56 protein-coding genes and 1 other RNA gene (2 of these 57 running past the window's edge) are annotated in these 57671 nt (G+C 33.6%); 28 read left to right on the top strand and 29 right to left on the bottom strand.

Features of this window, described 5'->3' with window-relative positions; translation table 11 throughout:
* The 3 genes from ES676_RS07310 to ES676_RS07320 form a co-directional block, all read right to left on the bottom strand.
* Positions 1 to 1182, bottom strand: the 5' portion of a protein-coding gene (locus ES676_RS07310) for a PLP-dependent aminotransferase family protein (RefSeq protein WP_148369672.1). 663 nt of this gene lie to the left of the window's left edge; the window shows 1182 of its 1845 coding nt (coding positions 1-1182); the start codon lies at positions 1180 to 1182; its stop codon lies beyond the left edge, outside the window.
* Positions 1183 to 1562: 380 nt separating this feature from the next.
* Positions 1563 to 1982 (bottom strand): PH domain-containing protein, encoded by a 420-nt coding sequence (locus ES676_RS07315; RefSeq protein WP_148369673.1) that lies wholly within the window; start codon positions 1980 to 1982, stop codon positions 1563 to 1565.
* 700 nt (positions 1983 to 2682) lie between these two features.
* Positions 2683 to 3354 (bottom strand): hypothetical protein, encoded by a 672-nt coding sequence (locus ES676_RS07320; protein WP_148369674.1) that lies wholly within the window; start codon positions 3352 to 3354, stop codon positions 2683 to 2685.
* A 366-nt stretch (positions 3355 to 3720) separates the two neighbouring features.
* Here ES676_RS07320 and ES676_RS07325 point away from each other — a divergent pair, with 366 nt between their 5' ends.
* The 6 genes from ES676_RS07325 (at position 3721) to ES676_RS07345 (ending at position 9764) form a co-directional block, all read left to right on the top strand.
* Positions 3721 to 3900 (top strand): hypothetical protein, encoded by a 180-nt coding sequence (locus tag ES676_RS07325; protein WP_148369675.1) that lies wholly within the window; start codon positions 3721 to 3723, stop codon positions 3898 to 3900.
* A 36-nt stretch (positions 3901 to 3936) separates the two neighbouring features.
* Complete coding sequence (locus tag ES676_RS07330) at positions 3937 to 5571, top strand: ATP-binding protein (protein ID WP_148369676.1); 1635 nt, start codon at positions 3937 to 3939, stop codon at positions 5569 to 5571.
* A gap of 3 nt (positions 5572 to 5574) precedes the next feature.
* Positions 5575 to 6240 carry a DNA-binding response regulator gene (locus ES676_RS07335; RefSeq protein ID WP_148369677.1) on the top strand — a complete coding sequence of 222 codons (666 nt, stop codon included), beginning with the start codon at positions 5575 to 5577 and terminating at the stop codon, positions 6238 to 6240.
* A gap of 375 nt (positions 6241 to 6615) precedes the next feature.
* Entirely contained in the window at positions 6616 to 6765 is a 150-nt protein-coding gene (locus tag ES676_RS14705) for a hypothetical protein (protein WP_170234437.1), read from the top strand.
* A 964-nt stretch (positions 6766 to 7729) separates the two neighbouring features.
* Complete coding sequence (locus ES676_RS07340) at positions 7730 to 8995, top strand: ice-binding family protein (protein WP_148369678.1); 1266 nt, start codon at positions 7730 to 7732, stop codon at positions 8993 to 8995.
* Positions 8996 to 9536: 541 nt separating this feature from the next.
* On the top strand, positions 9537 to 9764 hold the full coding sequence (locus ES676_RS07345; protein WP_148369754.1) for a hypothetical protein: 228 nt from the start codon (positions 9537 to 9539) through the stop codon (positions 9762 to 9764).
* 384 nt (positions 9765 to 10148) lie between these two features.
* On the opposite strand, the gene ES676_RS07350 is transcribed toward ES676_RS07345, so the two are convergent.
* On the bottom strand, positions 10149 to 11423 hold the full coding sequence (locus tag ES676_RS07350) for an FAD-dependent oxidoreductase (protein WP_148369679.1): 1275 nt from the start codon (positions 11421 to 11423) through the stop codon (positions 10149 to 10151).
* 614 nt (positions 11424 to 12037) lie between these two features.
* Between ES676_RS07350 and ES676_RS07355 the strand changes: the two genes are divergently transcribed.
* Positions 12038 to 12400 carry a DoxX family protein gene (locus tag ES676_RS07355; protein ID WP_148369680.1) on the top strand — a complete coding sequence of 121 codons (363 nt, stop codon included), beginning with the start codon at positions 12038 to 12040 and terminating at the stop codon, positions 12398 to 12400.
* A 3-nt stretch (positions 12401 to 12403) separates the two neighbouring features.
* On the opposite strand, the gene ES676_RS07360 is transcribed toward ES676_RS07355, so the two are convergent.
* From ES676_RS07360 to ES676_RS15175, 19 genes are all read right to left on the bottom strand, one after another.
* Complete coding sequence (locus ES676_RS07360; RefSeq protein ID WP_148369681.1) at positions 12404 to 12760, bottom strand: DoxX family protein; 357 nt, start codon at positions 12758 to 12760, stop codon at positions 12404 to 12406.
* A 28-nt stretch (positions 12761 to 12788) separates the two neighbouring features.
* Complete coding sequence (locus tag ES676_RS07365; protein WP_148369682.1) at positions 12789 to 14273, bottom strand: cryptochrome/photolyase family protein; 1485 nt, start codon at positions 14271 to 14273, stop codon at positions 12789 to 12791.
* Positions 14270 to 14398, bottom strand: coding sequence for a DUF2256 domain-containing protein (locus ES676_RS07370; RefSeq protein WP_148369683.1), 129 nt, complete (start codon positions 14396 to 14398; stop codon positions 14270 to 14272). The genes ES676_RS07365 and ES676_RS07370 overlap by 4 nt, the downstream gene beginning before the upstream one ends.
* Entirely contained in the window at positions 14395 to 15855 is a 1461-nt protein-coding gene (locus ES676_RS07375; RefSeq protein ID WP_148369684.1) for a cryptochrome/deoxyribodipyrimidine photo-lyase family protein, read from the bottom strand. The genes ES676_RS07370 and ES676_RS07375 overlap by 4 nt, the downstream gene beginning before the upstream one ends.
* Positions 15852 to 16970 carry an FAD-binding domain-containing protein gene (locus ES676_RS07380; RefSeq protein WP_148369685.1) on the bottom strand — a complete coding sequence of 373 codons (1119 nt, stop codon included), beginning with the start codon at positions 16968 to 16970 and terminating at the stop codon, positions 15852 to 15854. Before ES676_RS07380 ends, ES676_RS07375 begins: the two co-directional genes overlap by 4 nt.
* A complete protein-coding gene (locus ES676_RS07385; protein ID WP_148369686.1) occupies positions 16971 to 17261 on the bottom strand; it encodes a TIGR03643 family protein in 291 nt (96 codons plus the stop codon).
* Between the two features lie 7 nt (positions 17262 to 17268).
* A complete protein-coding gene (locus ES676_RS07390; RefSeq protein WP_148369687.1) occupies positions 17269 to 17670 on the bottom strand; it encodes a DUF2452 domain-containing protein in 402 nt (133 codons plus the stop codon).
* 15 nt (positions 17671 to 17685) lie between these two features.
* The gene (locus ES676_RS07395) at positions 17686 to 17850 is read right to left on the bottom strand and encodes a Lacal_2735 family protein (RefSeq protein ID WP_148369688.1); all 165 of its coding nucleotides are present in this window, start codon (positions 17848 to 17850) and stop codon (positions 17686 to 17688) included.
* 784 nt (positions 17851 to 18634) lie between these two features.
* Positions 18635 to 20626 carry an elongation factor G gene (locus ES676_RS07400; protein ID WP_148369689.1) on the bottom strand — a complete coding sequence of 664 codons (1992 nt, stop codon included), beginning with the start codon at positions 20624 to 20626 and terminating at the stop codon, positions 18635 to 18637.
* A gap of 929 nt (positions 20627 to 21555) precedes the next feature.
* Positions 21556 to 22050 carry a PPC domain-containing DNA-binding protein gene (locus ES676_RS07405; protein WP_148369690.1) on the bottom strand — a complete coding sequence of 165 codons (495 nt, stop codon included), beginning with the start codon at positions 22048 to 22050 and terminating at the stop codon, positions 21556 to 21558.
* 48 nt (positions 22051 to 22098) lie between these two features.
* The gene (locus tag ES676_RS07410) at positions 22099 to 22386 is read right to left on the bottom strand and encodes a putative quinol monooxygenase (protein ID WP_215731642.1); all 288 of its coding nucleotides are present in this window, start codon (positions 22384 to 22386) and stop codon (positions 22099 to 22101) included.
* A gap of 384 nt (positions 22387 to 22770) precedes the next feature.
* Positions 22771 to 23460, bottom strand: coding sequence for a metallophosphoesterase family protein (locus ES676_RS07415; protein WP_148369691.1), 690 nt, complete (start codon positions 23458 to 23460; stop codon positions 22771 to 22773).
* A 75-nt stretch (positions 23461 to 23535) separates the two neighbouring features.
* Complete coding sequence (locus tag ES676_RS14940; protein ID WP_211357859.1) at positions 23536 to 24279, bottom strand: hypothetical protein; 744 nt, start codon at positions 24277 to 24279, stop codon at positions 23536 to 23538.
* 25 nt (positions 24280 to 24304) lie between these two features.
* The gene (locus tag ES676_RS07430; protein WP_148369692.1) at positions 24305 to 24880 is read right to left on the bottom strand and encodes a Crp/Fnr family transcriptional regulator; all 576 of its coding nucleotides are present in this window, start codon (positions 24878 to 24880) and stop codon (positions 24305 to 24307) included.
* Positions 24881 to 25543 (bottom strand): 3,4-dihydroxy-2-butanone-4-phosphate synthase, encoded by a 663-nt coding sequence (ribB, locus tag ES676_RS07435; protein WP_148369693.1) that lies wholly within the window; start codon positions 25541 to 25543, stop codon positions 24881 to 24883.
* Positions 25544 to 26248: 705 nt separating this feature from the next.
* On the bottom strand, positions 26249 to 27730 hold the full coding sequence (locus ES676_RS15085) for a peroxiredoxin-like family protein (RefSeq protein ID WP_246124361.1): 1482 nt from the start codon (positions 27728 to 27730) through the stop codon (positions 26249 to 26251).
* 75 nt (positions 27731 to 27805) lie between these two features.
* Positions 27806 to 28369, bottom strand: a complete 564-nt coding sequence (locus ES676_RS07450; RefSeq protein ID WP_148369694.1) for a TetR/AcrR family transcriptional regulator — start codon at positions 28367 to 28369, stop codon at positions 27806 to 27808.
* A gap of 533 nt (positions 28370 to 28902) precedes the next feature.
* Complete coding sequence (locus tag ES676_RS07455) at positions 28903 to 29103, bottom strand: hypothetical protein (protein WP_148369695.1); 201 nt, start codon at positions 29101 to 29103, stop codon at positions 28903 to 28905.
* Between the two features lie 290 nt (positions 29104 to 29393).
* The gene (locus ES676_RS15175) at positions 29394 to 29519 is read right to left on the bottom strand and encodes a hypothetical protein (protein WP_262712303.1); all 126 of its coding nucleotides are present in this window, start codon (positions 29517 to 29519) and stop codon (positions 29394 to 29396) included.
* Positions 29520 to 30252: 733 nt separating this feature from the next.
* Here ES676_RS15175 and ES676_RS07465 point away from each other — a divergent pair.
* From ES676_RS07465 to ES676_RS07495, 7 genes are all read left to right on the top strand, one after another.
* The gene (locus ES676_RS07465) at positions 30253 to 31554 is read left to right on the top strand and encodes a tyrosine-type recombinase/integrase (protein WP_148369758.1); all 1302 of its coding nucleotides are present in this window, start codon (positions 30253 to 30255) and stop codon (positions 31552 to 31554) included.
* 63 nt (positions 31555 to 31617) lie between these two features.
* Positions 31618 to 32295 (top strand): hypothetical protein, encoded by a 678-nt coding sequence (locus ES676_RS07470; protein WP_148369696.1) that lies wholly within the window; start codon positions 31618 to 31620, stop codon positions 32293 to 32295.
* A gap of 83 nt (positions 32296 to 32378) precedes the next feature.
* On the top strand, positions 32379 to 32660 hold the full coding sequence (locus ES676_RS07475; protein WP_148369697.1) for a helix-turn-helix transcriptional regulator: 282 nt from the start codon (positions 32379 to 32381) through the stop codon (positions 32658 to 32660).
* A 6-nt stretch (positions 32661 to 32666) separates the two neighbouring features.
* On the top strand, positions 32667 to 32975 hold the full coding sequence (locus ES676_RS07480) for a helix-turn-helix domain-containing protein (RefSeq protein ID WP_148369698.1): 309 nt from the start codon (positions 32667 to 32669) through the stop codon (positions 32973 to 32975).
* 3 nt (positions 32976 to 32978) lie between these two features.
* A complete protein-coding gene (locus ES676_RS07485) occupies positions 32979 to 34562 on the top strand; it encodes a DNA primase family protein (RefSeq protein WP_148369699.1) in 1584 nt (527 codons plus the stop codon).
* Positions 34549 to 35646, top strand: coding sequence for a DUF6371 domain-containing protein (locus tag ES676_RS07490; protein ID WP_148369700.1), 1098 nt, complete (start codon positions 34549 to 34551; stop codon positions 35644 to 35646). The genes ES676_RS07485 and ES676_RS07490 overlap by 14 nt, the downstream gene beginning before the upstream one ends.
* Positions 35647 to 35947: 301 nt before the next feature.
* Positions 35948 to 36373 (top strand): hypothetical protein, encoded by a 426-nt coding sequence (locus ES676_RS07495; RefSeq protein ID WP_148369701.1) that lies wholly within the window; start codon positions 35948 to 35950, stop codon positions 36371 to 36373.
* 327 nt (positions 36374 to 36700) lie between these two features.
* Here the strand turns inward: ES676_RS07495 and ssrA are convergent.
* Positions 36701 to 37096, bottom strand: a transfer-messenger RNA (tmRNA) gene (gene ssrA / locus ES676_RS07500).
* Between the two features lie 558 nt (positions 37097 to 37654).
* Here ssrA and ES676_RS07505 point away from each other — a divergent pair.
* Positions 37655 to 38863: an NAD(P)-dependent oxidoreductase gene (locus ES676_RS07505; protein WP_148369702.1), complete on the top strand. Its 1209-nt coding sequence runs from the start codon at positions 37655 to 37657 to the stop codon at positions 38861 to 38863.
* Positions 38864 to 39275: 412 nt separating this feature from the next.
* Here the strand turns inward: ES676_RS07505 and ES676_RS07510 are convergent, their stop codons facing one another.
* Positions 39276 to 40076 carry an META domain-containing protein gene (locus ES676_RS07510; protein WP_148369703.1) on the bottom strand — a complete coding sequence of 267 codons (801 nt, stop codon included), beginning with the start codon at positions 40074 to 40076 and terminating at the stop codon, positions 39276 to 39278.
* A gap of 16 nt (positions 40077 to 40092) precedes the next feature.
* The gene (gene kdsA, locus ES676_RS07515; RefSeq protein ID WP_148369704.1) at positions 40093 to 40911 is read right to left on the bottom strand and encodes a 3-deoxy-8-phosphooctulonate synthase; all 819 of its coding nucleotides are present in this window, start codon (positions 40909 to 40911) and stop codon (positions 40093 to 40095) included.
* Between the two features lie 270 nt (positions 40912 to 41181).
* On the opposite strand from kdsA, the gene typA reads away from it, so the two are divergent.
* The 8 genes from typA (at position 41182) to ES676_RS07555 (ending at position 49977) form a co-directional block, all read left to right on the top strand.
* Positions 41182 to 42981, top strand: coding sequence for a translational GTPase TypA (gene typA, locus ES676_RS07520; protein WP_148369705.1), 1800 nt, complete (start codon positions 41182 to 41184; stop codon positions 42979 to 42981).
* 125 nt (positions 42982 to 43106) lie between these two features.
* Positions 43107 to 43346, top strand: a complete 240-nt coding sequence (locus ES676_RS07525; RefSeq protein ID WP_148369706.1) for a uroporphyrinogen decarboxylase — start codon at positions 43107 to 43109, stop codon at positions 43344 to 43346.
* Positions 43347 to 43471: 125 nt separating this feature from the next.
* Positions 43472 to 43678: a hypothetical protein gene (locus tag ES676_RS07530; protein WP_148369707.1), complete on the top strand. Its 207-nt coding sequence runs from the start codon at positions 43472 to 43474 to the stop codon at positions 43676 to 43678.
* On the top strand, positions 43668 to 45059 hold the full coding sequence (locus ES676_RS07535; protein WP_148369708.1) for a class I SAM-dependent methyltransferase: 1392 nt from the start codon (positions 43668 to 43670) through the stop codon (positions 45057 to 45059). The genes ES676_RS07530 and ES676_RS07535 overlap by 11 nt, the downstream gene beginning before the upstream one ends.
* Positions 45046 to 46536, top strand: a complete 1491-nt coding sequence (locus tag ES676_RS07540) for a sulfatase-like hydrolase/transferase (RefSeq protein WP_148369709.1) — start codon at positions 45046 to 45048, stop codon at positions 46534 to 46536. The genes ES676_RS07535 and ES676_RS07540 overlap by 14 nt, the downstream gene beginning before the upstream one ends.
* A 163-nt stretch (positions 46537 to 46699) precedes the next feature.
* Complete coding sequence (locus ES676_RS07545) at positions 46700 to 47572, top strand: GNAT family N-acetyltransferase (RefSeq protein WP_148369710.1); 873 nt, start codon at positions 46700 to 46702, stop codon at positions 47570 to 47572.
* Positions 47569 to 48669: a DegT/DnrJ/EryC1/StrS family aminotransferase gene (locus ES676_RS07550; protein WP_148369711.1), complete on the top strand. Its 1101-nt coding sequence runs from the start codon at positions 47569 to 47571 to the stop codon at positions 48667 to 48669. Before ES676_RS07545 ends, ES676_RS07550 begins: the two co-directional genes overlap by 4 nt.
* Positions 48670 to 49977, top strand: coding sequence for an O-antigen translocase (locus ES676_RS07555; RefSeq protein WP_148369712.1), 1308 nt, complete (start codon positions 48670 to 48672; stop codon positions 49975 to 49977).
* 59 nt (positions 49978 to 50036) lie between these two features.
* Here ES676_RS07555 and ES676_RS07560 read toward each other — a convergent pair whose 3' ends face one another.
* Positions 50037 to 51185 carry a glycosyltransferase family protein gene (locus tag ES676_RS07560; protein ID WP_148369713.1) on the bottom strand — a complete coding sequence of 383 codons (1149 nt, stop codon included), beginning with the start codon at positions 51183 to 51185 and terminating at the stop codon, positions 50037 to 50039.
* Between the two features lie 33 nt (positions 51186 to 51218).
* Here ES676_RS07560 and ES676_RS07565 point away from each other — a divergent pair, with 33 nt between their 5' ends.
* Together ES676_RS07565 and ES676_RS07570 are read left to right on the top strand one after the other, a co-directional pair.
* Positions 51219 to 52307: a glycosyltransferase gene (locus tag ES676_RS07565; protein ID WP_148369714.1), complete on the top strand. Its 1089-nt coding sequence runs from the start codon at positions 51219 to 51221 to the stop codon at positions 52305 to 52307.
* A gap of 17 nt (positions 52308 to 52324) precedes the next feature.
* Entirely contained in the window at positions 52325 to 52744 is a 420-nt protein-coding gene (locus ES676_RS07570; RefSeq protein ID WP_148369715.1) for a sugar 3,4-ketoisomerase, read from the top strand.
* Here the strand turns inward: ES676_RS07570 and ES676_RS07575 are convergent.
* On the bottom strand, positions 52737 to 53621 hold the full coding sequence (locus ES676_RS07575; protein WP_148369716.1) for a glycosyltransferase family 2 protein: 885 nt from the start codon (positions 53619 to 53621) through the stop codon (positions 52737 to 52739). The genes ES676_RS07570 and ES676_RS07575 overlap by 8 nt on opposite strands.
* Before the next feature lie 126 nt (positions 53622 to 53747).
* Here ES676_RS07575 and ES676_RS07580 point away from each other — a divergent pair, with 126 nt between their 5' ends.
* Both ES676_RS07580 and ES676_RS07585 read left to right on the top strand, forming a co-directional pair.
* Positions 53748 to 54560 carry a 2OG-Fe(II) oxygenase gene (locus ES676_RS07580; RefSeq protein ID WP_148369717.1) on the top strand — a complete coding sequence of 271 codons (813 nt, stop codon included), beginning with the start codon at positions 53748 to 53750 and terminating at the stop codon, positions 54558 to 54560.
* 10 nt (positions 54561 to 54570) lie between these two features.
* Positions 54571 to 56034 carry a glycosyltransferase family 39 protein gene (locus ES676_RS07585; RefSeq protein WP_148369718.1) on the top strand — a complete coding sequence of 488 codons (1464 nt, stop codon included), beginning with the start codon at positions 54571 to 54573 and terminating at the stop codon, positions 56032 to 56034.
* Here ES676_RS07585 and ES676_RS07590 read toward each other — a convergent pair.
* Positions 56031 to 56720 carry a cell division ATP-binding protein FtsE gene (locus ES676_RS07590; protein WP_148369719.1) on the bottom strand — a complete coding sequence of 230 codons (690 nt, stop codon included), beginning with the start codon at positions 56718 to 56720 and terminating at the stop codon, positions 56031 to 56033. The genes ES676_RS07585 and ES676_RS07590 overlap by 4 nt on opposite strands.
* Positions 56721 to 57034: 314 nt before the next feature.
* Here ES676_RS07590 and ES676_RS07595 point away from each other — a divergent pair, with 314 nt between their 5' ends.
* A protein-coding gene (locus tag ES676_RS07595; protein ID WP_148369720.1) for a tetratricopeptide repeat protein crosses the window boundary here: on the top strand, positions 57035 to 57671 show its beginning. It continues 2384 nt past the right edge of the window; only the first 637 of its 3021 coding nucleotides appear in the window; the start codon lies at positions 57035 to 57037; its stop codon lies beyond the right edge, outside the window.

The raw sequence follows: 57671 nt of genomic DNA on the forward strand, positions 1-57671 counted from the left end.
TAATATAAATACGGGATCGATAGCTGTTTCACCAGATGCTGTTTTACGCTCTTTACTTAAAACGGCTTTTAAATTTATAAGATCTGGAACTTCAACTCTAGGGTTTGTTGGAATTTCAGCGATAATATAAGGGACCGCATCGTCGTTGGCTATTTTAGCTAAAATGGTATCAATACTTTTAACCATTTCGTTATCACCATCCACTGGTAAATCTACTACCTCAACATTATCGAGGCACGCTGCAACGCGTCTTGCTTGGTCATTTGTTCCGCCATAACAATTAGGAGGTACAATAAATTTAATCTCTTTTCCTTTGTGGTTTTCTAGTGCATCATGCACTAGTCCCATCATAATTGCATATTGAATAGATAGACCACAAGAAGCAACTAAGGGTTTTAAAGGTGTGCCAGTAATGGTTGCAATTGCATTTAAGACAGCCGCTTTATTGGCCACGATATTACTTATTTCAGGTTTAAAAGAAGATTGTTCTATTAGCAACTGTAAGGCAGAAAGGGCATTTGCTGGCGTCATTGCAATGGTTTCTCTTCGTCGCACGTGCTGAATATCTGCCACATAACTTTCGTTCTGTTCACCATTAACGACTAAAACACTTCCAAGGTGATCATGAAGATTGATTATAAAGTCAATCATAGGGTTTAGAGCAATAGTGCCTATTTTATCTTGTTGTGAAATAAAGATAGTGCTACCGTTAAAGGCAGAGATGGCTTCTGGATTTTCTACATTCTTCAACTCAAAATTATAACCATAAATAGTCTTTATTATTTCGGCATCAAAAAAAGTGGGTAATTCACCAGTATAAACGATTTGGGTGTTTTTATTTTCTAGTAAATTTTTTCTTAGAATAGCCAAAACAGGTATCGTCTTTGACGAAAAACTGATAACATTATTTGGGTCTAAACGGTGCAGTTTAGCAATTCCCCATTCTAATACACAGGATAGCGGATGACCTAATCGAATATAATCGTAAGCAGTAGGTAATTCATTGAGTGCCGATGCTTCAAAATTATTGTCGTTATACAAGGTTTCAAACTGCTCTAAGAATTCCGTTTTAGCCCGTTTTTCATCAAAAATATCTAGTCGATGGGTTGTTGTACTCAACCAGCCCGTTGGTCTGTTTATTACTACTTCTTTAATATAATTTAGCATTTTATTGTCTTCCATAATTTTCAACTTTACGTAGTGCGACAATATACAGTAATTACATTTGTTTTAAAAGTGTTACAAGACGTTTTGTTGCCGTGTGCACAAGCTTTAACAAAAGATTAGTAAAGGGTTTTAAATAGGCTTTTTGTAGGGTTTATAAGTTAGCCGAAATGATTTTTTGTTTTTAGTTGAATTACCATAAAATGTTATAACGACGGTAAGTGAAACGGATAAGATTAAGGAGGTGTTTTTTTTGTTAATGCAATTTTAATTGTGAGAAGTAAATAGTTTCTATTTAGCTAAACACGACACTTTATTGTTACGGTAGGGCTCGGTAACCTTTGGCTAATCACTAACGGAGCGATCTACTTCATTACTCAGCTACTTTATAAAGTGCTTTATTCGAAGTCCGTTTCTCGAACGCGTTTTTTATCTCTTCTTTCCTCCACTGCAATTCTAAGTTTTTCTCTCAGGTTTTTCCCTTCGGAAATAGCAGGAATTCTCACAACTGAATGGCTTCGGTCTGATGTTACAAGCGTTATGTTAGAGAGACCGACAAGTCGCAAAAAGAAAGGTTGATCGAGACGAATATCCTTTACACGATAGAGTTCTAGTTCTTCAGTAGACTTAGATAATACTCCTTTTTCTACTATTAATCTTTGCTCTGTAATTTCAATTTCCCAAGTTTTAACGACAAGAAATCTCCATATTGCTATAAAAATAGGAATAATTAACCAACTGAATAGAAGACATATTACATAGGTCCCAAAGTTAGTCCATTGTGACGGGCTGCCTTTCCAAATTTCTTTTTCTTCCATAATATTCTGTGTTTATGTTTAAAACATTGAGGGTTTACAGTTAGTAATTTTAATTGTTATTAGCAATTTGCTAAACTTGGTGGAATGATAGTTGGCCGCATATTACGTGTGTTTTAATACCTCTCATTTCAGGTTTCATTATTTTTGGATTAGTTACAATAACACAAATAAAATTAATATCACGCATAATAACTTACGGTTTTCCTCATTCTAAAAAGTTTTTGGCATAAGGTCTTGTGTTTAAAAGCGCTAGAACTTATTCTTACCCCTATAATACTTCAGTATGACCAGTTGTAAGGTTTAACTGTTTTAATTTTAGCTACTAAAAACGGAGCCTTTATTTGGTTCGCTTTAATAAATGCTTTTAAACCGTGCATAACTTCGTCTCTATAAAATCTCAATTCGGCGCGCAATATAAGATAACTTAAATGTAATTTATTGTAAAAAATCGTAAATGTGCTTTAGTGTTATAATTATTAATATTACGTATGAATTGAGAGGAGGATCGGTATGCTGTGTGGGGCGCTATTTATTGTTGTACCGCAGTTTATGTTAATGGGAGCATGGTGTAAACGCGTCGGTTTTTCAAATGAAGTTATCAGGGTCAAATCAGTCTAAAATTAAACCCGGAGGTGATTAAAACTAAGGTATAGTACTTTTTTACTGTTGTTTTACGAGGGGCCTTTTTAGTCTTGCTTTGTTAATTACAAATATATTTTTTAATCATATATGGTGTAATGGGTTTTAGTGTTTTGCCTGTTTTAGGGTGTAAGCCTAAGGCCGTAAAAAAGTCTATCTCTTTATTGGTATTCTTTCCATACCAGAATCTTACACTCTTATTCGCATTAAAGAAAATTGAATCGCAATGCAATGTTACTTTTCTAAAAGAAAGTATTCTATCCTCTTTATATAATTTAAGTTGGTTTAAACGGTATTTTTCTGTGTTAAATTCAACTTCGGTAAACCGGTCGTTTTCCCAGACCATCCATTTTTGAGTGTTAATAGTTAGCGCGCTGAATACAATTAGAAGTAAAGCTAGAATGGCAATTGAAAGTGCTTTTATTTTATGCTTAGCCAAAAAGCTACGATTTGGTACACGCGTTTTTACCTCACTTTTTTTCTTGTAACCATTAAAATCATCGTGCCCTAAATAGGTACATAAACAAATAACAGCAAACTGCTTTAATACTACCTTTTCGTTAGTAATCGCAATGGCATTGTTGTAGTGAATGCGTATTATTTTCTCACCATACGGCTCTCCAGAATTTTCAGTAATATAATCTGATAAGAATTCTGCAATATGAGTTTTCTTGATTAAACCTTCTTCTTTTTTTGCTTTTTCGAACGCCTCTTTTAGTAACTTTTTGTGCATCTTTTATACTTAATTTTTATCTGTTTTCCTTATTTAAATTTTTACAGAAATTTTTTTCCTTGTCTTTTCCGAGGCTTTTCCATAGGGTTTCCACATCACTTTTTAAAATCTACATTTATTTGCCACAGGGTTGATTCTTAGCGCTATTGTATAATGATTTGCGAAATATATCAATTCTAAAATGAAGTGGCACAATAAAATGGTATTACGATTTGGGAAGTAATAATACGGTTTTATTTCTGCGCTTCATTCTTCCCAAAAACGAGAGACGTCTCTACACAATTATTGCGAGTTGCTAAGCAGCTCTGTATCCGATTTCAAACCTCGGACAGCCACATTATTGTTCAAATTTAAATTTTATAAAAGATGAAAAAAAGATATAGTATCTTATTGACAGTTCTACTTACGGGCTCATTATTTTCGTGTACACCGCAACATTTAAAGGACGACGGCACTACTATTCAGCAAACGGATGGCTGTTGTGGAGAGGATGGCGGTTTAGATCTTCCGCCACCGCCACCACCAATTGAAGGAAAAGCATTATAAAGGCATTAAACTAAAAATAGTTGTTATTTTTGAGGAATGAAATCATTTAAAAAATCATTCCTCTTTTTTTTATTTATTAGTGTTCTACTAGTTTTTAAATCGGGATTTGGGCAACAGTCGGTAGACAGTTTAACGTATTACACTAAAAGTATAGAGGTTGGACAATCGGAACAGAGTTTGCCTAAAGCGTACCGGTTCTTTAGTAAACATTTTGCGATTGCTAAAGCAAATGATGATGTACGTGCTATGGTTTACGATTTGTGTATTCTTGCAGAACTGGATTTTAAAATAGGTTTTTATGATGCTAGTGAAGCCACCTGTGTTAAAGGCTTAGCTTTATTGGATACGCAAGAAATAAGCGCGTATAATAGCTGGTTTAGAAAATTTTTTTATAATCAGTTAGGACAGGTCTATAAAGAAAAACAGCTTTACAATCAAGCTTTTAAAAAATATTATAAAGCATTGGCTTTGGCTAATAGTTCTTTAGATAGTTTAGTGGCTTACAATAATATTGCTATTGTTTTAAAACACCAAAATCAATTTAAGGAAGCCGAGAATACTCTAGAAAAAGCGGTTGGTTTGTTTGTGCGTGTAGACGATTCCTTAGAAATAGCGCGCGTGTTAGATAATTTAGGAGTTATAAAACACCAACTCAAAAAAACGGAATCTTTTACTTATTTTAAGAAAGCTTTAGACATAAGGAAGCGCAGTGAAAACGTCTTTAGTTTATACCCTAGTTATAAAAGCTTAGCCACCTACTATCTTAGTATAAACGATTCGGCACAAGCTACAAAATTAGCTTTAAAAGCCTATAATGTGGCGGCATTAACTAATAGTTTAACCTATAAATTAGACGCCACAAAATTGAGGTTGCGCGTTGGAGATTACGGCATTGCTAATGAGTATATGCACTTAAACGACAGCTTAGAAGATATAAAACGATCCAGTCAGAATAAATTTGCCTTATTAAAATACAATGTCAGCAAAAGTGAATTGCAATCGGAAAAAGAGAAAAACGAGAAGCAAGTGTTCCAATTTATTGCCGTTCTTGTTTTTGTGTTAGGGCTTTCTTTATTTTTTATAATGAAAACGAAAAACACCAAAGATAAGTTGCAACAAGTTTACATCACCGAAACGCGTATTTCTAAAAAAGTGCATGATGAAGTGGCAAACGATGTGTATCAAATTATGACTAAACTTCAAGATAAATCGCGTATTAATGAAACTGTTTTAGACGATTTGGAGCATATTTATAATAAAACGAGAGATATTTCTAAAGAAAATAGCACGATAGACTTCGGTCTCTATTTTGACGAATTATTATCTGATTTGCTATTAACCTATAAAAGTGCTACAGTAAATGTTATTACTAGAGGTGTTTCAGCGGTGCGTTGGCAATCGGTTTCAGAAGAAAAGAAGATGACTGCCTATAGGGTGCTCCAAGAGTTAATGACCAATATGAAAAAACATAGTCAAGCCTCTTTAGTGTTGCTTATTTTCAATCAAAAAGATAAGAAAATAGAAATAAATTACAGTGATAATGGAGTGGGTTGCAAAATAAAAAAGCAAAATGGACTGCAAAATGCGGAAAACCGTATTCAAACTATAAATGGAACAATTACTTTTGAATCTGAAGAGAATAATGGGTTTAAAGCAAAGATTATAATTTAAAGTATGTTTAATAAAGTTTTAATTTCGGACGATTTAGGAAGTATTAATCAAGGCGTTTTAAGTGTCTTAGATAATTTAGGTATAAAAAACGTGCATCAGGTGCAGTATTGTGACGATGCCTTTTTAAAAATAAAAAAAGCGGTATTAGACGATGCCCCTTTCGATTTATTAATAACAGATTTATCTTTTATAGTAGACCACAGGTCGCAAAGATTTAATTCGGGATCGGAATTAATACAGGCTTTAAGGAAGGAGTACCCTTATTTAAAAATTATTGTGTATTCGGTAGAAGACCGCTTACAACGCGTACGGCTTTTAATGAATGACTACAAGGCGAACGCCTATGTATGTAAAGGCAGGCGCGGTTTAATAGAAATTGAGAACGCCATACATACTGTATTTAATGGCGACTGTTATTTGTCTCCACAAATTGAACAGGCTTTAAGCCCTAAGGCCAATTTAGAACTAGACGATTTCGATATTCATTTAATACAGTTATTATCTGAGGGATTGTCTCAAGACGATATAAGTGCGGCTTTAAAAAAAGAAAATTTTTCGCCGTGTAGTTTAAGCTCTATCGAAAAACGATTGAATAAACTTCGCGTGCAGTTTAAAGCTAATAATGCGATACATTTAATAGCTATAGTTAAAGATTTAGGCTTAATATAAAGCCGCTTTACGGAATACCGTAAAACACACAGTAAACGTTTACTTACTATTGTGTGTTATTAATTTATACATTTTGAGGGAAATGTTAAGAGGCAAGCAGAAATGTGAGCCTCTTTTTTTTGTGATTACGGTTTTCCGTAAGGATGGTAGTGCAAATGGTTTTAAATTTGCCTTATCGATTAGTGGTTTACCCAAAACAGACTTACAACCAAAGTCTGTTTGCTAATTAATATTTAATACAATTTTGAATTTTTGGATTAAAATCACGCAATTATCAATAATTTTAAAATTCAATTCAAGGCCTTGCGGATTCCCGTAAGGCTTTGTTTTTATATAGTCGTAATTTTGGGCTATTCAACTTTATAAAAAAAAATAATGGCTTTAATGCATATCCCATCAGGGGAAGTCCATAAAGGACGAAAAGGAGAAACTACAGCATGTGGTATAAATACTAAAGAACAGTTAGACCATTGGGGCACTGTTAAAAACACGGTTACTTGTAACAAAAAAGGATGTAAAAACTAAGCAGTGGAAAATAAAAGGCTTTTATAAACATTACTCATTATAGTTAATCGCTTCTTTAAGAGGTTTAAAAGAAGGATGATAAGTGTTATGAAGTACTTGAGCCATTTGAGAAGCGGGTATAATACCAATTAAAAGTAGTGTGTCTACATATTATGCCCGCTTTAAGATTAATAGATATTAAAAGCTTAGGAAGGCGTGATTATAAAGGCTTATTGCTTTATAACTAAAGACTCCATAAAAAATTTAATAAAAAATTAAATCGCGTGTCGTATTACTAGAATTAATTATTTAAGGGCTGAATTATTTCAGCCGATAAAATTATATCATAATTGTGACAATCCTTATACAGTGCAATAAGCTGTCTGCACTAAGGTGAATTAGTATTAGTGACTTTAAGCGGTCTTAAAACGTGCAAACTCTGTAAATAAGTCGGTTTTTTACCGCGATCTAATCAGTAACTTATTTAATTTTTAATTATACCAAATTTTAAAAGTATTCAATATAAAAGAGTCTTAAAAACATAACTTCTTTCTTGTTAGTTTGGCGGCATAATTTATTTAATTTTTTAGTTCTTCATAGAAAACGAGACCATCTTTTGGTCTAAACCTCATTCCGGATTACTGTGCTGTTTTCGTACGTCTTATTTATTATGCCTTTTATCGGAATACAGTTAGAAGTCTATCACAAATAATGCGTGCAATGGATGCCATTATCTAAAAATAGACTACTTATGCAGAATATAAGGTTTTAGTTTTTATTAGAAGTTCTGAACTACACTGTTAAAACATATCATCCAACTGATTGGTACTTGTTAAACGACAGCTTTATTACCTATTAAAATAGGACTCTCAATTTTTTATTGGCTTAATAGGCTATTTAGTAAAGAATACTGCATCTTATATAGATGCTTTTTTTTAGTGAAGAATAGAGATGAACGACCTTAATTAAATAAAAACACAAATACATGCAAATTATTTTTAAAAGCCTATTGATACTTCTATTATTATTAGTTTCAAGTAGTCTTAGCGCTCAAGTTGGTATCAACACGATAACACCAGATACCTCTTCTATTTTAGATGTTTCTTCAAACAGTAAAGGCTTTTTAATGCCGCGGTTAACCACGAATCAAAGAAATTCAATTGAACAACCTGCCGCAGGTTTAATGATTTATAATACGACGTTGAATGATGGTCAATTAAATACAGGGACACCCGAAGCACCACATTGGGTAGGTATAAAAAATAAGGTAAGCCCTGCCTCAATGATTGAATCAGTTACTGAAGTTGGGGTTATTAGCACCACGTCCACAGAAGATTTTTTAGTACCAGGTATGACGATATCTCCTAATTCTGGTACTTATATGGTTTTCTTTAATGGCCAAATGTCTCATAAGGTATTTAGTTTGTCTCAAGGTGTTGATGATTTGAGTACTGTCTACGATGATCTACTAGCATACCCAAATGCAGATAATCACGGTGTTACTTTTGGAAACGAGACTTTGAACCCTGGTGTTTATGACGTTGCAGGGGCACATTCGATTTCAGGAAGTCTAACGTTAGATGGAGGTGGTGATCCAAATGCCATATTTATTATTAGGGGTAGTGGAGCTCTTACAATAGGAGATTCTGCAACTGTAAATTTAATTAATGGAGCAAACTCCAATAATATATTTTGGGTAGCTGAAGGAGCTATAACCATTGGTGAAAATTCTATAATGAAAGGAAACTTGATAGCTCATCCTGGAGCGATTACTATGGAGTCTAATGCTGAGCTCGAAGGAAGGATGTTCTCGACCACAGGAGCAATAGTTATGGATTCTGCCACACTTAACGCACCAGTAGGTGTTTCTTTTATAGATTTACGAGAACTTTCGACATTTGTGATATTTAGTTCTAATGGCGCTGTTTCTAATGCGGGTATATCAGTAGTGAATGGAGATGTAGGAGCTGCAGACGGTGATGTCTCAGGTTTTGCAGGTATTAACGGGCATGTCTATACTGAAAATACAACAACAACAAATGAATCAAATGCTGCTACTGCTATTTATAGTATTTATCAGAATGGTATAGAAGTAGCAAATTCTAGTAGAGCAATTACTAGCAATAGTTCAATAGTATCTCTCCAAGTTATGCTGACTGCAATCGCAGGAGAATCCATAGAAATAAGATGGAAAGTTGATAATGGTGAAATGACAATGAATCATAGAATATTGTCATTGATTCGAAATTAAAAATAGCGTTACATTATAAGTCATTAAAATCTTCGATCTATAGCATTTAAGCGAATTAGATGTGCTATTCATTTTTATATTGCGCATTTGGTAGGCCGTTTTAAATTTTAAGGGCAATGCGCGTTAGGGTATCAATAGTTAAGATTTAAGTAATTTTATAATGATGTTGCGTTCAGTTAGCTTCAAGAATAATTAAGATACTTCTTAATCTAATACCGGTTTTCTATATATTTTAATGAATACACACCTATATAATGACTATTTAAAATAAGTATAGTGTTCTGATTATCAGATTTTAACCTATTTTTTAAGGCCGAATTAGTGGGCTTTTAATTTATTTAAAAGTCTTATAATTCTAATAGTTACGTTGCTATTTAGCACTCCAGAATTCACTCTTTCTCAATACGTTTTTAACTTTTATAAGAGATGCTGACGGACGTTAATTTTTTTAGAGTTGTTAAAGTATTCATAACCAATACCTGAAATTTGTTAATTATTTGATGTTTAATTACATTTGAGCATATTTAAACAAAATATAATGATGGATATTTTAGAAGAAGCAACAATCTTTGAAAATGCCAAAATGAGTCATATGTCTACGAGTGATAGAGTGGTAGCTTCAAGAGAGGCGAAACGGCTTATTTTAGCAATCAACGAGATTTACAAGAAGACTAAAGAGACATCCTTAATGGATGCCATGAAGCGCTTAACCGTTAAGAAAAAAAGAATTGAAATTCGGTTAAAAGGAAGACCCGATCCGGGAATTTAAATAAGCTAAGAGACTAATGAATTAAGTAGTCTTAAAAACAGCTTTACTACCGTATTGAACTAATTCTGTTGCAGAATATTTTTGTGAAATTTTTCAATAATATTCTCATACACACTACCTATGTTTTGTTGTGACTCAAAATATCTAGAGTTAGTATTTTTTTTATAAGACATTTTCTAGACAATCATACCAATTAGTTGCGCGTTGAGGTCCCCAATCGCGTTTAAAAATGTGTTCTCACTCTAGGCGTGAAAGAATTAAATTTTCTAATACCTCAGCATTTCTAATTTTTAAATATGTCTCAATAGATTGTTGTTTAGTAGGACTATACCATAATTCTTGACATTTCACCATAACTTTAAAGACAGTGTCCGTCGTTTACCATTATGACGTCACAATATTTTCCTTCTCAATCGCATTAGAAACCTCTTTTATAACTGCAAGTGCAGCTCTTTCACCAGAAATTATGGCAGCATTTAAGGACCCGTTTAATTGTGTGTCTCCGGCAAGATATAAACTACGGGTTAATCGCGTTTCAGAGGGTGACATCTCGTACTTTAAATCGGTTAATTTTGGTAATGCCTTTGGGATATTGTAAAGTTTTAAAAACGTTAAAGAATCCATACCGCAAAGTGTCATTAATTCCCTTTTTACGCTTTCTATGAGTACGTTGTTAGACAGGTTTTGATTATTTGTTACCGTTACCGAGAGCAACTCTTTACCCGGAGTTATCGTGCTTTGTAGACTTGTAGGGTAAAATATATTATTTATTAGTGCTCCCTTTTTAGGGATAAGTCCAATTAATGGCCTTTTTATGACTCTGCTTTGCGTTTCAAAATATAAGGTATCGCAAGAGGTCCATTCGGTTAAATTACTTTTTAAATCGGAAATGAAAGGGCGCGCCTCCGTGGCAATTATAGTAAAATGGCTGTCTAGTTTTGTATTATCAGTAAGCAATATTTCCTTTTCTGTAAGGGATGCGACTGTTGTATTGAATTTGAACGTCGTGTTTTTTAGGTTTTGCGCTAATTGTATCGGAATTGCTTCCATTCCCGCTTTCGGTAAAGCGGCATACCCCTCACCAAACATTTTATAAATAAATTCGAACATTCTACTTGACGTTTCAAGTGCCGTTTCAAGAAAAATACCGCCGAAAAAAGGTTTAAAGAAATCTGTAATCATTTCATTTGAGAAACCTAAATCCGTTAAATAGGATACAGTAGATTGTTCTTCGCTAGCAAATATATCGACTAATGTTTTTTTCTTGAGTTTAGTATTAAGCGCCAGTATTTTAAGTTTATCGGAAAAGTTTCCTATTCCAGAAAAAAGGGTAGGTAATAGAAAAGACCAATCTCTTAAAGGATCACCTATTATTTTTTGTTTATTATTTTTAAAAATGGAAGCGCCAGGTAGTATATTCTGTAGATCTAACGTTTCAAAATCAAGATGTTTTTGAGCAGCCGGGTAGGCCGTTAACAATACTTGGAAACCATGATCTAATCGGTAGCCCTTTACATTATCCGTTTTAACTCTTCCGCCAACACGGTCTGTCGCCTCAATAATAACACAACTATAACCATGATCATTCAAAACTTTGGCAGCTATGAGTCCGCTAACTCCAGCCCCAATAATGTGTATTTTATAATCTTTTTTATACATGCTATTTATTATTTAGTGACAAAGGACACGCTTTTTAAAAGTGTGTTTAATAGACGTAAAGAGGCTTTAATGCGTCCACTGTAAAAGTAACAAAAATTATAGTTGGTTATACCTCAACGCTCTCTTATAGACGTCAACTACCTACTATTATTTCTGTTATCGTAATTCACGGGGCGTAAAACACATAATTAAGAGCTATAGGTTTACCTTACTTTATTTTTTTGTACACAAGCGGCTACGTCCCAGCGGCCTAATTTTTTGATAAATGTAGTGTAGATAAAGTATTGCTTAGGCTTCACAATATACTTATATTAAGAACTTTAAACGTTGATTTGGTAGTGTGGATAGTAGTGCGATCGTAATTTTGTTTAACATTTATTGTTATTCGTTAAACAATTTTGTAGCTTTGTTACGCAGGAATCTAAAATAAAAAAGGCTATAGATGCTTTTATTATCTTTAAGTATAATAAAATAGTCGCTTGCAGAATAAAATAGTGTAAATTTAAAATAACAAATTTATTACCGACTAGCTTTGAATAATGTACGATGTTCCATTATAAATAATGAAACATGTTTTATTGTTCGTAGTTTAAATTAACCAATCAATTAGAAATATGAATTATTTAGTTATTGCTTTCCAAGTTATTGTAGGAATTAGCCTTTTAAATGTATGGCTTTTACAAAGTAAAAAAGCAACACGATGGCGCGGCGGAAATGCGACAACAATAATGGAGGAGTTTAAAGTATACGGCTTATCGGCCACGGTATGTTATATTGTTGGTTTTATAAAAGTAACGCTAGCAATTTTACTAATTGTTGCGATATGGTATCCTGTTCTAAAACAACCAGCAGCTTTAGGTTTGGCAGCTCTTTTATTAGGCTCTGTGGCTATGCACCTAAAAATAAAAGACCCCTTATTTAAGTCCTTTCCTGCCGCATTATTTTTAATTATGTGCTTATTTATAGCTTTCTTTTAAAATTTATATGAAGGAAAGTTTATCGTAATATTTAATACAGATGTACAGATTAATAAGTGCAAAAAGCAGGGAGGGTAATGATTCTAAAAGACTATCTTTTATTTTTAGTCTTACAGCAAATCCCGAAAGCATTAAAAGCGTTAAACCTACTGAGGCTATAAACACCAAATTAGGCGAAAAGAAATACCCGAAAACGAGACCTAAAGCCCCTAATAATTGAAAGTATCCTGTGGCTACTCTTTGTTTTTCAAGACCGAACCTAATAAATTCGGCCTTCATTTTCTTAGACACTAAGCAATTAGTGCCATAAAATAAAAAGGCGCTACTGGATATAAATACAGTGATATGTAATATATTCATTGTGTGTGTGTTGTTTTAATTAATTTTATCATTCTAAAGTTTGTAAATAAAGGGCTCCCTTCTCAAGGTGCTTTTGCTGTGTCTCGACGGGCATTTTATCAAACAGTCTCACTAGCATTCCTAATCGTGGATTCGACAAAAAGAAATCGCGATGGGTATGCATAAATCGCCAAAAAAGGCCATCCCAAGTCGCTTGCCACTCGCCCTTTTTGTAGTTACTCATTTTCATCACGTAATTACTACCACTTATATAAGGTTTAGAAGCCATCAATCCGCCATCTGCAAATTGACTCATTCCGTAAATATTACCAACCATTACCCAATCGTACGCATCAATAAAAAGTTCCATGAACCATTTATACACCTCGTCTGGATCAAACTCGCATAGCATCATAAAATTACCTAGTACCATTAAACGCTCAATGTGATGACAATAACCGGTGCGCAACACTTTTTTTATGGTGACATCAATAGGCACAATACCTGTCGTTCCGTTATAAAACGAAGGTGGTATTTTCTTTTTAAATTTCCAAAAATTAGTAGTACGCGCGTCACTTCCTCTAGCATCATAAATACCTCTTATAAACTCCCGCCATCCTATTATTTGACGTACAAAACCTTCAGTAGAATTAATGGGGATGGTATTCTCTTCAGCATATAATAAGCACGCTTCTATAATTTCTTTAGGGGTTATTAAACCCACATTAAGCATCGGTGTTAATACGCTATGATGTAGTATAGAGTGTTCTGCAACAATCGCGTCTTCGTACACGCCAAACTCCATAAAACGCTGCTCAAAAAAATGATTAAGCCAAGCCTTGGTGGTTTCAAAATTAGTGGGATATAATGGATATTCTGTAAGACTTCCTAAATGATTTGAAAAGTTTTTAGCAACGTACTGTTTTGCTTCTTCATAATACTCATCAACCTCTGGAAATTGAATAGCTGGAGGTGTTTTTTTAGCGGGATATTTTTTTCTATTCTCGGCATCAAAAGACCATTTTCCACCAGTTGGATCGCCGTTAGCTTCCATTAAAATATTCAGTCTTTTCCGCTGTTGTTTGTAAAAGGCGCTTTGGTGGTATTTCAATTTATCTGATTTAAAAAAATCAGCGAGGTCCTCTTTGGTGTTTAAGAATAAAGGTGAATTATAAACGGTGGCTGATATATTATTATCTAAACACCCTTTATCTATTCTTTTTTGAAGCCAGTTATCGGTGGGTTCAATATAATGGATATGTTCAACACCAAGACGTTTCAATTCAGGAATAAGCTGTCTAACCTCTGAAATTTCTGCGATAGCTTCAATATAGAACACTTTAAGATTTTTATCTTTCCGAAGAAAATCGGCATACCGTTTCATTGTCGCTCTATGAAAGGCTATTTTTTGTTTGTGGAAAGGGTACTGTTTAAAAAATAAATAGTCTTCGACGATATATACAGGGGCATTCACTTCAAAAAGTGGAGACCTCTCAAATAACTGATGTGGGAATACTATACTAATGTGTTTCATTTATTGTTTCTGCAACGCGCGCTACAGTATTTTACTTCGTTCCAATTCTTTTTCCATTTTTTACGCCATAGAAATGGGCGTTTACACAGCACACATGTTTTTTCTGGAAGGTGTTGTTTTTTCATCTCTTGGTATTGACATGTATTTGTAATAAACGTATCTTTTCTTTTTGGACAGCGGGATGTTTTCTATGACCCCAAATTTTATCTCTAGCCATGCGTGCACTTTCTTGGAGGTCTACAATAGGCAAGGGGTAATCTTCCCCTATTGTAATGCCGCAAAAAACGTGTTCCATTGCGGTCATTTTCCAAGGTTCATGGATATAGGCAAGGGGCACATTTTTGAGTTCTGGTATCCATTTTTTAATGAATGTACCCTTAGGGTCGTGCTCCTGTGAGTTTTTTACAGGATTATACAAACGCACGGTGTTAATACCTGTGGTGCCTGCTTGCATTTGAAACTGCGGATAATGAATACCTGGTTCATAGTCTAAAAACTGTCGTGCCAAATGATAGGCACCCTCTCGCCAATCTTGATCTAAGTTAAGGGTTAAAAACGACACTACCATAGCGCGCATTCTAAAGTTAATCCAACCTGTTTGTTCCACGGCACGCATACACGCATCGATTAAAGGGTACCCTGTAGTGCCTGTTTTCCAAGCTTTAATAAAAACGTCGTTTTTTTTGTGTGGTAAGAGTTCATATCCTTTATTGATGCAATGGGTTTCGTAACGACATTCCACTTCAAATTTTTGTATAAAATGACAATGCCAATGCAACCTGGTAAGCATTGCCGAAAAAGCCCTGCTATTTTTTGTGCCGTTAGGGTGTGTTCCAATATATTGAAACGCTTGTTTTATACTCAAATTTCCCCAAGCTAGATAAGGTGACAGCCTACTGCATCCCATTCTGCTTTCGGTAGGCTTTGAAATGTGTTTTTGGTAGTTAATTCCTCTTTTATCTGTAAATGATTTTAAATAGCGCCACGCATTCTGTTCGCCAGCGGGTTGATAGTGTTTCGGGTAGTCTGCTAACTGCGCTTCTAATTTTTCTGGTAATAAAAAGGGATGTTCAAGCGGTTCTTGCTCAAATACTGAAAAGTGGTTTTCTATTACCGAATGCTGCATTGTAGCGTGCCATTGTTTGCTCCAATCGTTTCTATTTTTAATCCCTCGTAAAATACCATCTCGTTGCGATTCTTGCCAAATAATAGTATGCGCTTTACAAAATAAACTCACTTTTTTATCGCGTTGCCAAGTGCTTTGAGTTCCACTTTCACGAAAACTAAAAATATTTGTAATAGCGAACGTTGCTTTTAAAAATTCAAAGATGTCTATAGCTTCTCCATAAAAAATCGCTACACTTCTCTTAAACGGTGCTAATGTTTGGTTTAAAGCGCTAATAGAGTGGTATATAAATTGCAAATGCCGAGGGCTAGTATCTGGGTATTCAATAAGTGAGGGTTCAAAGATGTAAATTATACGGTACGGAATACCAGCTTGCTCCGCCTTTAATAGCGGCTCGTGGTCTTGCGAGCGGATGTCGCGTTTTAACCACACAATATTTATAGCGTGGTTTTTCAATACGTTAGTTGTTTTTTACATTGTTTCCAAAAAGCAAAGAAGGAAGGATAATAGCCCTGCACATTAAATAACCATTCTCTAGGTTCTTCTATACCTTTGTAATGCTTGTTTAAAGGATGTTCTTTATAGAAAATGTTTCCGAAGTTATACGTCGTAATAAGAGTATTAAATTCACCGATGTAAATTTGAATATTGGCGATGTTTTCTTCGGAAAATGTAATGATGAAATCTATTGTATTTTGAGATATAGGATATTCTTCAAAATGTGAAGGCTCTAATATTAAAATTCTATTTGCTAAACGCTCTTTTTTCCAAAGTGGGTCTAGATTGTAAAAATTATATATACAGGTGGGAAGCGCCTCATCAATAACAATAATTTTCTGTTTTGGCAAAGGTGTTTTTAATTCTACTTCCGAAGTGTTTTTTAAAATTTCAGGAATTTCTAAGCTACTAAAAGCATCATACGGTACATCTAGAAAGGTGTGTTTTTGTTGGGTGAAGCAATATTTATTAATATTATCTTGATTGGCAACATATTTTTTATTCGCATTTGTGCCAGCCACCCATTGCCAACTTAATGCGTTGCTTGCCCAATCGGCATCCAATAAATGATAATACATCCATTGTGCGGGAACTTTCCAATGACTTTGCCCAATATTACAAGCGATTGAAGCGATGTACATTCTAAGGTGATTGTGTAAATAGCCTGTTTTGTAAAATGTATAAAGGGCATTATCAATAGCTTCAATGCCCATATTCGCCTCCACAATTACTTTTGCAATGGAAGTGTTTGAAACCGGTTTTTGCTCGTGTTTCAAGTCATAATTAATGGCGTTCCCTTTTGAAATCCACACCTGTTGCCAATAATCTCTCCAGGCTAATTCTTGAATAAATTTCTCTATTTGAGCGGGTTTATACCCTCTATTTAAAATTTGAGAAAGAATAAATTTCGTAGAAACAATACCTCTAGAAATATAAGGGGAGAGGTAAGTAACCGAACCGTTGATGTAATTACGTGTTGCACCATATTTAACCGGATCGATAGCGCGAACACGCTCAATAATCTCGGTATAACCGGTCGGGAAAAGAACATTTTCGCGATGACACCAGTCCATTTAACGCTTACTTATTTTATTACCAGAGATAGCGCTTTGACGGGAGCATTTAAAGCGCGTAATATCTGAATTTCGTTTCTTTAAATGTTTCTGACTAACACCGCTGTTCACTCTTTTCCTCCACCGTTTAAAACTCGATGTTTTAAGCTGGCGGCGCATTACTTTAATGACCTCTTTCTCTGGTAATTCAAACTGATATAAAATCGCCTCAAAAGGGGTCCTGTCTTCCCAAGCCATTTCTATAATGCGGTCTAATTCTCTTTCTGTAAAATGTTCTTTGTCTGTAGCCATACTTCCGTTATATTTTTTCCCAAATTAGGTCTGCATTCAAATAAAAACTACCTATTGGATTAAAGTGGCATTGCTCTGGTGCTATAATGGAAAGAAAGGACTCTCCGTTGTCTCTTTTATATAAATGGTATATATGCCCGATAATGGGTTCAAAAGTGAATTTTGCATTAAAAATAAGCGTATTGTATTCAAACTCTTGCATCATTTTATCATACTCAGCTTTAAGCTCTGTATATTTTCCTTTTACCTTATGGTTTATTTTATTAATACTTCTGTTTTTCCAGGCCATCGTATCTGTCGTAGTAATTACTGGAGCGCCAACAGAAGTGGCATAAGGCCGCAGTGACGCATCATACTTTTGCGTTTCTGTATTAAAAACGACATTATCTGGTTTTGTATCTTTTACCATAGTCCTAGTATTATCTTAGCTCAGTTTTTCAAGTTGTTTTATAACCTCTTCCGCTTCAAACGTTTTTTGATCGCTCATCTTTCTATTAGACGTCGATAGGGTATGGGCTTCCTTTAAAAGTTTTTCATACTGTAATTGCAACTTTTCTTTCTCTGATTTCTTTTTGAATAATCCGAACATAATTTCTATTAAATTTATTTTTCCTTGAAAAAATCTTTTCTAGGTTATTCTATAAAGATACAAAATGTTTAACTATTTGGAAATATTGTTAAACAAAATAAATCATAAAGTTTTACAAATTTTGCACAGTGCTACATAATAGTGAGTGCGGTGGGGTGCCTTTTTTTAATGTTTACGTTATTTTCTATCACTATGCAAGAAGTAAAATATAGAAAATGAAGCTCTAAAAATATTCTTTTTTTCGTGCGACTAATAGTAAACTAGATAATTAAATAGCCGTTTAATATTCCTAAAAATAAAAAAATAGGACAACCAAAGGATTGAAAAATACAACCGTAACCTACGGTTTATAACTCTGTTGTGGTTTTGTTTTTTGGAGACGGAGACAACGATAATAATTGGAGCTTTTTGGTGTCTATAAGGGGATGGAAGAGGTTGTTTATAGTAGTCACCGCATAGGTCTCTATCTCATAAAAGTTTAGCGTTTTTTTGTAGTTTGGCTGCTAAAATGACGTGAAAAGTATTAATTTACTTGAGGAGTATACACGAACTTACACTATCGAATTTATTACATTATTTAAATTCATATTTTTTAATTATTTGTTCTCTATTGGCGACGCCAATTTCTCAAACTGTTCTTTATTAGAAACCCTTTGGGAGATTATAGATTAGCTCTAGGTTACGATTTACTTAACTGCAGGTTACATAGAGATGCTACTGATTTTACTTTAGATTATGGTCTATTACCAAAGCAATTAGCACAAGGGGAAATCAGCAAGCATTTTTATTTAGATTTCCGGTCATCTGCTTTAAAGGCGCCCCGCATGTGTAGTATCCATTGAGATTCATCTAGAGGTGAAACGCCTTTGTAGCTCCTTATTTTGTCTTCAGTAATACTGGTTTTTTTATAGCCATCCAGCACTAGTTTAAGACGGCCTTTCCCAGAGGTCGTAGCATTAAATTTTATAGAATAACTCATGGCAGCAGCGACTGAAACTCTGCCACGTAAGATAAAAAAATCATTATCGAAAACAGGAGCATCTATCTGCGCATTCATTTGGTTTAAATCGCTAGAAATGGGCCCTAACAAATCCTGACTGGCTTTTATTTCAAAGGCATACATGGGTTCTAAAAGATCTGTTCCGGCATTTTCTAATGCTTTGAGCACGCCCATTGGTGTCGCTAATAAAAAATCGCCGGGGTTTGAATGAACGGTGTGTTCCGTTCCTGCTATAAGGGTAATGGATAAATCAGTGACTTCATAACCAAGAATGCCTTGTCTCAGAGACCAAGGAATGGCTCGCTTGACCTCATTAATATACTTGTTGCTTATGTCACTCGTTCTTACGTTCGAAGTAAATGAAATGCCACTACCCAGTGGTGCTGGTTCTATCAAGAATGTCATAATGGCCCAGCATGGCTTAGGCATCCAGTAACGCACATAGCCTTCTGCTGACTTAGAGGGCGTTTCTTTATAAATTACTTTGGGTTTTTGGAATTCTGCTTCAATCGCCCATCTTTGTATTAAATTTTCTTTCAGAACCTCAGTTTGAATAGGCCCCAAAATTTTTAAGTGAAACTCTTTTTCTTCCTTAAACCATTTAAAATCTAATATCGGATCTTCAATATTAAGGATCTCTAAAGCTTCCCCCAATTTTTGATACTTTTTTACGTCCTTTGCTATCACTTGCACGCCTAGTACAGCCTTACTAATTTTCGAATAGTGATCATTTAGGTTTTCAGAACCTAAAATATCCCCAGAAAGTATACTATCAGAAGTGGTAACAACGCCTATCTCTCCATGATGTAATTCAGAACATTGGACTAAATCGCCAAGGATTGTTTTAAAAATCTGATTTATTTTAATCCCTTTATCCAGCCGTTGAGATCGAATGACGTCTTTGCTTTTTAGCGTGCCTCCATACACTTTTAGGTAGGCTAACTTTCCTTTTTTTTCATGGAAGGTTACTTTAAAAACTTTTGCAGCGGCAGTTGAGTAGTCGCTTTTAGGTTGGGGGATGAACGTTAAAATACTGTTTAATAATTCCTCTATGCCTAGGCCTAATTTGGCACTACCGAAAAGCGCACCATAAAGTCCTCCAGTTTTTATATTTTGTTTTCCTTTCTTTAAAACTTGTCCCAAATCAGAGGTTTCTCCTTCCAGATATTGCGCGAGAAAAGTCTCGTCGCATTCTGCTAGATTCTCCAGTGATTTTTCAAGGATCTTTGAGTCTGTATGATTACTACAATTTGTAAACGATAACAATTTGGGATTATCTATATTAGATACATCCGGATAATTCAAAGCGAAAAGCTTAGCGCCTAAGTCTTTTTGAAAATCTAAAAAAACGTGTTCTACATCTACGCCAGCCCTATCTATTTTATTAAAGAAAATGATAACAGGTAGTTTTCGCTCGATTAAGCTCTCCCAAAGGTTAAGGGTATGGGCTTGAACGCCTTCCTTGGCAGAAACCACTAGTATTACACCATCCAATATCGAAAGAGATCGATCAACTTCAGCCGAAAAATCAATATGCCCTGGGGTATCTACCAACTGGACTAAACTATCCTCCCAAGAGAAATTAACGGATGACGCTTTGATGGAAATCCCTCTACTTTTTTCCATAGTTAAACCATCAGTAATGGCTGAACCTTTATCGACACTACCCAGAGATTTAGTTGTCCCTGAATGGTGCAGCAGACACTCGGTAATTGAGGTCTTCCCTGCATCTACATGCGCTAAAATCCCTATGGTTAAAACTGTTTTATCTAACATAAGTTGGGGAGTGTAGACCTAAGCATATCCCATTATTTTTAGATGACATATCTTCTGGCGAGGTTTGTTTTTAAAGATTACTTTATTAATTTTTTTACAAGTTGATAATTATTAACGAGGACTTAAGCTGAAACTTGAAGTATTCTTTCTAATTCCCTTAACCTTAAAATTAACCCATTTTTGGACCAGCTGTTGTAGGCGTAATTTTTTCTTGATTCTCATTTGCTAAGATATTTATACATATAAGTATGTAAATTAATGTAAAAGTATACTTATATGTAGTCTTTAAAGTTTTTAATGATGCAAATACGTCTGATTAAGTTTGCGTAAAAGGGATTGATTTAAATTAAAACCAACGAGTTGTGAACGTTTAGTTGTGTTAGCTAGCAACTAAATTAGTAAAGGAAAACTGAATAGAAGATCTGCTAGGATTTTCGTAAGTAGGCTAAAACTATGTAATTTTTTATATACGGTGTGTGCCCAGTATGGGCATCTTTAACTTACTGCAGAGTAAGTAATTAAACTAGAGGGTTGCAAGTCCCTTATGCGCTGGGGTAACGCCTAGAAGCATTAGTAAGTGGCAAGGGCGGTAACTGTGAAGTAGCTCTGAAGGAAGAGAGACTACAACACTCGGTACTGATCCCTTCGACTTCGCTCAGGATAGACCAAGCAGAAACGGTATACGAGACCCGTACGTATGGTGGTGTGAGAGGCGCACTCCGTTCCTATTTAGGAGAGGAGCCGTCTACTCGATTAACGGTTTGTTGTTTTTTCCTGAATACACAGTCATTAATAACGTAATATTTTCTTTTGTTAGTCCGATATTCATTCCTGCATTTATATGAAATTTTAATTGAAGTTGTACATTTCCCAAGGCTATGAATGCAGCAATTTGTCTATGTTTATTACCTGTCTTCTTTTTTATGCTTCTAAAAATTGTACAAGTTTAGACCAATGTTCTCATCATAATAGCGATTAACGGTTCCATCAAAACTTTCTATAACAAATTCTCCAGCTCCATTAATTTTGGCTGTAAGCAAGTGTCCCGCTAATGCCGTGTAATCGTTACGTCCAAGTGTTACATGCATGTGTATGTAGTGGTTATCATTTTGTTGAGATATATTGCCTGTTAAGTTGGTGATTTCCATTTGTTCGGTGAAAGTTTTATCTACAAATTCTTTAGTCGCTGGATCAAAAAATCGTAAAGTAGCTTCACTTACAGCACCAAGACCTGAAATTGTTCCTGCTTTTATATTATGTTCTTCAACAAACGCAGTGATTGCTTTTGTAATCTCAGCATGGTTTTGAATACTTACAACATACTTGTTACCAAACTGCTTGTACGTGTACAGTTTAGAATTTGATTGTGCGTTTGCTAAAAAAGATACTGCAAAACACAGTACTATTAAAATTGAACGTTTCATTTTGTATAAAATTTTAAATTTAATAAGACTCCGTTATTATATCTATCGTTAAACTATCGGCCTTTTTCCAAGTTCGGTCTTTAATATTACAAAATGCTCTGTTTGATTATGAAAGTCGATCGCTTCCTGAGATTTCCATTCTTCCAAAATTATGATCTTTGAGCTGTTATTAATATCTTGATGCAATATATACGAGATATTACCTTCCTCTTTTCGTGTGGCATCAGTAACGGTTTGTAGCATATTTAAGACATCTTCCTTAAATTCGGGTTTAACAATAATTGTAGCTATAATTTTTAATTTACTCATAATAAATACTTTTAATTTTTTCGTCATACTTTTTTTTTGAGTCCAGACTATTAATATGAACTTTTAATTGAGGTTGAACAGTTCACGTTGCCTTTTTTATCTATTTCATATTATGTAGGATGTTTGTTTTTCAATAACCGCTAACGGTTAGTATATGAAAAGTAGGCGATTTGCAAGCACAAAACTTTCGGTTAAGTACAAAGTTTGATACGAGCCACAAGCCTTGGATTTAGCACTATTTCGCCTATTTTTTTATTTTTATATACATCTTAAGTTAGCTTTGAGTGTCTTTTAGATTATAATCAAATTCTTTTTTTAAATTTCCGCAAACTTGCTCAAAATTTCGATGGAGTAATTTTCCTTTTTATTAAGAGTTTGAGTGAACATTTCCGTAAACTAGCTAAATTCAATTTAAGGGACAAAGTGCATTCTTTTTAATTTTCCTTTTTCTATTTGTCCTTTGTTATTTGCTTTTAAAAATTCGCCTGTTTCAACATTCAAACATGTTAACCACATACCTCCGTGTGCATAAGTATCTATGCAAATGGTATGTTTAAAATTTGCTATTTTTCCGTTTTTTCGAGCAGTATGTCCGCAAATCACAGTTTTTATTGGATCATATATTAGAGGTGCTTCAAATTTCTTGAAAAATAAATCATGCTCATTCTGTTCCTCTAAACGCTTGTTTTCTTCAAGTCCTGCATGTACGAATATAAATTCTCCAATTTCTAAATAGGGCAAGCAAGAATTAATAAAGTTCCAATGCGATTTATCTATCTGATTCATCCAATTTTGGTTATCACCAATTTTATATGAGTTTAATGTAAGTGATCCTCCATAATCTTCTAGCCAATACTCAAATATTTCAGTTGAAGATTTGGCACGTGTCATCATTATCTCATGATTGCCAAGAATAAATTTGAAGTCGAATGTTTTACTTTTTTCAATTAACCAATCAATAACACCTTTGCTATCAGCTCCCTTATCAACGTAATCTCCAAGAAAAACTACTTTATCATCTTCCTTTATCAAACCATGTTGAAAAATAGTTTTTAATGCGTTTATACTGCCATGTATATCTCCAATTGCGTAAATCGCCATAATTACTTTTGTTTTTATACTGTGTAACCCAAAGCTTATATTAAGTTTGTTTGACTGCTGATTATCATTAAAATTCTAGTAATTTACTTTTGACTTATTTTTTAATTTATTTTCTATGATTGGGTATAGGTTGTAGGTAGGATAAATTTCTGTAGTAAAAGCTTTCCATGCGGTTCTTTCAATTGCCAAATTTACAGCGGATAGTTTTGACGCAGGAAGTTCTAATACAACTACTTGACCAAGCCCCATAACTACAAACCAATTAACTACAGAAGTACCTTCTGGTGGAAGATTTTCATAAAACCCTTGATCGGTTTTAATTTTTTCAATCTCATTTAAATTCATGCTTTGATCATGTTTAAGAAAGATGGTTAATAACAACTTGTCATTAGCTTTTTCAGAGCTGGGTTTGGAATCAAGCACTACCTTTGCCTTATTTTTTAACTTATGTTCTATAATAGGATACAAATTGTAAGTTGCATACATTTCTGTTGTAAAAGCCTTCCATGCAGTTCTTTCAATTTCTAAATTTACAGCTGATAATTTTGAAGCAGGAAGTTCTAATATAGCCACTTGGCCAAGTCCCATAACCACAAACCAATTAACTACAGAAACACCTTCTGGAGGAAGATTTTCATAAAACCCTTGATCCATTCTTATCTCTTCAACCTCATTCAAAGTCAAGCTTTGATCATGTTTAAGGAAGATTGTTAGCAACATCTTGTCATTAGCTTTTTCAGAATTGGAGGTTTCAGCATGCGATTGTGAATAACCCGTGAATTGTAGTACGAATAATCCGAGTAATAATGCGTATTTCATATTTTATAACTTTTATATTTTATTGTCAGATTTTAGATTTTATTCTACTTAATGTTTCTTGTGATATATTTATATAAGAAGCTACTATTTTGTTTGGTAACCGTTTAACAATATTTGGGTTTATTTTAAATAACTGATTATATCTTTCTGAAGCATTTAAAGTAGTAAAAGACATTAATCTCTTTGAATTATTTACATAGGCTTTTTCTAAATATATATTATAAAAATCCTTCCATTTGGGAATAATTTGCATAAGATGCCTAAAGTCATCGTGACTAATGTAAAGAAGTTCGCTATTTTCAATAACTTGAATTGTTTCTTGGGCAGGTTCATTAGTTATAAAACTAACCAGTTCTGTAGCAAATTGATTTTCAAATGCAATATAACGGGTAACGTCTTTACCATTATCATCTATGAAAAATAATCTTAGACAACCTTTTTTTACGAAATAACTAACCTGACTAATTTTTCCAGTAGAAAGTAAAATCTCATTTTTACTTTTTTTTATTGTTTTAAAATAAGACAACACGATTTTCAAATCTTCATCTTCAATAGTAATATTCTTTTTTATGAAATTAGTGAGTTCGATATTATTTGTCATTTATTTATAGTCTCTAACAAATTTTCGATAATGGATAATATCCTGTATTGATAAGACCATTAAATTATATGTCTTTGCAAATTCTATGATTGTATCCGTTTTTGCCATTGTTCCGTCATCATTCATTAATTCGCACAGTACTGCTTCTGGTTGTAAGCCTGCTAGTTTCATTAAATCTATACTACCTTCTGTATGGCCTTTTCTTCCTAGAACACCTTTGTCATTAGCTCTCAATGGAAATATATGACCTGGTTTTGCCAAATCACTACTTTTAGCTTTTTCATTGCTCGCAGCTTGAATGGTTGTCAATCTATCCTTGGCAGAAACCCCTGTAGTCACACCATCTTTTGCTTCTATTGTCACAGTGAATGGAGTTTGATAACTACTTGTGTTCTCCTTTACCATATAAGGCAAATCAAGAGAATCGGCTTTTTCATTTGTTAAACAAAGGCAAACAATACCACTACATTTTCTAATCATAAGTGCCATGTGATTATTGGTCATGTTATGAGCCGAGAATACCAAATCACCTTCATTTTCTCTGTCTTTATCATCAATTAAGATAACTCCATTTCCATTTCGAAGATGTATTAATGCTTTTTCTAACTGTTCCTGACTTTCGGTACTAGTCGATTGTATCGTATCTAATTCTGCTAATTCCATTTTTAATTATTTTTAATTTTTAGATTAGCAAAACTAATATTGTTTCAAGCCAAACTATTTGACGTAAGTCAATAAATTAATCTATTTAATAAATACTCAAGTAAACTTTTACTCATAAGGCATAATTTATAAATAGGACATTTTGTTATTGGTCAGAGGAATGAGTTTAAAGAGAATGGGGTTTAATTAATAACAGTTCTTTAAATACTGTTATTTTTTCCGCATTAAAGCTAACGTTGATGTATAAGTTTTGTTGTGTTGTTTAAGTAGTGAATTTAGTAAATTAAACACGAACGTCGAAATTCCAGAGGAATTTCCCAAGTGAGCTAAAAGCAGTAATAAAGTTTAGACGGTGTGTGCCCAGTATGGGCATCTTTAACTTACTGCAGAGTAAGTAATTAAACGCAAGTCCCTTATGCGCTGGGGTAACGCCTAGAAGCATTAGTAAGTGGCAAGGGCGGTAACTGTGAAGTAGCTCTGAAGGAAGAGAGACTACAACACTCGGTACTGATCCCTTCGACTTCGCTCAGGATAGACTAAGCAGAAACCGTATACAGAGGCCTATTTATTCGGGTAAGCAAGCACGCCATTGCACCGCACAAAACATACCAAAAGCGTAGTGCGGTGGTGTGAGCGGTGTACTAGTAATTATTTTATTTACAGTCGTCTACGCGATTGTAGCCAGTCTCCACTTCATTAATTTCACTAATTTTTCTTGAGAAAAGCAGTTATTTCTGAAGGCTCTGCTCTGTTGCGGTAATCGGCATCTAAAAAAGCATAAATAATTTCTCCACTTTTGTTTATGATGTATGTTGCTGCTAAAGGTAGCTCATTTGATTTGTCACCATTGTAGCCGTTCATATCAAATGATTTATTGTACATTTCTGCAACTTCATCTGTGAGTTTAAATACGATTCCATATTCCTTGGCAATTTTATTCCCAAGGTCACTTAGAACTTCAAATTCTAAATCATGTTTTTCTGCTGTACTAATTGATTTGTCAGGTAATTCTGGTGTTAAGGCAATTAATGTAGCCCCATTTGCTTTAAAGTTTGGTAATTCTTGTTGTAATTCGTGTAATGTGATATTACAATATGGGCACCAACCACCTCTATACCAAGTCAAAACTACATTACCTTTTTTTAAATAATTATTCAGTTCTACAGGCTGTCCCAGTGCATTATTTAGCGTGAAATTTGGAGCTTTTTCACCTACTTGTTTTGCTGAGCTAACGATTCCACTTTTCTCAACAGACTCTTGACCTTCTTTATAGGCTCTTTTTTTATTGTCATCTGCTTTAAGTTCAAAATTTTCTTTCTTTTCATCCAATTTTGATTTAAGGGATGTTCTGTTATTGTTTTGCATACCGCTCTCTTTTTTAAAATCTTCTTTTGTTAATCCATTATTGAATTTAATATCCGACCAAGTTACCTTGATCCATTCAGTACTATCTACAGCGGCATTCCAAGTAGATTTTTTGTACTTCCGTTTTGTTGGTAATAACATACCTTCTATTTCTTCATACTCAAGCTTCATTAAATTTGGAATTTCCATTTTTCCAAAGTCAGCAACAGTAAAAAGAAATTGATCGACTAATAATGTTTCTTTATTGATGTAAAGATGGTAGATGTCAGTAGGCTTTTCATTAATAGTGTTAAACGTGATTTTTACTAAATCATAGGTTTTATTATCTATTGTTTCTTCTCCAAGATGTTCATAATTTAATCCCGGATCCAATAATTTTTGCATCATAGTAAACCAATAAAAATTGGTAGGTCTATTAAAAGCAACCCTTTTTAAAGCGGTTTTATCTGTAATTATTTTACCGTTGTGTTTTATCCAAAACTCATTTCCGTCAAACCCTTGTTCTATTACTCCTTCAAGTTGAGGCAATGTTCTCTCATGTTGTTTATAGTTTCCATAAGATAACTCTCCATCAAAAATGTATTTCTCTGTCGAAATATCAGCTTTAGTATCTGGAGTTTGGTATGTGTAGGTGTAGACTACATCTTTTTTGTTGTAAAGACTAGTGTAGTTTCCTACTTCCTGTACCATTTTATAAACCAGTTCGTGCCCTTTGTTTTTAAATGTTATAGCAGTTTCCTCTTCTTGATTTGTTGTCTTATCATTTTTGCATGATAAGAATATGCAACTTAAAATGATGCTTGTTAGAATAGTTGTTTTCATTTTTACCGATTAGTTCTGTTAATACTTTCTTAAATGTTTTATCTAAATAATCGTTTAGATATTGTGTAATTTTTTTTATACGTTTTTAAATACCATTTCAATATAGTCTTTAATCTCTTTTTGAGTATTTACTCTAGCAGCAGCAGCTAAACCGTGCTTTGCCAACAATAAATAATTAGCTTGTTTCAATACGGTATCTTTATCCTTTTTAGAATCCATTGCTAACTTTGCAATGAATAAGGCTTTTAGATTAGTCATAAAAGCAGCCATTTGTTCTTTTATTATTAAATCTTCACTTTCAGAAAACGCGTTATATGTATTGGTTACGAAGCAACCTTTTTGGTTGTTTTCTTTGTATTCAGGATTAACTGAATCATTAAAAAATTGTTTAATAGCTTCCACTCCATTTTCTGCATTTTTAAATTTTTCAAGTGAAGCACTTGCTTTAATCTTGTAGTATTTTAGGCTTTCAAGAAAAAGTCCTTGTTTATTTCCAAAACTAGCATATATAGAAAATTTGTTAATACCCATTTCTTTTTCGAGCATTTGCATAGAGGTTGTTTCGTAGCCATTTCTCCAAAAAAGGTTCATTGCTTTTTCAACTACTTCATCTTCGTTATATTCTTTTTTTCTTGCCATTGTTTCTATAATACAACACAAAACTAAACAATCGGTTAGAAATAAATATGTATTTTATCATTTATTTTATAATTTCAATATGCAAAGTTGAATAAGAGAAGGGAAGCTGTTGTCTAAGTTAATATTCGTTAAGGCACATAGTTTAGTATATGAAGCGTAGCATTCCTTAGGGTGCTATGATTTCAAACACCGTATGAGTACCCAGTATGGGCGTCTTTTACTTATAGCAAAGTAAGTTAAACTTAAGGGTGTAAGTCCCTTATGCGCTGGGGTAACGCCTAGAAGCATTAGTAAGTGGCAAGGGCGGTAACTGTGAAGTAGCTCTGAAGGAAGAGAGACTACAAAAGTCGGTACAGACCCTTCGACTTCGCTCAGGATAGACCAAGCAGAAACGGCATACAGAGGCCTATTTATTCGGGTAAGCAACCAAACCATTGCAACGCACAAAGATTACCAAAAGGGTAGTGTAGTGGTGTGAGCGGCGTACTAGTAATAGACTGATTGTTAGTCGTATATTCGATTGTGTGTGTTGTTTATGCCCTTCCTGATCTTCCACAACAATTACAAGCTTGTCCAGAAGAAGCAAGTCTATGTCTTTTTTTACTTAATTCAATAAGTCCTTCATTAATCTCTTTATTCCAAGCGCTTGACTCGCCTTTATCTAGCATTTTTTTGAAGTCTTCAATTGCCTGAATAGCATCTTTTACTTTTTGGTATACTTTGTAATCGTCCATTTTATAATTTAGTTTGTGTTATTGTTGATAAATCTGTAGTTTTCATCCCTTCATAAGCCTTCGACAAGTCTTTTTATGACCTGGGACTAATTTGTTTATTCCGTTCAAAGTATCGTATAAATCTTTGTATGAAATCCAATATGTCTGATATAAAATGCTTTTTTCTATTACATCGTGATTCCATAGAGAAGCGGTTAAAGAAAGGGCGTTAACCGCTTTTACCACATCAGGACCGATTAAATTATTTTCATCAATATCATTTATGCCTTGCCACGCCACATGTAGGTGAATTACTCCTTAACGACGAAATATTTTTTATTGGTGTTATTTGCTTTTCCAGATAAATAGACAGCAATACCACTTACTATCAATGCCAATGAAGCGATAACTAATGATAGAATTTCAAATTTGTTCATTTATCTTTTTTTATTTGACTGTGATAAAACTGAACCAGCTAATGATTTGGTTTCGGAATTATACTTTTTACTTTGTAAAACAGAAGAGGTAAATTCTTCCATTTTTGCACTAGTTTGATTTTTGCTTTTGGTTTGAGAAAGCTCCGAACCAGCTAATTTTTTAGCAGTTGCAGAACTTTTATTATCGGTTAAAATTTTAGATGCAAGACTTGCAATTTTCTTGATGATTTTTTCTTGTTCATTACATTATTGATTAGAATTTATATAAACAAAAGCATTTAAAATTCAGTGTAGTAGAAGTAAATACTATTATTAGTTTTCAACAATATTGTAAACACCAATTTTGGAAATATTACACACAACAATATATCATAGTGTCAACTCACTACGAAACGATGTTGAATATGTGGAAATGGTAAAAGGTGAATTTTATAAAGGAAATAGTTATTAACAGAAAAATAAGTCACCCAATTTGTTACCTTTAAAAAAGAAACCCTGTAAATCATTGATTTACAGGGTTTGAAGTGGAGTCGGAGAGAGCACTATAATCAAAAGTATCACTGTATGTTTGTGTAGTGTTTTCGCTAATCTTATTAATAAACTCAAATATACATAGTATTTTAAGAGATTTGTGGTTTTTGTTTAGTTTTGTTTAATTTGATGTATTTTGTATTTAGCCGTACAAATACCGTACAAATAAATTATATTTGTAGTGTATTGTAATTTAATTAATATGGCATCGGTTAACTTTTTATATCGCTCAACTAAAGACAAAGCAAATCTTAATATAAGATTATTATATCGTGATAATGATAAGCCGTCTATTGTAATAGATAAAAAAACAAAAGAGCCCAAAGAATATCCTTATACTGATTATATTATTGGTGCAAAGACTCAATTAGAGGTTACAAAATACTACTGGACTAAACAGCACAAAAAAAAGTCTAAAGACATTGAGGTAACAAACCAACAAACAGAAATCAATACAGAACTTAATAAAATTGAAAACCATATTTTAAAAGCGTTCAATTCTGTAAGTCCTGATACAATAAATAAAGAGTGGCTTCAAACTCAAATTGATTATTACTACAATCCAAAAACAGAAACTAGCATACCAACTAATCTAATTGATTACATTGATTTTTATATTGAGTATCGTAAAAACGAAATAAAAGAAACCTCAAAGCGAAAGTATAATGTTATCAAAAGTAAGTTACAACGTTTTGAAGCATATCGTAAAAAGCAAATCTTAATTAAAGATATTAACGATAGCTTTAAGAATGAGTTTGTCAATTATCAAAAAAAGCAAATGTACTCTCAAAACACAATACAAAGAGAGTTAGTATTTATTAAGACCTTTTGTAAACACGCTCGTTTTTTAGGACTTGAAACAAACCCTCAATTAGACAGTTTAAGAGTCGATAGGCAGAAAGTAGATAAAATATACTTAACATTTGAAGACCTCAACAAAATTGAAAATATAAGCAAAGACAAATTAACAGATAGTTTAGATAATGCAAAAGACTGGTTAATTATTTCAGCGTACACAGGGCAAAGAATTTCAGATTTTATGCGTTTTAGTGATGAACAAATAAGAGTTGAAAACGGTAAACATCTTATTGAATTTACTCAAAAGAAAACTGGTAAAAATATGACCGTTCCGCTTCATAGTAAAGTTATTGAAATACTAAACAAAAGAAACGGCAAATTCCCTTATAAGATTTCAGACCAAAAATATAATGACTTTATAAAAATAGTTTGCCAACTCGCAGAACTTAATGAGCTAATAAAAGGCAGTAAGTTAATAGAAACCGAACCCGAGAGCGGAATATTCAGAAAGAAAACAGGAATTTACAAAAAATGGCAGTTAGTAACGTCGCATATCGGGAGACGTAGTTTTGCAACTAACTTTTATGGTACAATTCCCACTACTTATTTAATATACGTTACAGGACATAGTACCGAAGCAATGTTTTTAAATTACATAGGTAAAAGCAATAAAGATTTAGCACTTGAAATGACTAAATACTTTTAAGCAAAAATAAATAGTTATATTTTAATGTACATTTAGTGCATTTTCTACATAAATAAATATAAAATGAGTTTAAATTCAATTAGTCAACGTTCTGCAGATTGTCATTTTTTTCAAATATTCGTTGAGGTTAATGTATTAGATACTTTTAGTGATATGTTAGCTAAAGATGAGATTAATAAAATGGATAAAAACAAAACTGTTTGGGCAAAAACAAATGATAGTATAATAACACCAACAAACTGGAATGAAAAAAAAGATGTTTTCTATCAACAGCGAATGGAAACTTATAATAAAAGTTTTGCATCTACTGAAAAAATAGATTTAGAACTAGAAGCACTCGAAAAATTAACTATTAATAAAAATGAATACAAAATTTTAAAGAATAGATATAAAGATTATCTTTTAAATGAATTACAGCAACCTCAACAATTTGAAAATGCTAATGTTGATGAGATAAAAGAGAATAAATACATAGAAGTTTTTAAAAATGATATTGGATATTCTATTTTTTTAGCTATACATTATATCTATAAAAAAAAGACTAATAAACAAGCTTATTATAGTTTTCTATACTATGCTTTAGACAAAGATTATTTGGTTTGTAATGGAGCAAAATTCATAGAATTTCTATCTGTGCTAGACATTCATATTGATAAAATAGATAGTCGTCAAAGCGGAACTAATAAAAAAACAGATTTATTCAACTCTATTCAAGATAAATATCAAAATAAGCACAAATAAAGAACGGTTTAAGCACAATATTGTGTTTATAAACACCTGTTAATCAAACCATATTTGCGATATAAATATTAAATATCGTAAAGATGACAGATTCAATTTTATTACAAAATGTAACTCCTGAAAGGTTAAGCGAGTTAATCAAAGACGGCGTAAAAAGTCAACTAGAAGACTTTAAAAAAGAAATTAATACTCACAATCCTGATGAGTTATTAACTAGAGCAGAAACTTGTAAATTCCTTCAAATCGACAGTTCGACGTTATGGGCGTGGACTAACAAAGGCAAAGTTAAAGCGTATGGCATAGCAAACCGCAGATACTACAAAAAAGCGGAATTAATTGAGAGTTTAAAACCACTTAAAAAATAAAAGGCTATGAATACACAAAGTAAACAAAGCCTTAATTCTTTTGGTAGAGAACAAGGTAAAAATAAGCAATTTACAGCACAATTAAAAAAGGTTTATAATGCTTTAATGCAAAAACCTATGACAATGAAAGAAGTCGATATTTATACAGGTGTAATGCGTGAAAATATTTGTAGATATATTGATACACTTATTGAGCAAAATAAAATTGCAATTATTAAAAAACGCAAATGCTCAATTACAGGTTATCCTTATGTAAATGAATATACGGCAAACCCGAGCTTATTCCCGAAGTCTAATCAATTAAAAATGTTTTAGGCTATGAGAGATAAAGAAAATTTAAAAAAGCTTATCAAAAACGATATTTCAAAGCTTTCAGACGGTTTACAACCAATAGAAAAAACAACTGATGACATATTGCAGGAACTATCAAACAGCATCGGGCAAATAGATTTTAATATTTTGGCGTTTCCTGATATTGAAGATGTAAAAAAGCAACTTGAGGACTTGAAGCCTTTTGTCTATAATGCAGATGGCAGTTTTAATAAAGACAATAAAACAGAACTAAAGCAATACAATAAACTCAATAAAAAGTTGAGTGGTTATAAGCTTAGTAAAAATCATTATTTAGTATTATGTATAGAGCAACTTTTAAAAATTGCAAAGTCTAATAATTGGGGCTTATGTAAAAAGAACGGTTTTATTTATTTGTATAATGGCAGTTATTGGAATGAAGTAAACAAAGAGAGTTTTCAATCCTTTTTAGGTAACGTGGCTTTGAAAATGGGCGTTGAAAAATTCAAAGCTAAAATACATACGTTCAAAGATGAGTTATTTAAACAATTTATGGCAGACTCTTATTTGCCAACGCCAAAAGCTAACAAACGGAACGTATTAATTAATCTACAAAACGGAACGTTTGAAATAACACCAACAAAGAGAGAACTAAGAGCGTTTAATAGAAATGATTTTTTAACGCACCAATTACCATTTGAATACAATCCTGATGCAAACGCACCTCTATTTAAAAAGTATTTAGATGAGGTTTTGCCCGACGTAGAAAAACAAAAAGTATTTGCAGAATATTGCGGTTATGTTTTTATAAAGCCAAGTGTATTAAAACTTGAAAAAATGCTTATTCTGTATGGTACTGGTGCAAATGGTAAAAGTGTATTTTTTGAAATACTCAACTCGCTTTTAGGAACTGAAAATTTTAGCAGTTATTCATTACAGGACTTAACAAATGATAACGGATATTACAGGGCGAAAATTGGTAATAAGCTTGTTAATTATGCAAGTGAAATAAACGGCAAACTAGAAACGGATATATTTAAACAAATGGCATCGGGCGAACCTTTAAGCGTGCGTTTACCATACGGCGAACCGTTTATAATAAATGATTATGCAAAGCTTATTTTTAACTGTAATGAGTTGCCAAAAGATGTTGAGCATACTAACGCTTTTTTTAGACGGTTTTTAATCATTGGTTTTGATGTTACAATTCCTGAAGCTAAACAAGATAAGGAACTAGCAAACAAAATAATTAACAACGAATTATCGGGCGTTTTTAACTGGATATTGCAAGGGCTTGACCGTATATTAAAGCAAAAGAATTTTAGTAAATGTAAAGCCGTTGAAAATGCTCGTAATGATTACGAAAAGCAAAGCGACAGCGTTAAAATGTTTATTGAAGATTTTGAGTATAAAAGCTCAACGGAATACACTACAATAACCGATCTGTACGAACAATATAAAAGGTTTTGTATTGAAGACGGTTTCAGACCTGTAAATAAGTCAAATTTTATGAAACGTTTAGGTCACTTTAAAATACTTGTAGAGCGTAAAAGTATTGGTAATGTGGCTTATGTGAAGTCAGATAAAATTTTCTCTAGTGGAGCGTTTTAAATATTCCTTAGATAAAAGCAGTAAAAAGTATGTTTGCCCTGACTGTAATAAAAAGACGTTTGTTTATTACGTCGATACAGAAACGGGCAACTACTTAGCTGATAATTATGGTAGATGTGACCGAGAGAATAATTGCGGTTATCATAAAGCACCCTCAAAGGGTAAAAAAGCGTATTTAATACCGTTTCTGTCATTAGTCAGTATAAGTGTTAAGGCTTTTAAATTAACTGATTTAAACGGCGTTATTTCAGTTATTCCAAAGTCACAGATATTAGAGCAGAATACAAAGAATTGTTTTATTACAGAATGGTATTTAAAGACCTCAACAATTAATTACTTTTCAAATGAGATTAAGTATTTTAATATTGATAATGTTAGTTTAATTAATGAAGCTAAAACGATACTAAAATGCGAACCAAAGAAACCCAGTTTTCATAAATTAGAGTTGTTAAATGATATGTTTTTTGGCAATCCTGTAAGTGATAATTTAACCGAGTTTTTAAAAACTATTTTTACAAAAGATGAGGTTGCAAATGCAGTATTGAATTATTATTTAAGTGGTGCAAATTTCTTTTGGAATAATGCAACCGTATTTTGGCAAATTGATAATAAAGAGCAATTAAGAGGTGCAAAAATTATGCTTTATAATAGTGCCACAGGAAGCCGAGTAAAAAAGCCTTACAGTCATATTAATTGGTTGCATAAAGCTATTAAAGAGCCTGATTTTATTCTAAACCAATGCTTATTTGGGTTACATCTAATCAATGAAGACTACCAAAAAGATATTGCAATAGTTGAGAGTGAAAAAACAGCAATTGTAATGAGTATTATTTTGCCTGATTTTATTTGGTTAGCCACTGGCAGTAAATGTAATTTTAAATTTGACTTACTGAAACCTCTTAAAAATAGAAATTGTTTTGCGTTCCCTGATAAGGGCGAATATGACAACTGGAATAATAAAGCTATTGAGTTAAATAAATTAGGGTTTAAAATAGCAGTTAGCAATATTATTGAGCAAACAGATTTTGAAGCTGGTTTTGATTTAGCGGATTATTATTTAATAATGACAAACACTTTAAACTAAAATTATGAAATTTGCTTCTAGCGGAGTATTTTTTCTAACAGTTAGATTGTATTAGAATTAAATATTAATTTATATTAATGTTTGTAATATCTAAATATCAAATGTTGGTTTCTTTTGATTATTCAAGTTTTTTTCAAATTTATTTATAGTTATCTAGTGCGACCATTTAAGTAAATAGATAAGTGATGAGTGGGAATTTTGTAACTATTGATAAATGTTTTTTTTTCTAATGTAGCGAAAGTAAGTAATAGCGAATTTTTTAAATTATGATTTGTTATATTTGATTATAAATAAATACAATATGAAAAATACAATAATACTCATTGCAATGATTTTATCTTTTAATTTGTCGGCTCAAATAAAAGAGTATGTTGGTTCAGAAGAAATATCAAATGTCAAACAAGCCACTGTTTTTATTGCTGGTTTAAATAAGTCTTCAGACGGAAGTTATTTTGTTAATTATTTAAATTTAAAATACAGACATATTACTGATATTAAAACTTTTGTGATAGGAGATAGAGAAACTGTAATACAGTTTAAAAATACGATGTTAGATATGCTTAAAAACGACACCAAAGAAAAAAATATTGAATTAGAAGGTAAGGTGTTTGAGTTTAAGAAAAAAGGTAAAAATATTTACACTACTATTTTTGAGAACGGTAATTCTTCTGTTATGAGGTATGTAAATGAAAAATTTATAAATAAAATATTTCCTGAAAACTTATAATATTGATTGAATAATCATTGCTATTTTTTAATAGACTAAAAGTTTTGTTTTAAAACCTCAACTAATTTTAATGATTGGTTGAGGTTTTTTGTTTATGGCAGTAGTGAAAACTGTTGAAGTTTTATCTTTTATTGATTTCTTTTGATTAAATGAGGTGTGAAATTGTCTATGTATTAAATGTACGAAATGAAGCTTTAAAAAAAACTTATTTTATTTGATTAAAAAGCAGTTTAAACCGATGTAAAATCATTGGCAATACAAAAATCGTACAAATAATAAAATAAATAAACCCTAACTACTTAATAATAAGTAAGTTAGGGTTTTTAATAGTGGAGTCGGAGAGAATCGAACTCTCGTCCAAACAAGTCACCAAAGAGTTTTCTACACGTTTATTCTTTTCTTGAATTTTCGTTCGCAAGCTGGTTAAAGAAAACCCACTTACAACTTATCTTCTTTAGTTTCAATTAGGCGACAAAGCGGCACCTAATCTATCTTGACATTTACGATGTCTCAAATGGAACGCCGTCAATCAAGGCTTTCCGGAGACATAAAGCTCGTACACCTAGTGTACCGAGGCTTAATCCTACTATAATTCGGATTAGGCAGCTAAAGCGTAGTTATTCTCGCCGTTTAAAAAGTTGACTTAGCCTTTTACGTGTTTCAAAATCATTACACGACGTGCTTACCGTTTAATTAATCTCGCTGTCAAAACCAGTCGACCCCAATTAAAGATACTTTTTTTAGTGCGTTACTCTATTTCGCTTTAGCTTCATAGTGTCGGGCTTTCCGCTATATCTTTTGCCAAAAAAAAGCAAAAGGATGTCGCTGCAATCCCTAACGCGCCAACCAAGAAACCTGATAACAAATTTCAAGGACTACAAAGCTAATACAATTTAAAGAGTTAACAACAAAACCCTGTCCTTTTATGAAAATATTATAATAAATAAAACGATAGTGTTTTAAAACCATACAACGTAGACGTAAAATAGTAATAAAAGTATCACCGCTACTATAATATTTGGCGCACAGGCTACGCTCAAGGCAATGCAAAACCGTATGCTATTACCACTACGATAAAATAAATAAAAGGTGTCACCACCACGCTACATAGCGAAAACGACACCCCAACGGTGTTTATGCAACCCGTAATGGTGCGCAGGACTTAAAAAGTAATTATACAATTGTGTGGGTTTCTAATGCAAATTGTTGTTAACAATTTAATTTAACAGTATTTTAGCAAGGCCTTAAAACCAGGCGTAACTTTAAAACCAAGAACTGTCTATGAAGTTTGCTATTATTAAAGAGCGCAAAAATCCCCCAGATCGTCGGGTAGTGTTCTCCCCTCAAGCATTAAAAATAGTGCAACAAAATTATCCTGAAGCCGAAGTGGTTATCGAAGCTTCAGATATTAGAGTGTTTCCAGATGCCGACTATAAAAAAATGGGCTTTACAATCTCGAACGATATTAGTGACGCCGATATTCTATTTGGCGTTAAAGAAGTACCTATCGCGGCTTTAATTCCCAATAAAAAATACTTTTTTTTTAGTCACACCATAAAAAAGCAACCCTATAACCGAGAGCTTTTAAAGGCTATTTTGGAAAAGAATATAGAATTATACGATCATGAAACCATTGTAAGACAAACGGGATCGCGACTTATTGGTTTTGGGCGTTACGCTGGGCTCGTTGGTGCCTATAATGGGTTTAGAGCTTTAGGACTTAGAGATAAACTATTTACATTACCAAAAGTAGAAACATTAAAAGATCTTACTGCTGTAAAAGCCGAATTGGATAAAATTGTTATTCCTAACATAAAAATAGTACTTACCGGAACAGGTAAAGTCGCTAAAGGCGCACGGGAGATATTAGACCACCTAAATATTAGGCAAGTTGGTGACGCGCTGTATTTAACATCGCCGTTTTCAGAGCCTGTCTATTGTTTAGCCGATGTTATGGAATACAATAAACGTACGGATGGTAAAGTAGGCGATAAGTACGAATTTTATAAAGATCCTGCCGGTTACGAAAGTAATTTTATGCCGTACGCTGAAGAAACCGATATGTTTATAGCAGGTCATTTTTATGGGGACGGTGCTCCGTTTTTATTCACCCGAGAAGATGCCAGAAATCCTGAGTTTCGTATTAATTTAGTGGCCGATATTTCTTGTGATATCGATGGGCCTGTGGCGTGTACTTTGCGACCCTCTACTATTGCTAATCCGTTTTATGGTTACGATCCTAAAAACGAAAAAGAAGTCCCTTTCGGTACTAAAAATACAATCACCGTAATGGCAGTCGATAATTTGCCGTGCGAATTACCAAAAGATGCCAGTGAGGGTTTTGGCGAAGCTTTTTTAGAACACGTTATTCCCGCGTTCTTTAATGACGATGAACGCGGTATTTTAAAACGAGCGCGTATAACTACCAACGATGGGAAATTAACGCGACGTTTTGCGTATCTGCAAGATTATGTAGACGGTAAAGAGTAAGTTTTTTAAACTATAAAATATAAAACCACGTGGTAGTCACGTGGTTTTTTGTGTTTAGACGTATTTTCTATGGTATTGCTAAATATTCTGACTAAGTAAATAGAGCTATTGGACACGTTATTCCATTTACAGGAGAGAATTTTATATAGAGCAACTCTTTTTTGAACGCGTCAGGCTTGTGCGCTGGGGCGTAGTTTTGGGCAACGTATACAATAATACTTAGTAACGAATTTTTAATCGCATTAGGCCTCGGTTTTGGTTATTATACTTTCGGACTAAACGATCCACGGGTACAGAGAGGCTAACTATAGAAAAAAGAGTAATGACGGTGTTAGCGCAATAGTTAATGGTCGCAAAAAAACACAACCATACACACGAATGCTACTCGCGTTTACCCCTAACTATTGGCAGTTTACTCCGCTTTTTTAAATGTAACAGTTGCGCCCTCTGGGTTGGATAATTCCAAATGAGAATCGGTAACCTTATACTGTGTCGAGGCTTGTAATTTTTTACGGTACAGCTTTTCTTTATTATCGGGGCAAGCCATTAGCGTGCTCATCCCGTGTTTAAAACGAAGAAGGTCATTTTCCGAGAAAATAGTACCGCCCAAACCATTGCACCCGCTAAAGCCAGAATATGTTTTGTTTACGGTGTCTATAATTAAGAAGGGAAGCTTCTCGTTAAAATCGGAAACAGAAACAGCAACGTTGCCTATAGATTCCAAAATCCAAGTGGCGTTCAATCGGTAGTCCATAACATACTTACCAAAACCTTCGAATGATTTTGAAGTCTTGTCTTTTTTATTAGTGAACTCTACCGTTGTTTTATAGTTTGGTTTAGACTGCTGGTCTTCGGTTTCTTGTTTAGCAATTGTTACTACCACATCACCTAAAGCAGTAGGGCCTTGGTAGCGTTTTATATTAGCATCTGCTGCACGAATAATTCCTGGCGTTTTAATTTTAAAATTCTCGAAAGTACTGTCTTCCGATGAGAATGAAATAAACTGATTCGAAATATCTAGCGTCCATATAGAGTCTGACCCAAAACCAATAAAGTAAGTAGATATAGGTTTTGTAAGATCACTATCGCTTGTTTTATCATTGCTAACTTCCGATTGCGTCGTGTTTTCGGAAGGCGCAGCTGTATCGCTTTTACAATTAAAAAGAACTACGAATAGGGTACACGTAAGAACCGAAACTAGAGATTTGTTCATAAAGGGCTATGGGGAATTATAATGTATTTATTGTTTTTCTAATGGCTACTAGGTTAGATAATAAGTGTTCCAAATTATCTAAGTGTAACATATTAGCACCATCACTTTTTGCGTTAGCAGGATCGAAATGTGTTTCTATAAAAAGGCCGTCGACATTATTAACGATTCCGGCACGGGCAATAGTTTCTATCATATCTGGTCGGCCACCAGTAACACCTGCACTTTGGTTAGGCTGTTGTAGCGAGTGGGTAACGTCTAGAATGGTTGGTGCATACTCGCGCATCGTAGGGATGCCTCTAAAGTCGACAATCATATCTTGGTAGCCAAACATAGTGCCACGGTCGGTAATCCATACCTTCTCGTTACCTGCGTCTTTTACTTTTTGTACAGCGTGTTTCATTGCTTCCGGACTCATAAACTGTCCTTTTTTAAGATTCACCACTTTGCCTGTTTTTGCAGCCGCAACAACTAAATCTGTTTGTCGCACTAAAAACGCAGGAATTTGTAATACGTCTACATATTGTGCAGCTAGGGTAGCATCGCTAATTTCGTGAATATCGGTAACGGTAGGGATATCGAACTTTTCTGAAACTTTTTTAAGAATTTCTAGTGCCTTCTCGTCGCCAATACCCGTAAAACTATCAATACGGCTACGGTTTGCTTTTTTAAAGCTGCCTTTAAAGATGTAAGGGATTTCTAATTTGTTGGTAATAGTTACTACTTTTTCAGCAATGCGATAGGCCATTTCTTCGCTTTCTATGGCGCAAGGACCGCATAATAAAAAGAAGTTATTACTAGTGGTATGTTTTATTTTTGGAATCTCTTGAAGTGTCATAAGCTTTTTTTATAATAATACAAAGATACTATTTGTAATGGTACTGAAAACTTTTTTTTAGGACGGAAAACGGCTCGTTTTTAGCGGCGCATTAGCGATAGTAGCGGCATCCTTTTTAATGCTTTAAAGTATTAAGCATTAAAAAGATATAGCGAATAGCGCGGTCCTTTTTTTTGATAAAAAAAGAGGGAATGCTATAAATAAAAAAAATGTATTATTTATTCATTTTTTATAATTAACTTTGCAGCCTTAAAAAAAAGCATCAAGTATATGGCTAAGATTATAAACATCGCAATTATTGCACACGTAGATCACGGGAAAACAACGTTGGTAGACAAGATTATGTACCACTGTCAACTGTTTCGTGAGAACGAAAATAAAGGAGATTTAATTCTTGATAATAACGATATCGAGCGAGAGCGTGGTATTACGATTACGTCTAAAAACGTGTCTGTTATCTATAAGGATACTAAGATTAATATTATCGATACTCCTGGTCACGCCGATTTTGGTGGTGAAGTTGAACGTGTTTTAAATATGGCCGATGGTGTTGTTTTATTAGTAGATGCTTTTGAAGGGCCAATGCCACAAACGCGTTTTGTACTACAAAAAGCAATTGATTTAGGGTTAAAACCTTGTGTCGTTATTAATAAAGTAGATAAGGAAAACTGTACTCCAGATGAGGTACACGAAAAAGTGTTTGACTTAATGTTCGAATTAGGAGCAGAAGAGTGGCAGTTAGATTTCCCTGCAGTTTATGGTTCAGCTAAAAATAACTGGATGAGTGACGACTGGAGAAATGAAACGACTAACGTTGAACCATTATTAGATATGGTTGTAGAGCACGTACCGGTTCCAAAATTTGAAGAGGGTACAACGCAAATGTTAATTACTTCTCTAGATTTCTCTTCGTTTACAGGTCGTATAGCGATTGGTAGATTACAACGTGGAAAATTAGAAGAAGGACAACAAATTTCGTTAGTAAAACGTGATGGGTCTATTGCGAAAACTAGAGTTAAAGAACTTTTTATCTTTGAAGGGTTAGGTCGTATAAGAGTAGACAGTGTGCAAACAGGAGATATTTGTGCGGTTGTAGGTATTGAAGGTTTTGAGATTGGTGATACTATTGCTGATATAGAAAATCCTGAGGGATTAAAATCGATTGCGATCGATGAGCCTACAATGAGTATGTTATTTACTATTAACGATTCGCCTTTCTTTGGAAAAGACGGAAAGTTTGTTACGTCTCGACATATTAAAGAGCGTTTAGAAAGAGAATTAGAAAAAAACTTAGCACTAAGACTTGGTGAAACAGGTAGTGCCGATAAATTTATGGTGTATGGCCGTGGGGTATTACACTTATCGGTATTAATCGAAACGATGCGCCGTGAAGGGTACGAATTACAAATTGGGCAACCACAAGTAATTATAAAAGAAATTGATGGTGTTAAATGTGAACCTATCGAGGAATTAACTATTGACCTTCCTGAAACTGTTTCGGGTAGAGCGGTAGAGTTTGTAACTATGCGTCGCGGTGAAATGTTAAGTATGGTAGCAAAAGGAGATAGAATGATTTGCGAATTCTTAATTCCATCTCGTGGTATTATTGGTTTACGTAATCAATTATTAACGGCAACTGCGGGTGAGGCTATTATGGCACACCGTTATAAAGAATACCAACCGATAAAAGGAAGTATTCCAGGACGTGTTTCAGGATCTTTAGTATCTATGGAAAACGGAACGGCGATTCCTTATTCTATCGATAAATTACAAGACAGAGGTAAATTCTTTGTAGAGCCAGGAGAAAATATTTACGAAGGTCAGGTTATTGGTGAGAACTCTCGTCAAGATGATATGGCTGTAAATATTACAAAAGCTAAAAAACAGAGTAACGTACGTTCTTCGGGAGCAGATGATAAAGCGAAAATTGTACCAGCAATTAAATTCTCTTTAGAAGAAGCTTTAGAATACATTCAAAAAGATGAGTATGTTGAAGTAACACCAAACCACTTACGTATTCGTAAAATTTGGTTAAAAGAAGCAGATCGTAAACGTAACAAGATTGTTTAATTTACAGGCGCTTTAAACTATATAAAAGAGGAACTCTACTACAGAGTTCCTCTTTTTTTATACCTGTAAATTTCAATTCCATTTTGAATTAAGTTTTTCGCTATATTAACTTAAATTAAAATGCGATGGAGTTATTTGGTATTACAGGTACAGAGTATGTTGGTTATTTGGCCTCTATTATGGTTTTAGTATCGTTTATACTGAAAGATGTGGTAAAACTACGACGCGTTAATATGGTGGGCTGTTTCCTGTTTGTAGTGTATGGTTTTTTAATACCGTCGTTGCGCGTGGGTTTGCCAGTAATTATTGCTAATGGCGCTATATTTTTAGTTAATTTATACTATGCTGTTTTAAAACGACCTTAGTTTTAGACCAGAAGTACGACAGCCTTTTAGTAAACTGCGTGCGAAGTAATTTTTAGGCGCGTGTTCTAAGTGTTCTTTTTTAAGAAAGTCTGCTAAGATTTTCTATATTTACAAAAAACACTTATATGTACAGTCTTTATTTCGATCCAGGATTAGGAGCTATGATTCTTCAAGCTGCAATAGCGGCCGTAGCTGGAATTATATTGTTTTCTAAAAGCGTGATGTATAAAATTAAATTGCTTTTAGGGCTATCAAAAAAAGAGGACGATTTGTTTGACGATATTAATGTCGACGATTCTGAGACCGAAAACAAACCAGGTAGTGACCAGTAAAGCTATTCATTCGTCTTCGTTTAGAGATCCTTCGGGTTACGTGTTTACCGACAATGGCGTTATTAAGCGCGTTATTAATCCTGTTTATTTCGACCAATATAAGCAACTGAAGTCTTCGGGGTTTTTTAAAACCCTTTTTAAAAACGAACTTTTAGTAATGCATAAAGAGTTGTCGGCTTCAGACGATGAGATTATTATTCAGCCGGAAAATATTCCGTTTATTACTTATCCTTATGAGTGGTGTTTTAATCAATATAAAGAAGCGGCATTATTAACGTTGAAGCTTCAGAAGTTTTGCTTAGAACATCAGTTTTCTTTAAAGGATGCCTCGGCTTTCAATATTACGTTTCACAACGGAAAGGCGATTTTTATCGATACGTTATCCTTCGATTTTTATCAAGAAAACACCCCGTGGCGTGCCTATAAACAGTTTATAACTCATTTTCTAGGGCCTTTGGTATTAGCTCATTTTCACGGTTCGGAAATGTTAAAATTGTCAAACAATTTTCTCGATGGTATTCCTGTAAAAACAATCGCATCGTTATTGCCATTTAAGACTAAACTCAACCCGTTTTTATATTCAAACATTCACTTGTTAGCAAAGTTTGAAGATAAGCATAATGAAGATTATAAGGGTGAGGCGAAAGCTGCAGAGTTGTCTAAAAAAGGACAACTAAATATTATTGAAAGCCTATATAACTACATTAAAAAACTGGAGCTTAAAGAACCCTCAGAGTGGGGAGAATATTATAATAAAACCAATTATACAGATGATGCTTTTGTTTTAAAATCGACGATTATAAACCAATGGGTAGCATCACTTAATACTAAAACATTAATAGATGTTGGGGGCAACGACGGTACTTTTGTAAGACGTATTGCCGCAACTTTGCAACACGCTTTGGTATGTGATATAGATAATAATGCTGTAGATTTTAATTATAAGCAAATAAAGAAAAACAAAGAAACTTACATTACTCCCTTTGTTTTAGACGTTTTAAATCCCTCTGCGGCTATCGGTTTTAATAATCAAGAAAGGCAGTCGTTTATAGAGCGTATTGCTGCTTTTAAACCCGATGTAACATTGGCATTGGCAGTAATTCACCATATGTCTTTATCGGGGAATGTTCCTTTTAAAAATTCGGCAGCTTTTTTTGCTTCGTTTTCAAAACATCTCATTATCGAGTTTCCGGAGCGCGACGATTCTTGGGTACAACGACTATTAAAATCTAAAGGCGAGTTTGAGTCTTATTTTGATTTTTATAATCTAGATAATTTTATAGCGAGTTATAGTTCATACTATACTATTGTAGAACAAAAAAATATTGAAGGTTCTAAGCGAACGTTATTCTTATTAAAACGTAAAGATGAATACAATTAGAGTACTATTTTATGCCTTTATCGACAGTGAAAAACAATACCCTCTTTTAGCGGCATTTGCTTCAGGATTATATCCGCTTTTGTACTATTATAATGCAAACTTCACCCTTATCAACTCATGGAGTCAGTTTGCTTTTTTTATAAGTCTGTTTTTAATACTTCCAATGGTGGTGTTTTATGTGGCTTACGTTGTTATTAATAAAATCAACGGGTTAAAAAAGTACGGCAGTCATCTCTTAGCTATATTAAACTTCTCTTGGCTAGGCTTTTTAATTCTGTTAAGTACCGAAGGCTTGAAGTTAAAACTATTGGCTGTCATTTTAGTGATCGCCTTTATTCTGGGTTTTATTTTGCATAACCATTTAAAGAAGGCCGTGGTACTACAGTTGCTATTAGCAGCTTTTGTAGCTGTTAAGCTTATTCCTGATGCCCACAGACACCTTACATATACCGATGATTGGGCGAAACAACCAGATGCTATCGAAGAGGCTGTGTTTAAAAAGAAACCAAATATATATGTTATACAACCTGATGGCTATGCTAATTTTTCGGAATTAAGAAAAGCACCTTATAATTTTAATAATAATGAGTTTGAACAATTCTTAAGTACCAGTGGGTTTAAATTATATGAGGGCTTTAGAAGTAACTATTATTCGACATTAAGTTCTAATAGTTCTATGTTTTCAATGAAGCATCATTACTATAACACTCCAAAAAAAGGAGCCAACGAAGTCTACAATTCTAGGAAAACCATTGTTGGGAGTAATCCCGTGTTAACGGTCTTAAAAAACAATGGTTATAAGACTTTTTTAATGTTACATAAATCTTATTTATTAGTTAATAGAGCGAAATTAGGATACGACTATTGTAATATCGGTCATAGTGAATTATCTTTTATGGCGAGAGGGTTTGGTGTGGTTAAAGATGTTGAAAGTGAATTGCCTTCAGTAATAAAAAATAATGCGACGACTACTAATTTCTTTTTTATAGAACAGATGTCGCCAAGTCATATTTCTACTTATAAATCTGATTCTAAAGGCAAAGATGAAGAGCGCGAAGGCTATTTAAAATCCTTGGAAAAAGCAAATGTTTGGTTGAAAAGTATTGTGCGTACTATTGAAGATAACGATAAAAATGCTATTGTAATAATAGCCGCGGATCACGGCGGGTTTGTTGGATTGGACTATACATTCCAGTCAAAAACAAAACAAGAAGATAGCTCCTTAGTGACATCAGTTTTTACAACACTGTTTGCCGTTAAGTGGCCAGACAATAAAGCGCCAGATTATGACGATAGATTAAAAACAAATGTTAATATATTTAGAGTATTGTTTTCGTATTTAAGTGAAGATGAGTCTTATTTAAATGCGCTACAGGAGGATAAAAGCTATCTTGTTATTGAGAAAGGATCGCCCTTTGGTGTTTATGAAAGTATAGACGAAAATGGAACCGTTGTTTTTAAAAAGCTTTCCAAATAAAATAGCGCACTTTTTATAATTAAATGAGTACTTTCAGTTTTTAAAAATCTAATTTCTAAACGCTATTTTTTCAGTACAACCATACCACCCCGTCCACAAGCAACTTTGGAATACTTTTATTTCGGAAGCCAAGAACGCCACATTTTTATTTCATCGCGATTTTATGGAGTATCATAGTGATCGCTTTAAAGAGGCTTCGCTATTGGTATTTAAAAATGAAAAACTAGTCGCTATTTTTCCTGCGAATAAAGTCGGTAATACGGTGATATCGCATCAAGGATTAACGTATGGCGGATTGCTATTTGATAAGAAGCTAAAATTTAATAACGTGTTAGCTATTTTTAGAGCCGTATTAAAACAATTATCAGATGCCAAAATCACCACTTTAGGCTTAAAATTATTACCCCATATTTATGCGAGTTCACCCAACGATGAGCTCAACTACCTTATGTTTATTCTGCAAGCAAAATTAGAGCGTCGCGATGTGCTATCGGTACTACAACTTTCAGAAGCGGTTAAGCGGTCTAAAGATAGGAAAGAAGGCTGTAAACGCGGACTTAAAATGGGATTGGTAGTAAAAGAAGAACAGCAACTAGGCGGCTTCTGGAAAGACCTTTTAGAAGTGAATTTAAAAGATAAGTACGCTACAAAACCGGTGCATAGTCTCGAGGAAATTCAACAACTTAAGTCCGATTTTCCTGAAGCTATTCGTCAGTTTAATGTGTATTATAAAGACGAATTAGTCGCAGGGACTACCATTTTTGAAACCGAGCACGTGGCCCATTCACAATACATCTCAGGAAATCAAGATAATAATAAATTAGGAAGTTTAGACTTTTTACATTGCCACTTAATCGATACGGTTTTTAAAGACAAAAGGTATTTCGATTTTGGTATTTCTAATGAGAATTCCGGTAAAAATATAAATACAGGACTGCTTTATTGGAAAGAAGGCTTTGGTGCGCGTGCTATTTCTCAAGATTTTTATAGTATACAAACCAGTAAATACACACTTTTAGATTCCGTTTTATTATGATTAAATTTTTAGACTTACACAAAATAAATGCGCGATTCCATACGCTATTTCAAGAACAATTTACACAGTTTTTAAATTCTGGTTATTACGTTTTAGGGGAAGGCGTCTCGCAATTTGAAACCGATTTTGCTGCCTATTGTGGGTCTAAGCACGCTATAGGTGTTAGTAATGGTCTCGATGCGTTATTACTTATTTTTAAAGGTTATTTAGAACTCGGTATTTTACAAAAAGGGGATGAAGTCTTGGTGCCGGCCAATACGTACATCGCCTCAATTATTGCTATTATTAATTCGGGATTAAACCCTGTGTTTGTAGAGCCAAATAGCGCAACTTTTAATATAGAATCCTTGACCATCGAGGCGCATATAACACCAAAAACTAAAGCCATTTTAGCGGTGCATTTATATGGGCAACTTTGTAATATGAAAGCCATACAATATTTGTGTAAAACACATAATTTACTTTTAATAGAAGATGCGGCACAAGCGCACGGAGCAGAAGATGATGAAGGTATTCGTGCGGGTAATTTTGGCGCGGCAGCAGCTTTTAGCTTCTATCCTAGTAAAAACCTAGGAGCGTTAGGAGACGCTGGTGCTGTAACCACAAAAAACGAAGAACTAGCAACCGTTATTAAACAATTACGTAATTACGGTACTTCTTCTAAGTATGTAAATGAGCGACTAGGTACTAATAACCGGTTAGACGATATACAAGCCCGGTTTCTAAAAGTAAAATTAAATATTTTAGACGACGATAATGATAAAAGGCGTGCTGTTGCCAAACGGTATTTACAGCGTATTGCCAATGAAAAAGTGACGCTGCCCTACTATAGCGGCACTAAAAACCACGTGTTTCACTTGTTTGTCGTTCTGGTGCAAAATCGCGAAGCATTTATAAACTATTTAAAAGAAAATGGCGTGGAAACAGCTGTCCATTATCCTATTCCTCCACACCACCAAAAGGCGTTAAAAGCTTACAAAGAATTGTCTTTGCCTATCACCGAAAAGATACATCAAAATTGTGTTAGTTTACCAATAAGTCCGGTGTTGCAAATCAGTGAAGTCGATAAAATAATAGACCTCGTAAATGACTTTTAATTGAAAAACATACTTCAATATTTAAACACGAATGTTTTAATTAAGATCGCATCGCTTAATTCTATTACTGTAGTTATTAAAATTATAGCAGGATTTTTAACCTCAAAAGTTATCGCTATCTTTTTGGGGGCTGAAGGTTTAGCGTTAGTTGGAAATTTAAGAAATTTTGTAACCGCAGCTCAAAGCTTTTCTATTTTGGGGCTTTATAATGGTGTTATAAAATATGTCGCACAGTTTAAAAATAATGCTGTAGCGTTAACTAAGACGTTATCTACTGTTTATTATTTGGGATTTATTTCTACATTTTTAGTGTCTTTTCTCTGTTATTTTAATGCGGATTTATTAAGTAGTCATATTTTTCAAGACTTTTACGATTTTGCATATATCATAAAAATATTTGCTATTGCACTTCCGTTTTACGCACTAAATAGGCTTGTTTTTGCTATTTTAAATGGACTTTCTAAGTTTAAACATCTCATCTTTCTTAACGGTTTAGGTCAGGTGCTCGGTGCTACGATTACCATTTTATTAATACGGCAACGGCAATTGGAAGGTGCCTTAATTGCAGTAGTGACAACAGAGGCTTTGCTTCTTTTAATTACGCTTATCGCCCTTTTTAAACAAAAGGGGTATCTCTCTAATTTTAAGCTACGCCGATTTAGCTTACAAGTTGTAAAACAATTAAGTTCTTATTCCGGGATGGCTTTGTTCTCAGCGCTTTTAATTCCTTTTGTAGCGCTTAGTATTCGTACGTATATTATAGATACTGTGAGTTTGGAAGACGCCGGTATGTGGGAAGCTATTACGCGTATTTCTAAATATTATTTAATGTTTATTGGTTCGCTATTAACACTTTATGTGTTACCACGTTTTTCTGAAGTGACCACAGATAAGGGATTCCGAAAAGAAGTTTTTCATTTCTATAAAACCATAATGCCTATTTTCGGGTTAGGACTTATTATTATTTATTTCTTACGACATTTTATTGTTCAGATTTTATTTACAAAGGAATTTATACCCGTAGAAGATTTATTTTTATGGCAATTATTGGGTGATTTTGTTAAAGTATTAGCACTTGTTATCTCCTATCAGTTTATAGCTAAAAAAATGTTTTGGCACTATATATTAACCGAAGCCTTTTCACTTGGAGTATTGTATTTTTCTAGTTTATATTTTATAGACCATTATGGCGTAAAAGGAGCAACAATAGCACATTTTGTAACTTATGTTCTGTATTATAGTATCGTGTTACTTATTTTTGGCACCTCATTATTTGGTAATAGTCAGGAGCAAGTAGCGGACGTATAGAAGGCTCTTTAATACATAAGAGGCCTTTGTAATTTAGTATTTATAAGTGAAATAAGAGGTCAACTTTCGCTATGCGATACCCATTGGTTTACATATTGTTCTGCAACCGAAACGTAATGATGTTCTTTTTCGACAAAAGCTCTAGCGTTTTTAGAAATTTCTACAATCTTTTCCGGATTTAAAATAAGCCATTCTAATTTTGAGGCAATGTTTTGCGCATCAGGAAGTGCGTTAATTGCCACAGTGTCCTCTTCTAAATCATAAAGTTCTAACCATTCTTTTTCTGCCCCTGTAAAAACGACTTTTCCTTTTGCCATCGCTTCTAAAGCATTAAAACCTTGGTCGTAGGCGTAGACTTGATCTAAAAGAATATGAGCGTCATTAAACGTGTTAATGTATTCGTGATACGGTAAACTTCTTACCGTAACGATTTTAACAGTATTGCCATATTTTTCTTGTATTATTTTCAAAGCGTCTTCAAAAATATCATTTCCTTTTTTATAATAATTATTATCATTAATACCGTGGAAAATTACAATCTTACCTGAGACATCTAAGGGTATAAATTTAAGTCTATCCGTATTTATGGGATTAGGTATTAATCCTAAATACTTATCGTGATTATTTAAAGGGATATCGTAATCTAAGTCTGATGCTATAACGCCTTTAATGTTGCCATAAATAAATCGATGCAGTGCGTAATAAGGAGGGGTAATGTACATTAAAGCGTGCCAAAACGCTTTTTTAGTTCCTTTTTTCTCAAAATAAGGCGTTAAAATTGAATATCTAAATTTCTTTTCATCCGCATATTTTACACTCACATAATCGGTACCACACGATAATAAAAAGACGTTTTTATTATGATCGAAAATAAACTGTAATAGTTTAGTCTCTGTTTTAGGATGCGCTTTTATAGGACTTTCATTAATAAGTTGAACAACATCGTAATCGGTAAACTCTTTTTTAAAAGTATTAAATTGGCGTTCAATATCTCGCGACGTAATATCGGTTTTTGTAAGCTTATAAATAATACGTTTTATATAAAATAAGAGCCCCGAATTATAACGCATATTAAATTTTACATCCACTTTAATTTTCTTAAAACCATCGCCGTTTCCAACCACCAGCGCGGTATGACCTAGAGCTTCTAGACCTTCTTTTAAAGTATAATGTAAAGCGTTATATTCTCCAATTAATAAGATTTTCATTCACTATATTTGTTGAAAGATCAATAAAAATAAATGAATTGTAGTAATAAAAAAAAGATTTGTATCATTGTTTCTTCCTTAGGAAAAGGCGGCGCCCAAAAGGCATCGGCTAACTTATCAAAAATGCTTTTCAATCTAGGTTACAACGTTCATATTGTTAGTGTTTTAAATCATATAGACTATTCATATCAAGGCACTTTATTAAATTTAGGCGCGTTAAAAAATAAAGATAATTCTTTAATTGGTCGTTTTAAACGGCTGATGCTTTTTAAAGACTATTTAAGAGATCAAAAATTCGATGTTATAATAGATGGTCGGTCAAGGCCAAGTGGTTTAAAAGAATTAATTATTTCTAATTTTATCTATAATAAATCAAAAGTTATATACATTGTAGGAAGTTATAATTTAACGACCTATTTCCCGAAATCCAAAGTGATCTCTAAAATATTATATGGCAAGGCTTTTAAAATAGTCGCGGTCTCTAAAGAAATTAAAGAAAAAATTGAAGATGCTTTCCATTTTAAAAATGTGGGGCAGATATACAATGCGCTTCCTGAAAGAGACAGTTCGAGCCCTACTAGTATCCCTGCGTCTTATATTTTAGCCTATGGAAGATTGGTAGATGGCGTTAAAAATTACACGTTGCTTATAAACGCCTATAAAGTCTCGAGTTTAGCAAGTAAAAATGTTAAGCTTTTAATTTTGGGCTCAGGGCAAGATGAGAAATATTTGAAGGATTTAGTTCTACAATTAAACTTAAAAGAATATATTACATTTATTCCTTTTGTTAGCGATACTTTATATTATGTTGAGAATGCAAAAATGGTGTGCTTAACGAGTCGATATGAAGGATTTCCTATGGTGTTATTAGAGTCTTTAGCAGCCGGAACTCCAGTGGTATCGGTAAATTGTAAATCGGGTCCCAAAGAAATTGTAAGCGATGAGTACAACGGTCTCTTAGTCGAGAATAACAACGTTTCCGCTTTTGCAGCAGCATTAAATAGGATGGTTGAAGACGAAGCGCTGTATCGCTTATGTAAAGCAAATACAAAGAAAAGTGTTGAAAAATTTTCAATTGAAAACATCTCCAAACAATGGAATGCTTTAATTGAAAGTGTTTAAAAAAATTGAACTTATTTATGAAAAATAATACTATTCATTCGGTGTCTATCATTGAGATTCCTAAAATAATAGACGAAAACAGAAGAGGTAATTTATCGGTTATTGAGAAGAATATATTGCCTTATAAAATAGAGCGTGTGTATTATTTATACGATGTTCCAAGCGATGCTCATCGGGGCGGTCATTCGCATAAGGCGTGCAACGAATTTTTAATTCCTATTAGTGGTAGTTTCGATGTGGTCTTAAAAGATGGTGAATCTAAAAGAACCGTGACCTTAAATAAACCCAATAAGGGGCTGTTAATCGTGCCTGGTATTTGGCGCGAATTAGAGAATTTCTCTTCGGGAGCGATTTGCTTGGTTCTTGCTTCTAACGAATACGAAGAAACCGATTATATTAGAGATTACGATATGTTTTTAGAGCACAAAATTAGATAGTTTTTCTGGCTTTAAAACACATATAACTAATACGGTACACTTGTAAAATAGTGATATTTGGGTTGTTCCCTATAAGTTGTTTTTTCATAGAAGCTCCAAACAGTTTATAAAACCAACGGCCAACACCAATTAGGTTATTTGCTTCTATTTTTATAAAAAGTTTTAATAAATCGTTGTCGTGCGTTACTATATTACCTGCATTTTTTAGTTTTAAAAGGGTTAAAGCGGCGTGTTCATTTTTATTTAAATACTGCGTGCTTTCCTCAATTCCCAAATGGTACACTTCATTATCTAAATGCAGTACTTTACAGTTGTTTTCTTTTAAAAGTGCGCCAAAAAAATTATCATAGCCGTAACCTTTTTTCTGGTTCATAGCTGTATTAATTTTAGTAAACACTTCTTTTTTAATTAGGCAGTTTGCAGAAATTATAATTTTAAACGGCGTTTTGTTTCTTATTATAGCAGGTACTTGCTCTTTCGTTTTGCCATATTTCCAACGTAGCATTAAAGAGGTTTCGGGTGGGGTGTTGTAATAATAAAATCCACCAAAAACAGCATCGTAATCTTTAGGAAGGCACTCCAAATAATTAACTATAAAAGTGGAGTTCTTTGGAAGCACATCGGCATCTAAAAATAGTAACCAATCGAATTTTGCTTTTTGAGCTAAAACCTGTCGGGCTTTAACACGGCCCTTATTTTCTTTAAAGCGTAAAATAGAAGTGTAATCTAAAGGCGATATCTCCACGTTAGGCTGCGTACTGCCGTCTTCCAATACTATAATTTCAAAAGGGACATTAGTAAGCTCGAGTTGTTTATGTATGCTATTAACAAGCTCGGTAATCTTGTAGTTATATGTAGGGATTAATATTGAAATCATAAGTTATTACAAGTGTTAAAAGTACTGTTTTTAAGTGTGGTTTTAAATTAAAATAGCCTCTAATTTATCTATTAAGTTAGAAGATATAATGTTAAATTGCAGACAGGAATTTAAATAGGTTTAGACGTGGACATTCATAAAATATCAGACTTAATATATACCCAAATCCTTAAAAATAAGGAGGAATTAACGGTTCAGTTTAATACTACAAAAGGAACTATTGGTTTTTTTTATGTCGATAATTTATTGCCACAAGAATTAGCGGAACAATGCTATGGCGTTTTTCCGGATCCTTCCGAAATGCGCGTATTAAAATCTATAAAAGAATTCAAGCATGTCTCGGCACAAATGAACAAGCACCATCCGTTATTAGAAAAAGTAATTTATGCGTTTCAAGACGAGAAAATCGTTAGCTTAATAGGGGAGATCTGTGGTATTGAAAAACTGTATCCAGACGATTCACTTTACGCAGGGGGTCTATCTTTAATGGCCAAAGATAATTTTTTGAATCCGCATTTAGATAATTCTCACGATGTTGAACGCGAAAAATGGCGTGTTTTAAACTTGTTGTATTATGTCACTCCCAATTGGAAAACTGAAAACGGCGGGCATTTAGAGCTTTGGCCCGACGGCCCTAAAAAAGCGCCGTTAGTTTTAGAAAGTAAATGTAATAGATTGGTCGTAATGGCAACGCACCAAACGTCTTGGCATTCGGTGACTAAGGTGAATGTTGCAGCGCATCGTTGTTGCATCTCTAACTACTATTTTAGTGATGTACCGTTAAAAACATCGGATAGCTTTCATATTACAAAATTTAGAGGACGGCCGCATCAAACGTTTACTAATTTGGTTTTGGATGTTGATGCTAATTTGCGAATGCTAGTTAGAAAAGTCTTTAAAAAGGGCATTCGTAAAAACCCTCATATTTATAAGAAGTAATCCTTAGATTATGAAGCACCCTATTGAAATAGTTATTACGGTTACCATAGGATATCTATTAGCTGTTTTTCAGTATGCTTTTAACCGAAGTTTGTGGCTTGATGAAGCTAAACTGGCTTTAAACATTATCGATAAAAATTATTTGGAGCTAGCTGATCCTTTGCACAGTGTGCAAGTGGCTCCTGTTTTATATTTATGGATCACCAAGTTTTTTACAAGTATTTTGGGCAATAGCGAATATGGTTTGCGGTTATTTCCATTAGTGTGTTTTTTTATTTCAGTAATTTTAATGATTAAAGTGGCGCGACAGCTCACCTCAAACAGAGTGGTTATTTGGTTTGTCACTGCACTATTCTGTCTGTCTCCAACGCTAATTTTTTACGCCTCGGAAGTGAAACAATACGGTGTTGATGTTATGGTTGTTTTGTTGTTATATTATCTTTTTTTTAAGCCGTATAAAGACGAAAAAACTAAATTAATCACTTTAAGTCTGGTAGGTGCTCTTTGTATATTCTTATCTAATATTTCGGTTATAGTCCTTTTTACCATCGGGCTTTATGTCTTATTTTTTCAACGAAAATCACTTAAAACATTACTTATTCCGGGCTTTGTTTGGCTGTTTGCTTTTGGTGTTTATTTTATTTTGTTTGTTTATAATCATCCTAGTACAGCTGGAATGCAAAAGTATTGGACTGATGCCTTTATGCCGACAAATCCGTTTTCGTATGAGTTTTGGCGCTGGGGTTTATTTACATTAAAACATATTTTTACTTACGTTTTGGGAGGTACATCACAACTTGTTTTATATGGGGTGATTGCTATTAGTTTTTTTATGGGGCTTTATTTTATACTTAAAGACAAAGCCTACACCTTATTGTTTTTTATATTTGTTCCTATCGCGACTCACCTTATATTATCGGCACTTAAACTTTATCCGTTTTCAACACGGCTGTTAGTGTATCAAGTGCCATTATATGTGCTTGTATTGGGCTATGGTTTAGGACGCTTATATAGTGAGGGTGCTAAACACTATAAAAAAGAAGTGGTGGCAACGGTGGCCGCGTTACCTATTTTAATCTATGTGGTCATTCTATCGTTTAAACTGCCGTATCAAAATGAACACGTAAGACCTATCTATCAATTTGTTACTGATAATATTGAAGTTAATGAGCATATTTACATCTATTCAGGAAATAGAAATGCGTACGAGTATTACAGCCAAATAGGAGTTGTTAATTTTAAAAATAAAGTAATTTTAGGCGCTAATAATCGTAAAGATTTCAGTTTACATAATCAGCAATTAGCCACTTTAAAAGGACGTGTATGGTTGGTATTCTCTCATAAATATAAGTCTAAAACGAGTAAAGCGCTCGAAGAAGATTATATTCTGAACTACCTAAAAGAGAAGGGGGGAGTTGTTATAAACCTGATTGAAAAAGAAAATGCTTCTTTGTACTTAATGGCGATGCATTAAACTTGCGTTTTCCTTTGTACCACTTCAAACACTTGATTTTCATCGCATTTTAAGGTCTTACTCGGGTATTTTAAAAGCAATGCATAGTCGTGGGTTGCCATTAATATGGTGTTGCCATTTTTATTAATTTCTTGCAACACTTCCATAACTTCCACACTTGTTTGCGGATCTAAATTCCCTGTAGGCTCATCGGCTAAAATAAGTTCCGGATCGTTTAATAAAGCGCGAGCAATTGCAATACGTTGCTGCTCACCACCAGAAAGTTCGTGAGGGAATTTAAAACCACTCGTTTTCATTCCTACTTTAGTTAAAACGCTTTCAACTTTATTTACCATTTCCATTTTATCTTTCCAGCCCGTAGCTTTTAAAACAAAGAGTAAGTTATCGTTTACAGTACGATCGGTAAGTAATTTAAAATCTTGAAATACCACACCAAGCTTACGTCTTAAAAACGGAATGTCTTTTTCTTTAAGTGTTTTTAAATTGAAATCGACGATTTGTCCTTCTCCAATTTTTAATGGTATATCGGCATAGAGTGTTTTCATAAAACTACTTTTTCCAGAGCCTGTTTTACCAATGAGGTAAACAAAATCCCCTTTATTAATTTTTACATTAACATCGGACAAAATAAGACTGTCACCTTGAAAAATAGACGCATCTTTAAACTCTAAAACTGTATTAGGCATTGTGTTTATTTCATTTTTTTAAGCTGAAAAACCGTTATCGGAACCCCTCTTAAATTAAGAGCACAAAGTAATCAATAATTGCTTAAAAATGAAAAGTAAATACATTATTTGAAACAATATAGTGTTAAACTATCCGCCGTCGTTTATCTGATAAATGAAAGGAGAACTTTTTTTGTTACGTCCTTTGTAGTGAATAGAGACAGAATTAAGGTTTCCTGATTTTTAATGATAAGTGATATAATTATAACAAAATTCTAACGTTAACATTTTAAGATATAATTATCTTTGAAATTAAATTTAAAACCAAATAGTCAATGACTAAAAAACATATTTTCTACAGCATATTAGCCATCGGGTTTAGTATTCAGGTTTCTGCTCAGGAATCTGCGACGTACACCAACGATTTGGTCGATTATCAACGGGCATTAACATTGTACAACAATCAGCAATATTTAGCTGCACAAGCCGTATTTAATACCATTCAAAAAGATACGGACGAATTAAATATTAAGTCAGATTGTGCGTATTATATCGCGAATTGCGCGGTGCGATTAAATCAGCAAAACGCCGATACCTTAATCGAAGAGTTTGTCGAAGATTTTCCAACCAGTACCAAACGTAATACCGCTTTTGTAGATGTCGCCGATTACTATTTTCAAAATGGAAAATATGCTTACGCTCAAAAATGGTATGCTAAAGTAGATGAGAGTGCTTTAAGTCGTGACGATCGTGAAACGTTTCAGTTTAATAATGGGTACGCTTCGTTTACCACTAAAAATTATAAAGACGCAAAGAAATATTTAAGTAAAGTACAAACGTCCCAAAAATATGGGTCTCAGGCCAAGTATTATATTGGGTTTATGGCGTATGAAGGAGACGATTATCATGAGGCCAATGCCTATTTCGATCAGGTGAGCGATCAAGAACGATACAAAGAAAAGCTGTCTTATT

It is taken from the genome of Bizionia saleffrena, assembly GCF_008086175.1.
GTDB lineage: Bacteria > Bacteroidota > Bacteroidia > Flavobacteriales > Flavobacteriaceae > Bizionia > Bizionia saleffrena.

Bases quoted from the DNA above. Each gene is read 5' to 3' on its own strand.
- typA (WP_148369705.1), top strand. From the start codon at position 41,182: ATGGCTAAGATTATAAACATCGCAATTATTGCACACGTAGATCACGGG.
- ES676_RS07485 (WP_148369699.1), top strand. From the start codon at position 32,979: ATGAGAGATAAAGAAAATTTAAAAAAGCTTATCAAAAACGATATTTCA.
- ES676_RS07355 (WP_148369680.1), top strand. From the start codon at position 12,038: ATGAATTATTTAGTTATTGCTTTCCAAGTTATTGTAGGAATTAGCCTT.
- ES676_RS07345 (WP_148369754.1), top strand. From the start codon at position 9,537: ATGGATATTTTAGAAGAAGCAACAATCTTTGAAAATGCCAAAATGAGT.
- ES676_RS07495 (WP_148369701.1), top strand. From the start codon at position 35,948: ATGAAAAATACAATAATACTCATTGCAATGATTTTATCTTTTAATTTG.
- ES676_RS07360 (WP_148369681.1), bottom strand. From the start codon at position 12,760: ATGAATATATTACATATCACTGTATTTATATCCAGTAGCGCCTTTTTA.
- ES676_RS07540 (WP_148369709.1), top strand. From the start codon at position 45,046: ATGAATACAATTAGAGTACTATTTTATGCCTTTATCGACAGTGAAAAA.
- ES676_RS07380 (WP_148369685.1), bottom strand. From the start codon at position 16,970: ATGGACTGGTGTCATCGCGAAAATGTTCTTTTCCCGACCGGTTATACC.
- ES676_RS07390 (WP_148369687.1), bottom strand. From the start codon at position 17,670: ATGGTAAAAGATACAAAACCAGATAATGTCGTTTTTAATACAGAAACG.
- ES676_RS07470 (WP_148369696.1), top strand. From the start codon at position 31,618: ATGAGTTTAAATTCAATTAGTCAACGTTCTGCAGATTGTCATTTTTTT.
- ES676_RS14705 (WP_170234437.1), top strand. From the start codon at position 6,616: ATGGCTTTAATGCATATCCCATCAGGGGAAGTCCATAAAGGACGAAAA.
- ES676_RS07325 (WP_148369675.1), top strand. From the start codon at position 3,721: ATGAAAAAAAGATATAGTATCTTATTGACAGTTCTACTTACGGGCTCA.
- ES676_RS07405 (WP_148369690.1), bottom strand. From the start codon at position 22,050: ATGAAACGTTCAATTTTAATAGTACTGTGTTTTGCAGTATCTTTTTTA.
- ES676_RS15085 (WP_246124361.1), bottom strand. From the start codon at position 27,730: ATGAAAACAACTATTCTAACAAGCATCATTTTAAGTTGCATATTCTTA.
- ES676_RS07450 (WP_148369694.1), bottom strand. From the start codon at position 28,369: ATGGCAAGAAAAAAAGAATATAACGAAGATGAAGTAGTTGAAAAAGCA.
- ES676_RS07350 (WP_148369679.1), bottom strand. From the start codon at position 11,423: ATGTATAAAAAAGATTATAAAATACACATTATTGGGGCTGGAGTTAGC.
- ribB (WP_148369693.1), bottom strand. From the start codon at position 25,543: ATGGAATTAGCAGAATTAGATACGATACAATCGACTAGTACCGAAAGT.
- ES676_RS07415 (WP_148369691.1), bottom strand. From the start codon at position 23,460: ATGGCGATTTACGCAATTGGAGATATACATGGCAGTATAAACGCATTA.
- ES676_RS07370 (WP_148369683.1), bottom strand. From the start codon at position 14,398: ATGAAAAAACAACACCTTCCAGAAAAAACATGTGTGCTGTGTAAACGC.
- ES676_RS07530 (WP_148369707.1), top strand. From the start codon at position 43,472: ATGTACAGTCTTTATTTCGATCCAGGATTAGGAGCTATGATTCTTCAA.
- kdsA (WP_148369704.1), bottom strand. From the start codon at position 40,911: ATGACACTTCAAGAGATTCCAAAAATAAAACATACCACTAGTAATAAC.
- ES676_RS07410 (WP_215731642.1), bottom strand. From the start codon at position 22,386: ATGACGAAAAAATTAAAAGTATTTATTATGAGTAAATTAAAAATTATA.
- ES676_RS07590 (WP_148369719.1), bottom strand. From the start codon at position 56,720: ATGCCTAATACAGTTTTAGAGTTTAAAGATGCGTCTATTTTTCAAGGT.
- ES676_RS07560 (WP_148369713.1), bottom strand. From the start codon at position 51,185: ATGAAAATCTTATTAATTGGAGAATATAACGCTTTACATTATACTTTA.
- ES676_RS07510 (WP_148369703.1), bottom strand. From the start codon at position 40,076: ATGAACAAATCTCTAGTTTCGGTTCTTACGTGTACCCTATTCGTAGTT.
- ES676_RS07545 (WP_148369710.1), top strand. From the start codon at position 46,700: ATGGAGTATCATAGTGATCGCTTTAAAGAGGCTTCGCTATTGGTATTT.
- ES676_RS07395 (WP_148369688.1), bottom strand. From the start codon at position 17,850: ATGTTCGGATTATTCAAAAAGAAATCAGAGAAAGAAAAGTTGCAATTA.
- ES676_RS07480 (WP_148369698.1), top strand. From the start codon at position 32,667: ATGAATACACAAAGTAAACAAAGCCTTAATTCTTTTGGTAGAGAACAA.
- ES676_RS07475 (WP_148369697.1), top strand. From the start codon at position 32,379: ATGACAGATTCAATTTTATTACAAAATGTAACTCCTGAAAGGTTAAGC.
- ES676_RS07525 (WP_148369706.1), top strand. From the start codon at position 43,107: ATGGAGTTATTTGGTATTACAGGTACAGAGTATGTTGGTTATTTGGCC.
- ES676_RS07570 (WP_148369715.1), top strand. From the start codon at position 52,325: ATGAAAAATAATACTATTCATTCGGTGTCTATCATTGAGATTCCTAAA.
- ES676_RS07340 (WP_148369678.1), top strand. From the start codon at position 7,730: ATGCAAATTATTTTTAAAAGCCTATTGATACTTCTATTATTATTAGTT.
- ES676_RS07335 (WP_148369677.1), top strand. From the start codon at position 5,575: ATGTTTAATAAAGTTTTAATTTCGGACGATTTAGGAAGTATTAATCAA.
- ES676_RS07385 (WP_148369686.1), bottom strand. From the start codon at position 17,261: ATGGCTACAGACAAAGAACATTTTACAGAAAGAGAATTAGACCGCATT.
- ES676_RS07565 (WP_148369714.1), top strand. From the start codon at position 51,219: ATGAATTGTAGTAATAAAAAAAAGATTTGTATCATTGTTTCTTCCTTA.
- ES676_RS07330 (WP_148369676.1), top strand. From the start codon at position 3,937: ATGAAATCATTTAAAAAATCATTCCTCTTTTTTTTATTTATTAGTGTT.
- ES676_RS07550 (WP_148369711.1), top strand. From the start codon at position 47,569: ATGATTAAATTTTTAGACTTACACAAAATAAATGCGCGATTCCATACG.
- ES676_RS07430 (WP_148369692.1), bottom strand. From the start codon at position 24,880: ATGACAAATAATATCGAACTCACTAATTTCATAAAAAAGAATATTACT.
- ES676_RS07575 (WP_148369716.1), bottom strand. From the start codon at position 53,621: ATGATTTCAATATTAATCCCTACATATAACTACAAGATTACCGAGCTT.
- ES676_RS07505 (WP_148369702.1), top strand. From the start codon at position 37,655: ATGAAGTTTGCTATTATTAAAGAGCGCAAAAATCCCCCAGATCGTCGG.
- ES676_RS15175 (WP_262712303.1), bottom strand. From the start codon at position 29,519: ATGAACAAATTTGAAATTCTATCATTAGTTATCGCTTCATTGGCATTG.
- ES676_RS07465 (WP_148369758.1), top strand. From the start codon at position 30,253: ATGGCATCGGTTAACTTTTTATATCGCTCAACTAAAGACAAAGCAAAT.
- ES676_RS14940 (WP_211357859.1), bottom strand. From the start codon at position 24,279: ATGAAATACGCATTATTACTCGGATTATTCGTACTACAATTCACGGGT.
- ES676_RS07455 (WP_148369695.1), bottom strand. From the start codon at position 29,103: ATGGACGATTACAAAGTATACCAAAAAGTAAAAGATGCTATTCAGGCA.
- ES676_RS07400 (WP_148369689.1), bottom strand. From the start codon at position 20,626: ATGTTAGATAAAACAGTTTTAACCATAGGGATTTTAGCGCATGTAGAT.
- ES676_RS07320 (WP_148369674.1), bottom strand. From the start codon at position 3,354: ATGCACAAAAAGTTACTAAAAGAGGCGTTCGAAAAAGCAAAAAAAGAA.
- ES676_RS07365 (WP_148369682.1), bottom strand. From the start codon at position 14,273: ATGAAACACATTAGTATAGTATTCCCACATCAGTTATTTGAGAGGTCT.
- ES676_RS07315 (WP_148369673.1), bottom strand. From the start codon at position 1,982: ATGGAAGAAAAAGAAATTTGGAAAGGCAGCCCGTCACAATGGACTAAC.
- ES676_RS07585 (WP_148369718.1), top strand. From the start codon at position 54,571: ATGAAGCACCCTATTGAAATAGTTATTACGGTTACCATAGGATATCTA.